The sequence below is a fragment of the Pseudohalioglobus sediminis genome, assembly GCF_008370495.1.
GTDB lineage: Bacteria > Pseudomonadota > Gammaproteobacteria > Pseudomonadales > Halieaceae > Halioglobus.
This window is the reverse complement of the sequence record NZ_VTUX01000003.1, coordinates 1-57121: the sequence shown is the minus strand read 5'-3', so window position 1 is coordinate 57121 and position 57121 is coordinate 1. Positions and strand designations below refer to the sequence as shown.

Genomic DNA, 57121 nt, shown 5'->3' with positions numbered 1-57121 from the left:
CCCAGCCCTCGATATCGCGATGGTTACGTACCTTGATCCAGTCGGTACGCCGCTTGAGCAGCTCGATGGTTTCGCCCCGTTCCGCGACGTAGAAAACCGGGTAATTACGCCCCGGGTGTGTGCGCATCTCGATGTAGGCCTCGACGACGCGACTGTTCGCCGCTTCCTCGCCCCCGGCCCAGGCGGGCAGTGCGGCGCTCATTGCGCCCAGTATCAGCAGAAATGACAGTGCGGGGCCCATGGTTCAGTCCTGCAGTCGGCTGTCGAAGGGGTTATTGAAAAACTGCGCGCCGATATCCAGCCACTCCGAGATCAGGTTGAGTTCCGCCTCGCTGAGTAAACCGGAGTGATTCACCGTGTTGCGGGTTGCCGGCACCGGCTCGCCATCTTCCACGCAGTTGTCCGGCAGCGGCGGCGCGTCGGCACGGCCGCAGGAACCGCCCTCGAAGCAGTTGAAGAAGCCAGTGCTGGCATTGGCTGATCCGGCTCGCATGGTCGCGGCGACGCTCACCGACTGCGTAGTGACCACGCTATTGCCGTCTGCATCGATACTGGTGCAGGTGCGCAGGCGATCGGCTACCGCGCCACCGCCATCCAGCCATTGCTCGTTGTCGTTGCTGAGCAACTCCCGGTAAGAGACAGGGTGATTCGGCTCGATATCGGAAGGTGCTGCTGTCAGGTCCAGTTGTCCTGCGGGCAGGGGCATGTCCACGGTACTGGCATGGCAGCTGACACAACGCTCATGCAGCACCCCTGCGGCGTCGGCCACGGGCGTCCGGGTGCGCTCCCAGATCGGCTGGATATGATCGGGGTAATTGATGACGCTACGTGGTGCCTGCGTCGCGTCGAAGCCGCGTGCGAGAATTGATCGTTCGGGAGGAATGTCTGTCCACGCTGCATCATAGAAGCGATCCGCAATGGTCGCTTCCGGGCTGAACCGCGACGCGCTCCAGCGGTCGGTATATGCCGGGGCTGTATTCAGTTCGCGAGCCGCGGCAGCGGGGTTTGCAGACGGCATGTGAAAATCCCAGGTTTCAGCCATGGTGGCGCCGGCCTCTGGGGCGAACAGCAGGTCAGTATTCGTGGCCGGGAAGCCGATGCTGCCGCCGCTGACTGCACGGGCGCCGGGGTTCGCAGAAGGAGCTTGTGAGTCGGGTAGCCCATGGGGAAGCCCGCTGCCGTGATCGTGGCAGCCCGCGCACTGCCTGGTCTCGCCGGGTGCAAGTTGCAGCCAGAAATTGTGACGCGCGCCGATACGTCGACCGCGCTGATCCAGTATGTCGAAACTGAAAGGGCGGTCCGCGGGCAGTATCACGGTAACTGAGCCATCGGGCTCTACCGGCACATAACCCAGTATCTCGCGGAAGCCGAAGCCGCCGGAGACGCCAACTGCGTAGTTGGGTATGGCATAGACATCAGGGTCGGGCAGCGGCACAGGGGTCACCAGGCGCAGGAAGCGAGCCGGACGCTGCCTGAAGGCATCGGTGCCCGGGCGCGCGTGATTGGCGATGCCCTGCGGCGAGGTGTCGGTACCATCGATGTCGTAGACACTGCCGATGAGCAGTTGTCCGAGGCCCTGCAGGGCCAGATCTGCGCTGTAGTTTGCCTCCAGCCCCCGGACATCGGGGAAGTCGCGATTTTCGGCTGTGATTACCTCGCTGATCCAGAAACCCTCACGCGCCAGCACCACGGGTTTTTGCGTGTCCGCCGCCGGGTCGTAAACCCAGGCGCCATACAGCGGCGGTGCGAGACGTGTGTTCCCTGTTTGCAGGCTGCAGGGGGCGAGGTCGCCTGCTGCGGGAGTGTCACCCGGCGCCAGGATCACGGCTTCGTCTACCACGCGGCATTCACTCCAGGTAACCAGTAGTCGCCCGGTACCGTCACGGAGCGGGTAAACACTGCCGTACTGCCCGCCTGGGGACAACTGCTGGTCGCTGCGTACCGCCGTCTCGGTCAGGGACTCCTGGGCGCCTTCGGCGGCCCCGCGGTTCTGCCACAGCGGCTGGTCGTTGTCGGCGAAGTTGGCACTGTCGATCAGCACGATTTCACCACCCAGGCTTTCCGCGGCGACATCGCGAACTACGCTGGCCAGGCGACCGTCATCGAGCTCGCGTGCCTGCGTAAACACGATGCGAGCACCCTCTGTACCGGCGTTCTGGCTGTGGAAGCCATATACCGGTGCCAGTCGCGCACCTGAGGGCGCGATGCGAAACAGGCTGATATGGTCACTTATGGTGTTATTCCAGCGGCTGAACAATATATCCCCGTCGGCCAGCACGGTTGGATCAAGATCGTGACTGAGATTGAAGGAGATTTGCTGCAGCTCTTCGCCGCGAGATCGTGGATCGTAGATATGCAGCACCGCGGCGGGGCTGCGCCTGTCCTCGTCCAGGGCCGAAAATATTTGCGCGCGTCCTTCATTCAGCTGTCTCGCCTGGCTGGCGATCTGGCGCGTGGAACTGAACACAATGCGGTCATCCGGCAGGAAGTGGGGAGCAATATCCTGCGCACCGCCGCTCTCCATACCCTCGTTGCGCTGAATGCGCGATGGCATGACATAGCTGACCTGCTGTGTTTCCACGTCCAGCTGCCACAGGTTCCATGTGCTGGCGTCGAGATTGGCAGCGACAGGTTCGGGAACGACCCTGGCGGCGAAAACGATGGTCTTGCCGTCAAAGGCGCTTTCCAGTCCCTTGATGTCGACGGCCAGTTCCGCAGCCTTGGTGTCGAGTTCCTCTGCCACGATGGACCTGATCTGGCGGGTCATGTCGATGTTTTCTGCGGTCGGTGACGCGCGCTCGCGAAGAATCAGTTCCGCACCCGGGTTGAAGGCCAGCGGGTCGCGCAGGTCCGGTGGCTCATCGGGAATGGGTCGGCGAACAAAGGCAATGGGGATTTCCAGGACGACCGGATCCTCGTCCTGGTCGCCGGATGCCAGGGTGACGCCACCACCGCCACCGCCACCACCACCGCAGGCAACCAGGCAACACAGTGCCATTCCCGTCACCAGCAGGTGGCGGGCGCAGCGGTGCAGCGGGTAATACAGCGTGATGGGATAGATAGTCGACTACTCCGGCGTCTCATATGCTGCGCCAGCTTTGCAAAACGCGTGGAAGCGCGGCAAGTGAAAACCGGCGAAATCTGGAGGTTTTGGAATTCTCATCTTTTCTGCGGTTTTTACTTGTTTGCGCGCAGGCGGTCTGCAAAGTTGGGACAAAGCGGTACAAGCCGAAAGGCTATAGATGGCTAACATTAATCGACAATTTTTGCAGTTTCTGGCGCTTACCCTGCTGATGACCACGGCACTTCCCGGTGTGACGGATGAGTTGCACCAGGCACGGCGTATGCATGACCGTCTGACGGGCGTGCCTCCCAGCGACGCCATGCTCGACGCCATGGCCGAGGCGATCCGTAGCGGTGATCCCGTCATGGCAGCGCGTTTTGCGATGGACGGTGCACCGGCCGTTGCGGCGAACGGACACTTTTACACAACAGTGGTCAAGAACTGGTCCACACCATGGACCAATGAAGCGCAGGACGCCTTTGCGCCGCTGAATGATTACTCGGCAACGGTGATTGGCTTCGTGCGCGATGAACTGGACTTCCGCGACATCCTCAGCGCCGACCTGATGTACGTGGGGCAGGGTGCGGGCCTGCCCGCATACAGTAACAGCAACAATGACCACTACGTGGCGCTGGAAAACGCCGGCAGCAATCTCGGTGATGCCAACGTATTGCTGCGCCGTGCGCAGAGCACCGTTACCGGCCTGCCGGCAGAAGCCGTAGCCGGTGTGCTTACCAGCCGGGCCTCGGCGCGGGCCTTCTTCGTCGATGGCACCAACCGGGCGATGTTGCGTTTCACCCTGCTCAATCACTGGTGCATGGATCTTGAACAACTCAAGGACGGGACACGTCCTACGGATCGCATTCGCCAGGATATATCGCGGAGTCCCGGCGGTGACAGCCGCCTGTTCCTGAATTCCTGCGTTGACTGCCACGCGGGTATGGACCCGCTGGCACAGGCCTTTGCCTACTATGACTTTCCTTACCCCGGTGAAGATGAGCTGCCGGGCCTGGAACTTGAACAGCGCAAGGACCGCGGCCAGATTGACTACGCGTCCGGTGTGGTACAGGGAAAGTACCTGATAAATGCGGCCAGCTTTCCCACCGGTTACGTCACCCCCAACGACCATTGGACCAACTACTGGCGCCTCGGCGACAACACCGGGCGCATCGGCTGGCGCCTGCCAGCAGACAACAGCGGAACGGTGGACCTGGCACGTAATCCGGCCTATGCCGAAGGTGATGGCGCAGCATCGCTGGGCCGGGAACTGGCGCATACCGAGGCATTCGCCCACTGCCAGGTGAAAAAAGTCTTTCGCACGATCTGTGCCCGTGATCCACAGCCAGCCGATTCCGGCACTGTCAGCAGTGTAGTTTCGGACTTCCATAGCGGTGGCAATGTGAAACAGGTGTTTGCACAGGTGGCGGCCTATTGCGCCGCGCACCTGTAGGAGCCTTGCCATGAAACTGCTGCACATGACGCTGTACCTGACCCTGGCCACACTTGGCGCCTGCAGCGGCGGCAGCGGAGGCGGCGGCAGTGAACGCCAGGTGGTGCCCGGCCAGGATCCCGGCTCCAGCGACTTTGTTTATTCCGGGCCACCTCCGGCGAGCGAGGAAATCCAGCAGTTCAAGCTCAACTTCTATGACCCACTCGCGGGCAACGATCGCTGCGGCGAGTGCCATACCCCGGGTGGGCAGGGCAAGACGGCCTTTGTGAATCAGGATAATGTCAACGAGGCCTGGCAGGCCGCGCGCAGTGTGGTCAACCTGAATGAGGCATCGGCGTCTGCCGTGGTGACCCGGGTCGCCCAGGGGCATAACTGCTGGCTGGCGCCGGGACAGGAACAAACCTGCGCCACCACCATTACCGGGTACATCGAGCGCTGGGCGTCGGAGGCGGTGGCTTCCACGGCCACGGTGCAACTTTCACCGCGGCGTATCCTGCGCCCCGGTGATACGCGCCGGGTGCCGGAAACTTTTGCCGAGGCGGAATCCCTGGGCGTGGCGCTTAGCGCGCCCGGGGAAGTGCTGGGGCTGCTGCGACAGCACTGTGCCGGCTGCCATACCGGCACGGCCCCGGTGCCCCAGGTGCCGTATTTTGCCAGTGACGATGATGACCAGGCCTATGCTGCCCTGCGTGGCCGCGTCAATCTCACCCTGCCTGGCGAGTCCCGCGTGGTGTTGCGCCTGGATCCGGAGTCACACAACTGCTGGAGTGATTGTGCCAGTGACGCGGCAGCCATGCGTGACGCGGTGCAACGCTTTGCCGATAACGTGGAGCAAACTGGGGTCAACCCCGAACTGCTGGTAAGCCTGGCCCAGGTGTTGGAGGAGGATGGCATCGTGGCAACCGCTGGTGGTCGCTACGAGTCTGATCTGGTGGCCAAGTGGGAGTTCCGCGAGGGCAGTGGCGCCACGGTTGCCGATACCAGCGGTGTGCGACCTGAAATACCGCTGACTCTGTCAGGTGATTTCAGCTGGATGGCCAGCTGGGGTATTCGCCTGGTTGATGGCAAGGCACAGGGCGGGGTAAACGGCAGCCGCAAGCTTTTCAACCAACTCACCGGTACCGGCGAGTACACCATAGAAGCCTGGGTAGCGCCGGCCAACGTCAGCCAGGAAGAGGCCTGGATTCTCGCTTACTCGGGCGGCCCCCAGAGCAGTAACCTGGTGTTGCGGCAGAGCCTTTACAATTACGAGGCGTTCAATCGCAGTTCTGTTACCGAGCAGAGCAGTGGCGGCGAGCCCGCGCTGGTTACTGACGATGACGCCGAGCTGGCGCAGGCCACCTTGCAGCATGTTGTTATAACCTATGATCCGCTGGCAGGGCGACGCCTGTATGTCAACGGGGTCTACACTGGCGACAGTGATCCCACGGGCGGTGGACTGCTCAATAACTGGAACGAATCCTTCACTGTGGTGCTGGGTAACAGTACCTCGGGCACCCAGCCCTGGGCGGGTGCCCTGCGCATGGCGGCGGTGCATAATCGGGCCCTGACACCCGGGCAGATCGTGCAGAACTACGAAGTCGGGGTAGGGCAGAAATACTATATGCTGTTCAGTGTTGCCGAACTGGTCGAAGGCGAAGCAAGCTGTCACGGCAGTAGCGGCGGGCAGCGGGTTAACTATTGCTACGTCGCTTTCGAGGTCAGCCAGTTTGATGACAGCAGCTACCTGTTCAACCAGCCCTTTTTTGTCAACCTGAATCCCGAGGGCGGCGATTTCGACTTTGATATTCGCGGCATACGCGTTGGTATCAACGGCCGCATAGCACCCATCGGGCAGGCTTTCGTCAACGTCAACCAGCGCGTCAACAGTGGCCGGCTGGGCGAGAGCGGCGTACCACTTTCTGCCGTTGGCACCATCCTGCCACTGGAAAATGGCGCCGCCTACGATACGTTTTTCCTCGCCTTTGATGCCGTTGGCGGCGAACGCGGCCTCGTCAACGATGGTCTGGAAGAAGCGTTTGCGGCCTCTTTGACCGGCGCTGACGAAGCCGATGTCGCCATGCGCACCTTTGACGAGATCAACGCCACCCTTTCGGTGCTGACCGGTGTTTCCATGGGCAGTGGGGCGGTCAGCCCGGTGACCGGCAAGACTGTCGCCGAGACCTTCACTGCGGTGCGCCGCGCGCTGCCCGGTGTGGCACAGTTCAACGCCTTCATGTCATCTCACCAGATGGCGGCCACCCAGCTGGCAGCGGCCTACTGCGACGCGCTGGTTCAGGATGCAGGGCTGCGCCGACAGGTGTTCCCTGCGCGTTTCGACTTCGATGCCCCGGTGGCTTCCCCGGCAATCAACTGGCGCGGCGATATTGTTGCGCCACTTGTCGACAGGGCGGCGAACCGGGGCCTGCTTGCTGAAGACGACCGGCAGCGCATCATTGATGAGGTGGAACTGCTTATCACCGACGACCGTGATTTGAAGCCCTACGTGTTGATCAATGGCCGCTGGGTGTCAGACCCGGACCCGGCCGCGCACACCAAACGTGATGGATTGATTTACTGCGAGAACGATCAGCCCTGCCCACCTTCGCGCACGGCTGATGTGGTCAAGGCGGCCTGCACTGCGGTCTATGGTAGTGCCTTGACGATGATTAAATAGGGGAACAGCAGATGGCCAGGCGCTACCGATTTTTCAAGCCCGATGAGGCATTGCGGCACCCGGACCACCACCGGCCCATCAGCCGCCGGGAGTTGCTGGCGCAGGGATTTCGCGCCGGGGGTGCGACCTTGCTCGGCACTTCATTGTACGGGTTGCTGGGGCAGCGTGCGCAGGCCATCTCACCTGACCTGCTCGACCCCGCGCGCACGCCATTCACTAGCTGCGATCTCGGCGCCGTGTCGGGGCGCAAAATACCGTTTATCTGTTTTGACCTCGCCGGGGGCGCCAACATAGCGGGCTCCAACGTGATAGTAGGTGGACCCGGCGGGCAGCGGGATGCACTCAGCACCGCGGGCTACGGGCGGCTCGGTTTGCCGCCGGATATTCTGCCTTTCGGTAACAATCCCAACGCCGTTTCAGGTGAGTTCACTGACGATACGCTAGGGCTGCTGTTCCACTCTGAGAGCGCCATGTTGCGTGGCATCGTCGACAAGGCCACCGGCATGCGTGGGTTTGTAAACGGGGCAGTGATACCCGGTCGTTCGGAAAACGATACCGGGAACAACCCGCACAACCCCATGTATGGCATCTACCGCGCGGGCCTGCGCGGGCAAATCCTGCAGCTTATCGGCTCCGAGAACAGCGAGTCGGGCGGTAACTCCATGGCGCCGGCGATGCTGATAGATCCTGAAGTGCGACCCACCAAGGTGGATCGACCATCTGATGCCAGTGGTCTTGTCGATGTGGGTGACCTGAACCTGTTGCTGGACAATCCGGAAGATATTGTCGCGGTCATGGAGTCGATGAAACGGATCACCGATTACAAACTGCAACTGGTCAACACCGGATTACGCTCGCCGACAGATGAGGACAAGCGTCTCAAGGATCGGCTGAGTTGCGAGTACCTGCGCAGTGCCGACACCCTGGAGAAGTTTTCCAGCCCGGATGCGCTGGACCCGCGTATCGACGCGAATATCGTTGGCCAGGCGGGGATATTTTCCAGCGCTGAATTCGAGGCAGACCGCGAGTTCCAGAAAGCCGCCTCGGTGATGAAACTGGTCATCGATGGCATAGCCGGAGCCGGCACCATCGAAATGGGTGGTTACGACTATCACACCGGTGATCGCCGCACCGGAGAGGCGCGGGATTTTCGCGCCGGCCAGTGTATCGGTGCCTGCCTGGATTACGCGCGTCGCACTGCCACACCGCTGATGATCTACGTATTCAGCGACGGTTCGGTTTCCAGTGACGGCACCATAGAGCTTGTAAACGGCGTGGAGAAAGGCGTCTGGAGCGGTGACAACTCTTCTACCGCAGCCTCGTTCTTCCTGGTCTATGATCCGGCGGGCGCACCGCAACTGCTCGATAGTGCCGGAGATCCGATGCTGCACCAGCAGCTCGGCTGGATGCGCGCAGATGCATCGGTGGAGACCACGTCTACACCAGCTGCCAACAACGTTAACCTCAATGTGGAGACCATTATCCTCAACTATATGGCGCTGCATGGGGAACAGCACCTGTTTGCCGAGAGTGGGTTTTTCCCCGGCCACGGCCTCGGTAGCGTCATGGCGCGCGACCGACTGGTGGCCTTCCAGCCGCTGGCCAGCGTCAGCGGGGGCGTGCTGCAATGAAAACCCTCCTGCGCTATGTCGGCTCGCTGTTGCTGTGTTGCTGTGCCGCGCTGGCGGTAGCCGAGGAGGGCGGCAACCTGAGTGCGCAGGTGGAAGACATCAAGCGCCAGACCCTGGAACTGAATCGGGACCTGTTCATACTCGAGGAGGAACTGCTGTTTCCCAGTGATACCCAGGTCGCTGTCTACCTGTCCATGCATGCGGGAACGCTGTTTGCGCTGGACGCGGTGAAACTCAGTATCGATGGCGTCGTGGTTGCCAACTATCTCTATACCGAACGCCAGGTGGATGCACTGCAACGCGGAGGCATTCATCGCCTGTTTCGGGGAAATATGAAAACCGGGACCCACGAGCTGGTCGCGGTGTTCACAGGCAGGGGCCCACAAGGTCGTGATTATCGCCGCGCGACGCAACTGCAGTTCGAGAAAATTGCCGGCGCCAGGCAGCTCGAACTGCTCATCACAGACTCACAGTCAAAACAGCAGCCTGAGTTCTCCGTCAGGCAGTGGTGATCCTGATGTCGCGCCACTGTGCCAAGCTCCTTTACCGTGTCCTGATGAAGTGGTACCTGCCCGCGATGCTGGCCGCGCCGGTTTTTGCCGCCAGCGCAGAGCCGGAACCGGGCGACGCAGTGCCGCCTACCGAACTGGCCTACGGTGTGGTGCTGTATGAGTATTTCCAGCAGCGCTATTTCGATGCCATGGTGGAACTGGGCGCTGCGCAACAGCGGGCACAGCTGCAAAACAGTGCCGGGGAGGCCGAACTGCTGCGTGGCGGTATGAGTCTCTCCTACGGCATGGAGCGGCAGGCACGCTCGATTTTTGACAATATCCTGGCACAGGCCGGCAGCGAGTCACACCGTGATCGAGCCTGGTTTTACCTCGGCAAGATGGACTGGCGTCGAGGCCGAATCGCTGACAGTGCCTCCGCGCTGGAACGTATAGACAAAGACTTCAGCGGTCCACTGGCGGATGAGGCGTATTACCTGCGCGCGTCGATGGCGTTGGGCAGTGGCGATCAACGCAGCGCCAGTGCGCTACTGCGCGCCGTGGCAGAGCCCTGTCCATTTAAACCCTATTTTTTTTACAACCTTGGTTCCTGGCTGGCAACGCAGGGTCAGTGGCGGGAAGCCGGCGACGCCTTCCGCAAGGTGGGCAATCTCGGTTGCGACGACGAGGAAGGCCTGGCACTGCGTGACAAGGCCTTCACGGCTGCCGGTTTCGCGGCTTTGGCAGATGACAATGCGCCGGCCGCTGCAGGGGACTTCACCGGCGTGCGCTTGCACGGTCCCGAGGCGGACCGGGCGCTGCTCGGCTACGGCTGGAGCCTGGCCAATGGCGAGCAATACCGGAAAGCGCTCGCCGCCTGGCAGGTGCTCAGCGAGAAGGCGGTCATGTCCGCGAGCGTGCGTGAGAGCCTGTTGGCAGTGCCCTACGCATTCGAGCAGCTGCAGCGCCCGGCAACAGCGCTCGAGCTTTATCAGCAGGCGGCAACGCGTTACGCAGACCAGCGTGAGAGCCTGGACGAGGCGATGTCGCTGTTGCGTGATGGCGACCTGCTGACGCTGTTTGGCCTGGACGCGGTGGCTGACCCGCAATGGCTCGGCGGAGAGGAGGCCCGACCGGCAGCGCCTTACGCCAATTACCTCAGTGCGCTGCTGAGCAGTGACACGGTACAGCTTTCACTGCGTGAGCTATACGATCTGCGCGATATACAAAGACGTCTGGTTGATGCCAGGGAGCGCCTTGCTGTGTTGCGCCAGGTCGATGATGAACAGTTGCGCAAGCGCGCCCGGGTGATCGAGGGCGGGTACGCGGAAGTGCTGGCTCAGCAAAGGCAAGGCCTGCAGCGAGAGGTTGCAGCCTTGCGCAGCCGCCTGGACGCGGCGGTCGAGAATAATGATGCGCGCGCGCTGGCGGCCCCGGAACAGGCTGCTCGCTGGCGACGCGTGCAACAGGCCGAAGCCAGGGCACGCCACCTCGGTGACACCGAGGCGCTGTCGCGGCTGCGGGTGATGCGAGGACTATTGCAGTGGGACGACAGCGAAGCCTTTGCCGAACGCCGCTGGAGCCTGCAGCAGCAGATGCGAGCATTGGAAGGGCACATGCGGGTAGCGCAGGCTGCCGATGAGGCCGTGCGCAACGCGGTTGTGATCAGCGCCAGGCCAGCTTTTGCGCAGCGTATTGCTGCTCTGCTTGAGCGCGTTGAGTTGCAGGAGCAGCAGCTTGTCGCGAGCCTGACTGCGGCCGAGTCACAGCTGCGCACGGTCGCGCTGGCACAGATGGGGTACCAGCGTGAGCAATTGGCAACGGTGGAGGGGCAGGCGTTGTTGGCCATAGCGAGGCTCTATGACAGTGCCAGCCCGGAGGTGCCGCGATGAGACCTCTGTCAATTTGCGTACTGTCTGCGGCCCTGGCCGGTTGCGGTGTGTTGCCCGAGCTGCCCGGCTTCGGCGGCTCGCAACGCGCTGCTGAACCCACCCTGGCTGATCTGCCGCCCCCGACGCTCACGCCAACTGCCGAGCAGGTGCCGGAGCGTTCCCTGGTCGATCTGGAGGCCGCTTACGGCGAAGTCCTGGCGGTAACCGGGGATCCGGCATTACAGTTGCAGGTAAGGCGCCGTCTTGCCGACCTGCGCATGCTGGCGGCTGAGGCAGAGCAAACCGACGCGGCAGCGGCTGGCCGCGCCTACGCAGATGCCATCGCCCAGTATCAGGCCTTGCTGCGCGACTATCCTGGCGTCGAGGGCAGTGACCAGTTGTTATACCAGCTGGCCAGGGCTCACGACCTGGAGGGGCGGGCCGACCGGGCGGTCGAGATTATGACCCAGCTCAGCGAGGATTACCCCGCTTCCGAGCACAGCCTTGAAGCAGAGTTCAGGAAAGCGGATGCCTGGTTCGCGGCAGCTGATTACGCCAATGCCGCGCAAGCTTACCGCAATGTGGCAGAGGGCGGTGCCAGCGGTGAGTACTACGTCAACAGCCTGTATATGCTGGGCTGGTCGCGCTACAAGCAGAACCGCGATGTTGATGCGATCGTAGGCTTCAGTCTTGCCCTCGATGCCCTGGTCTCCGCCGACAGCTCGTTGCAGGCGCTGCCGCGCGGAGACCGCGAAATAGCCCGCGACTGTTTCCGTGTGCTGGCGGTGATTTTTGACAGCCGCGGAGGCGGTGCCGCCATTGCGGAAACGTATGCGCAACTGGGTGAGCGCAGTTACCAACCACAGATTTATGATGCCCTCGGACGGCTGTACCTGCAGCAGGAACGTTACCAGGACAGCGCGCAAACCTATGTCGATTTTATAAACGCGTATCCGGATTCACCGCAGGCGCATGTGTTCCAGCAGAATGTTATCGAGGTTTACGAAGCGGCCGGCTTTGCGGAACAGGTCATCGCGGCAAAGCAGGCTTATGTTTCCCTTTACAGTGTGGATCAAGGTTACTGGCACGACGCCGATGACGCGTCGCGAGCAGTGATGGGTCCCAGGCTGATGCGCTACATCGACGAGCTGGCCCGGCATTATCATGCGCTGGCGCAGGTGGACGAGGCAGCGGACGCCGCCGTGCTGTACCAACAGGCCGCCAGTTACTACCAGTTGTACGTACAGAGTTTCCCCGACGAGCCCCAGGTTGCAGACATGTTGTTCCTGCTGGCCGAGTCCTACGAAGCACTCGGTGAATACGCTGCGGCGATTAGCGCTTACCAGCAGATGGCCTATGGTTATCCGTCGCATCCGGCGGCGCCTGAGGCTGCCTATGCGTCGATTCTCGCCTACAACGAGATGGCACCCAAGAGTGCAGACGAGCGCCTGGCAATGATCGACAACCAGTTGCGTTTCAGCCTGCAGTTCCGTTCTGACCCGCGGGCGCCGCTCGTCCTGGCGAATGCCGCGTCTGCACTGCTGGCAGCGGGGCTGCCCGAACGCGCTGTACAGGCGAGCCTCGAACTGGTCGCATGGGAGCCCGCGCCGGAGGTGGAGGTGTTGCAGACTGCCTGGCTGGTACAGGGGCAGGCAGCATTTGATGCCGCAGACTATGCGAGCGCAGAAAGTGCTTACCAAAGTGCCCTGGCGTTACTGCCGGAGGGGGACAGGCGTCGCACCGCCACGGGTGACAGGCTGGCAGCCAGCATCTATCGACAGGGCGAGGCAGCTGCAAGTGCCGGTGAATACGCCCTGGCAGCCGCGCACTTTGCCCGGGTTATAGATACTACTCCGGCGTCGTCCATCCGCCCGAACGCGCAGTTCGATGCCGCCAGCTACTATCGGCAGGCCGGCGATTATGCCCAGGCAAACGCACTGCTGCTCGATTTCAGGCAGCGCTATCCACAGCACGCCCTGACTGCTGGCATCGGTGCGCTGTTGGTGGAGCATTACGAAACCGCGGGGCAGTGGCGGCTGGCCGCCACCGAGCTGGATCGTATCAGCGCCAGTGAGAACGATCCGGCGACGCGCAGGGAGGCCCTGTACCTCGCGGCGGATTACTACCAGCGCAGCGGCGATACCGAGGCGGCCATTGCACGGTATCGCGAGTATGCACACAAGTGGATCACGCCGATGCCGCAGCGGATCGAAGCCATGCACGAGCTGGTTGAGCTCTATGCCGGGCAGCAGGATTTCGAGCGCCGCAATTACTGGCTTCTGGCGCAGGCGGATGCCCACGACGCGGGAGGCGGGGAGCAGTCTGAGCGCAGCCTTTATCTCGCTGCCTCCGCTATGAGCGCATTGGCTGACTGGCATTACCAGCGCTACCGGGCTGTCGCGCTGACAGAGCCACTGCAGGCGAGCCTGCGTCGCAAACGCCAGGCAATGGCCGACACCATCAAGGCTTACGAGCGCACCAATGCTTACGGCGTGCAGGAATTTGGCACCCGCGCGACCTACCGTCTCGGGCGCGTCTACAGACAGCTCGCAGAGGCACTGCTGGCCTCACCGCGGCCTGCAGGCCTGGATGCCCTGGCCCTGGAACAGTACGAGTTATTGCTTGAGGAGCAGGCATGGCCCTTTGAGGAGCAGGCGGTGGCCATCTTTGAGACCAACGCGCGCCGCGCCTGGCAGGGCCTTTACGACCCGTGGATAAAGCAGAGTTTTGAGCAGTTGGCAGAGCTGATGCCGGCACGTTGGGGCAAGCAGGAAGAACGCATTGTGATGAGCGGGGAAATCTACTGATGCTGCTGCGCACCTGCCATGTGGCCGCAATATCGGTGGCCCTGTTGCTGGGCGGATGTGCCGGTATGTCGGCCCCATTTACCGCGTCCACGGTGGATGCACCCTCCCTGCCAGAGCCTGTCCCCGAGAAAGCGCGTATTCGTTTTGAATTCGGCCTGGACGCTATGCAGGCAGGGCGTTGGGATGAAGCGTTATCACTGATGGAAAGCGTTTGGCAGGACTATCCTGAATTCTCCGGCCCGGCCCTGAACGCGGCGCTGGTGTATCAACAGCAACAGCAGCCGCAACTGGCTGAGGAGTGGTACCAGCGTGCGCTGGACGCCAACCCGGACAACGTGGACGCGCGCAATGCCTACGCGGTGTTCCTGCGTGAAACGGGGCGCTACCGCGAAGCCAGGGAGCAGTACGCTGCCGCCCTGGAGGTGGCGCCCGCCCATGCACTGACGCACTACAACCTCGGCATCCTCTGCGATATCTACCTGGGTGAAAAGACGGCTGCGCTGGATCACTTCTCCCAATACCAGCAACTCAGTGCGGTCGAAGATCGCCGGGTAAGTGCCTGGATAGCAGACCTGCAGCGCCAGGTCGGTCGCGACGGGCAGCCCGACGGGGGTGCCTCATGAAACGTCTGACGCTCGCCTGCCTGGCTTTTTCCCTGTCTTTGACGGGCCTCGCACAGCAACCCACGGTGCAGTTGGAGACGCGGATTACCGGCAACAGGGAACTGCCGCGGGTGACCTACATCCTGCCCTGGCGCCAGCCCGCCGAACCGGACCGCAACTGGCAACCTGCACAGGCGATCGCGGATGACCTGTTCGAGCCGCTGCGCAGGGACCAATACCGCAGGCAGCTTTACTACCGGGCAACACTGGTGGACCCCGGGCAAGAATCATTCTTTGGCAATAACAATTCTCAGGAAACGAGAGGGGACTAACATGGAAAGCTACGATGTGGTGGTGCGATTTTTCCAGAACGGCGGGCCATTTATGTATCCCATTGCGGTGGTGCTGGTGATTGGCCTGGCCATAGCGGTAGAACGTTGGCTGGTGCTCAGCACTGCGCGGGCGCGCAACCGCCGTGCGTTCGCCACGGCAATGGCACGGCTTGAGCAACAGGAGTACCGGGCGGTGGTGGAGGCGGGTGCCAAATCCAGTGTTCCGATCGCGCGCATCGTCGCGGCCGGCATCTCCCGCTATATCGGCAGTCGGCGCCGTGAGGACATTGAATCGGCCATGGAGGAGGGCGTCATGGAGGCCCTGCCGCGCCTGGAAAAACGCACCCAGTATTTGGCGACACTCGCCAACGTGGCGACCCTCCTGGGTCTACTGGGTACCATCATCGGCCTGATCGCGGCTTTTACTGCAGTGGCCAATGCGGAGGCCACTGAAAAGGCCAGTATGTTGTCCAGTTCGATCTCGGTCGCCATGAATACCACGGCTTTTGGCCTGATCTCCGCTATCCCGCTGCTGCTGCTGCACGCCGTGTTGCAAACCAAGACCACCGAAATTGTCGACAGTTTCGAGATGGCCAGCGTGAAGGTGGTCAATACACTGGCTGATGCCGGGGCGCTGCCAGCGAAGACCCGGACGTCTGATGGTTGAGCGCCACAGCAGGAGCTGATTGCCATGAGACGATTCAGGCGACCGCGGCCGCAGGAGGCCGAACTTGATATCACCGCGTTCATGAACCTGATGATAGTGCTGGTGCCGATCCTGCTGTTGGGTATGGTGTTCTCGCGTATCACCGTGATCGATGTGATGTTGCCGGAAGCTGCCAGCGGTGAAGCGGATGCACCGCCACAGCAGCTTGAGGTGATTATTCGCGACAGCGGCATGCGCGTGGACTATCCCAGTGGCATTCTGTTGAAGTCCATTCCGCTTGATGAGCAGGGCCAGCAGGACTTTGCGTTGCTGTCACTGGTGCTGCAGGAGGTGAAACGGCAGCTGGCTGAACAGGGTATAGAGAAACGTGACATCACGCTGCTGCCGGAAGCAGACGTGGACTACCAGACCATAGTCAGCGCGATGGATACGGTGCGCTCATTCAAGGCGTTGGTGGCTGTTTCAGTGGTTGATGCGGCGCTGTTCCCGGATATATCTTTTGGCGCCGCGCCTGTCATCGAAGCGGGGACGCGGGGATGAGTAGCCTGAGAGCGCGGCGCATGGCGCGTAATCATCGCCGCCTGCAGCAACCCGCGCGACTGAACCTGGTGGCGTTGATGGACATTTTTACCATCCTGGTGCTGTTCCTGATGGTGAACAACGGCGACGTCGAAATTTTACAGGCCGACAAGAACATTACCTTGCCAGAATCCGTGGCCAGTCAGCGCCCGGAAGAGTCGCTCACCATCAAGGTCAGTCCCCAGTCCATTCTCGTGCAGGGGCAGCCGGTATTGTCGGTGACTGATGCCCTGGCGAGCGAAGGCGGTCCGCTGCTCGCACTGGGTGCTGAGCTGCAGCGACAGGCAGCACGCAGCGGTCCGCTGGCGGAAGCACAGCAGGCGCGGGGCCGCAGTGTCATCATCATGGGTGATGAGACCATGCCCTACCAACTGCTGCAGCGCATTATGTCTACCTGTGCCAGCGAGGATTACCGCGACATTTCACTGGCGGTTAACAGCATTTCTGCGCCTGAATCGGCACACACGGAAGCGGCGGGGGCAGAGTCTTGAGTACTGGCGTAAGCATGGCCTCGCCTTCCCTGTTATTGCCCTGGGAATCCAGTGCCGCTGAGGATGCGCTGTTTCGTCGCATTTACCGCGGCATGTTGCTGGCCCTGCTGGTGCTGGCTGTTGCCGTGCCGCTGCTGCCGGTGGCAGAGCTGACGCGTGAAGCGGCGGAGGAGGTCCCCGCGCACCTGGCAAGGGTATTGCTGGAGAAGCAGGCGCTGCCGGAGCCGGAACCGGTTGTGCCCGAACCACGGGAAGTTCCGCCTCCGGAGCCTGAACCGCCGCCAGTCGAGGCCAGGCCTGTCGAGCAAGCCCAGCCGGTGGTCAATCGACTGGAACAGGCCAGAAGCCAGGCGCAATCAGCCGGGGTGCTGGCGTTTCAGGACGACCTCATGGATATGCGCGACAGTGTCGATGTGCAGCAACTCAACCAGACCCAGAGCAGTCGTGGGGCCAGCGCAGCGGCACAGGTAGAGCGGTCCCTGATCACGGCTGACACTGGCAGCAGCGGCGGCATCGCCACGTCTGACCTGAGCCGCGACGCCGGCGGTCCGGCCCTGTCAGCCCGTGAGGCGACGCGGGTAGAAAGCAATATCAACGCCGGCACCGGTACCGGCGCTACGCCGTCGCAGCAGTCCGCCCAGACCCTGGCTGGCAGGAGCGACCAGTCCATCCGTCGGGTCATGGATCGCAACAAGGGGGCGTTGTTCGCCGTGTACAACCGCGCTTTACGCAAGGACCCGCTGCTGGAAGGCAAGGTTGTGTTCGAGATGCTGATCGAACCCTCCGGCGAAATTTCCGAGTTGCGACTGATATCATCGGACCTGGAGGATGATGCGCTCACGCAGAAGATCCTGGCCCGGATCAGGATGATTCGCTTCGATTCAGCGCAGGTACAACCCACCAGAGTGAACTATTCCTTCGATTTCCTGCCATATGGCTAGGCGCGCTGCCTGGCTGATCGGCACAGGCAGCTGAAATTGGCGGTCGCGGCCAGCTTTCTGGCGTGAACAGCCATGCACCAGACAGCGCTTTTCCCGCATCCTCATGGTTGCAAAGAAACCCAGACAGGCACTTAACGCTAATGCGAGAAGTCATCGGTATGTTCATGATTATCCTGATATTTACGGGGCTGCTTGGCTTCGGTATCTGGATCTTCGACAGCGTTATCGGGGGAGCTGCCCTGATGGCTGTGGCCGGCCTGAGCTGGTTTGTCTGGGTGCTCAACCGGGCAATGCAGAGCGAGGACAGGGTGGTCGCGCCGACGCCGGTCGAGGCCAGCAAGCCCCGGCCAACTCGCGCACAGGGGCGCTGAAACCGCGGGTATTCCCGCATCCTCGTAGTGAGCGATTAGTGTCTTCGCCATCCAGCTGCTATGCTGTGACATCCTTGTTCTGAACAAGTAAAGAGGTGTCGCCCAGTGATAGCACGCGTTGTTGCGGTCGGTCTGCTGACTTTCTATCTTTCCCCCAGCGCGCTGGCGGCACCGCCAGACGCACTTGCTGCCCAACTGGGCAGCGGCAAGTCTCTCTACAACGACAGGTGCTCGCAGTGTCACGCGATGACGTTGCGAGGCTCTGCACATGGCACAGCCCTGCGCGGGTCAGCCTTCATGGATCGTTGGGGTGATCGTGACTCCACCGCCTTACTGCGCTTCAACCAGGTCAATATGCCACCCGGCGAAAGCAGCGGCCTGAGTGAGGCGCAGCACCTGTCCATAGTGGCCTATGTGCTGGCTGAGAACGGTCTTCCGCTTCGCGGCCTGCTGTCCGCGGAAGCGCCGTTGTCAATCGCCAGCGGCGAGCCGGTAAAGCTGGATCCGGGCCAGGCCATGGAGAGTTGGGGCTCCGCCGATACCATTGATACCGCCGCGCGCAGCAAGTCCGGCTTTACCAATACCGCTTTGGCATCATTCCAGACGGTCACCGAGGCCGAACTGGAGAAGCCGCAGCCCGGCGACTGGCTGAGTTGGCGGCGCACGCGGGACGGCTGGGGCTACAGCCCCCTCGACCAGGTCAACAGTGGCAATGTCAGCGAACTTACCCTGGTGTGGTCCCTGGCCATGGCCGACGGCAGTAACCAGGTCACCCCGTTGGTGCACGATGGCATCATGTATCTCACTCACCCGGGCAATAAAGTCCAGGCCGTCGCCGCCGACACCGGCAGCGTGATTTGGGAATACCAGTACCAGTTTCCACCTGAAGCGCGCACGCTCGGCGGCCCGGTGCGCAATATCGCGCTGTACGGCGACAAGATTTTCCTGGCTACCTACGACGCCGCTATCGTTGCCATCGACGCGCGCACCGGTGAGCAGGTGTGGCGAACGCCCAAGGCGGATTACCGGCAGGCCTATACCCACACCGCGGGACCTGTCGTCGGCGGTGGTGTGGTGCTGAGCGGCATTAATGGTTGTGAACTGTATACCGAAGACGGCTGTTTCATCACCGGCCACGATCCCGATACCGGCGAGGAACTGTGGCGTACTTCCACGATCGCCCTGCCGGGCACCCCCGGCGACGACACCTGGGCCGGCCTGCCCCCTGAACTGCGGGCAGGCGCGGACAGCTGGATAGCGGGCAGTTACGACGCCGAGCTGGATCTCTTTTTCATCGGCACGTCACAGGCCAAACCCTGGGTGGCAGCGAGTCGGGGTATGTCCGCACGGGATGCGGCCCTGTACACCAATTCAACCCTGGCGCTACGCCCGCAAACCGGCGAGATCGTCTGGCACTTCCAGCACGTGCCGGGTGAAACCATCGACATGGAAGTAGGCTTCGAGCGCGTCTTGATCGAGCAGGGCGGCAGCAAGCGCTTGTATACCATCGGCAAAGACGGCCTGCTCTGGCAACTGGATGCCAGGACCGGCAAATTTATCGACCTGGCCGAGACCCAGGCACAGAATATTTACGCCGATATCGATCGTGACACCGGGCGTGTGCGCTATCGCGACGACATACTCGAGGCCGGCATCGGCGATACCATTCAGGCATGCCCCGGCATCTACGGAGGCCATAACTGGCAGGCTACAGCCTATAGTCCGGAAACGCGCTCGCTCATCATCCCCTTGCACCAGTTGTGCTCCGACCTGGTAGGGCGCAAGGTGGATATGGAACTGGGTGCCGGCGGGTACGGGGGCGATTCGCGCACCTATGAGATGCCGGGCGTAGATGGCAAGCTGGGCAGGCTCGCGGCGTGGGATGTTGGCACCCTTAAGGAAAAGTGGAGTGTCGAACAGCGGGCCATGTTCCTCACCGGCGTGCTGACCACAGGCGGTGGGCTGGCGTTTATTGGCGACGTCGACAGGTATTTCACCGCCTTTGATGTGCGCAATGGCAAAAGACTTTGGCGCACACGTCTTGCCGCGCCGCTGCACGGTTACCCTGTCACCTACAGCGTTAATGGCAGGCAGTACATCGCGGTACCGACAGGCATCGGTGTGTTCAGGGCATTGACTGCCACGGTCCTGCCCGAAATCTACCAGCCCACCAACGGCCAGGCGCTGTACGTTTTCGCGCTGCCGGAGTCGTAGCGGCAGCAGGCGCACCGGGGCTCGCCTGCGGGCAGGATTTCGTCACCGGGCAGGGCGACAGCAGTTGACTTGAAAACGCTTTGCATTTAACTTGCTTGTTCAAAACAAGATAATGAAACCCGGCAGGTGCGACAGTTGAGGTCGCCCCCGCCAACACCGCAAAGTTCCGGGTATTGCTTATGGCGCAGAGTCAAAAGGCAGTGGAGCAGTTACTGGTTCGTCTAGACGAGCTGGAGAGTCGTATTGCCATCAGGGATCTTGCGTCGGATTACTGTCACGGTTTCGACAAGCGCGACTACGACCGTTTCCTGGCCATCTGGTGGCCTGACTGTACCTGGAATATCGGCCCTCCTTTCGGCAGCTTTGAAGGGCACGAGGGTATTCACACTGCAGTGCACGAGGTGCTCTGGCCAGCCTGGCAGGAGTCACACCACCTCACCACCAACCACGTTATTCAGTTCGGGGGCGCAGACAGCGCCACCGCCATCTGCGACGTCGATTGCGTTGGTACGCTCGTTGGGGAAGAGGTCTGCCAGATCGTTGGCGCCACCTACCGGGATACGCTGCAGCGCCGCGAAGGTATATGGAAGATCCTCGAGCGCGGCGTGACCATTCACTATTTTAATCCGGTACCCGGCACCCGCCTGGTGCCGCCAGCAACCTCATGAGGCATCGCAAGTAGCACAACACCCATTAACTATTACAAGAGTGAGAGCACCGACTATGAGCATGAAAACACTGAGTACCGCAGTATCCCTGGCCGTAACCACTGTCGCAGGTTTGTCGACCTCAGCTTCTGCGTTCGCAGCCGATGGGGCGCTGGAAGAAATTGTGGTGACGGCGCGTAAGCGCGAGGAGAGCATGCAGAATGTGGGGCTGGCTGTCAGCGCTTTGAGTAAAACTGAGATTGAGCGCGCCTTCGCCCGCGACATCACTGACCTGGCAAGTGTTTCGCCCAACCTGATAATTGATGATACGGCGCAGGGTCCTGGTGGTGTCGCGGCGATTTTCATCCGCGGTATCGGGGTCGCGGATGTTGAGAAGAACTTCGACCCGGCTGTGGGTGTGGTGGTCGATGGCATATTCATCGGCGCCAATGCGGGCTCGCTGCTGCGCAGCATTGACCTGGCCAGCATTGAAGTCCTGCGTGGTCCGCAGGGCACGCTCTTCGGCCGCAACACGATTGGTGGTCTGATCAACGTCACCACGACCCAGCCCACCGGAGAACTTGGCGCCAAGGTGCGTGTGGGCGCGGAGAATTACGACACCTGGTACGCGGATGGTATTTTCAACTTCGGCATTGGTGAGGATTTCGCCGCCAAGATCAGCCTGGCCAAGCGCGACCAGCAGGAAGGTTATTACGATAACGTCACCCTCAACCGGGATGCAGGACGTAACGATTACCAGTCCTACGGTATCAACCTGCTGTGGGAGCCTACCAATGACCTGGCGTTTGAATATACCTACAAAAAAGAGGAAACGGAGCAGGACACGCCACCCCTGCTGAACACTGCACAGCAGCGCCACGCTTTCTGCTCGGGCTTCGGCTACTGCTCGCCTTCACTGGACAAGCCGATTACCGGCGACCGTCGCGAGATCGCGCAAGTCGGCTATCGTCCTGCGGGTAAGCTGGCGGACCGTAACAACCCCTTCGTGGTGCTGAACCCGGACCAGCTGGCCCGTGTGCCAATGGAAGCGACGTTTGATACCGATGCGCATACCTTTGAAGTGCGCTGGGATATCAATGCCAATATGCGTCTGGACTACCTGTATGGCAGCTGGGAGTCGGAGGAAACCATTCTCTCCAACTGGGATGGCACGCCGGAACTGCTTTACGGCACCGACCGGCCGGCGGACTACGAGCAGGACAGTCACGAGTTACGTCTCACCTATGACGCGCGCGGCAACCTGACGTTCGTTGCCGGGGCCTACCTGTGGAACTCTGAGTACTCGATCGACCTCAACAGTTATATCGGCTTCAACCCCGACTTCCCCGGCCAGTTCCTGGATCTGTACCAGTTCTCCAGCCAGGAAACCGATTCCAGTGCGTTGTTTTTCGAAGCCGACTACAAACTCACGGATGCCCTGTCGGTTACCCTGGGAGGCCGTTATACCAAGGATGAAAAAGAAAGCCGGCAGTACGGCCTGGTCAATACCATCAGCGGCGAGTTCAATGATCACCCTGACGAAGAGTGGAGTGAGTTCACGCCACGCGTCGGCCTGACCTATAACTTCAGCGATGACGTGATGTTGTTTGCAACCTACTCGAACGGTTTCCGCAGCGGCGGCTTCAATGGCCGGGTGGCAAACCTGGTCGAGGCCCGCGAAGCCTACGACCCGGAAACCGTGGATAACTATGAGTTCGGGATCAAGTCGGAGTGGATGGATAACCGCCTGCGCGTCAACGCCAACATCTTCTACCTCGAGTATGACGACAAGCAGGAAGAACTGCAGCTGCCCGACAACAATGACACCGGCCAGAAGACCGTGGTCACCAACGCCGCCAGCGCCACGCTGCAGGGTATTGAACTGGATATCCAGGCCTTTATCGGTGACGGCCTCAGCCTGCGCGCCAATCTCGGCTATCTTGATTCGGAGTACGATGACTTCCAGTACACTGACCTCGACGGCGGTATCGTGGACCTTTCCGGTCTGGATTTCCGGCGCGCACCGGACCTTACCGGCACACTGGACGCTACCTATGAGTGGGATATGGCGGGCGGTACAGCCTGGGTGCGTGGCGCCTACCACTACATCGGTGAGCACTTTGTGAACGTGACCAACGTGCCGGAACTGGAGAACGACGCCCAGAACCTGATCGATGCGTCCGTGAACTATGCCATCAACGGATTTACCTTCAGCCTGTTCGGCCGCAACCTGACCGACGAGGATGGCTACATCCACGGCTATGACGTCGCCGGCCTGTGGTCCTATGCCGCCACGCGCCCGCCGCGCACCTACGGCTTCGAGGTGATCTACGATTTCGGTAACTGAAGCGGGGAGTGATCTGGATGGCAATGGACGATTTGCAGCAACTGCTGGCCAAGCAGGCGATCACCGAGGTGATCGTCCGCTATGCCCGCGCTATCGACCGCATGGATGAAGCACTGTTGCGCAGTGTTTTCCATCCCGGCTCGCGGCACCGTCACTTCTACGAGGGCCCCTCGTCCGATCCCGATGCACCTGCGTCGGCAGGGCAGCCAGGGGACTTTGTCGCTTTCGCTTTCGATGTTCTGGGTACTGCCACGCGCACGCACCATCAGCTCGGTAATACCCTTATCGAATTTGACGGTGACCACAGCGCGCGGTCGGAAACCTACTTTACGGCTTTTCACCGGCTCAGGCCGGTGGGCGATCCGCTCGCCGGCGCTGCCGCTTTTGATACGGAAATGGACTACTTCGTGGGCGGGCGCTATCTCGACGAGTTCGCCCTGCGTGACGGTGAGTGGAGGATCGTCTCACGCACCGGCATGACCGACTGGACGCGCATGGAGCCGCCCGCTTCGCAGGGCTTCTACGATATTGATCCCGAGACGATTGGCCGCAGGGCGCCAGAGGACCTGCTCTATTGCCAGCGCGGCGACTGAGACGCTGGCGGCCATAGCTTCGTCTTGCAACCAGACTAATGAAATAGAGGAGCGTACGCATGCGTCTTGCCGGTAAGACAGCATTGATCACGGGTGCGGCCAGCGGCCTTGGTGCCGCGGCAGTGGAACGCCTGAGCCGCGAAGGCTGTCGCATCTGTCTCGGTGACATCCAGGAAGAGGAGGGCAGGGCCCTGGCTTCCACTCTGGGCGACAACGGTTTTTTCTCTCGCTGCGACGTGACCCGCGAGGAGGATCTGGCCACGGCAGTTGACGCCACGGTGGAGCGTTACGGGCAACTCGATATCCTGTTTCACAGCGCCGGTATCGTCGGTGCAGTGGGGCCGCTGGCGACCACGCCGGGGGAGGAGTGGCGCTTCAGTATCGACGTATTGCTCAATGGCACCTTCTACGCGATGAAGCATGCCGCGCGAGTGATGGCGCCCCAGGGCAGTGGCTCCATTATCACCATGGCCAGCACTGCCGGGGTCATGGGTGGGCTCGGTCCGCATGCCTACGCCGCAGCCAAGCACGGTGTGGTGGGTCTCACCAAGAACGTGGCCGCAGAGCTGGCCCGTCATGGTGTGCGCGTCAACAGTATTGCTGCTGCCAGCATGGCGACACCGATGGTGGCAAACGTCATGACCGGTGATCCCGGTGATATCGAGGGTGCCAAGGCGCAACTGGCAGAACTGTCACCGCTGCGCGGGCGTCCCGGACTTGCGGAGGACGTGGCCAACGCGGTGCTCTGGCTGGCCAGCGACGAATCCGGTTACACCACCGGTCATACGCTGACCACCGATGCCGGCATTACTGTGGGTGCGACGCCGGCGGGACCGGCGTTTGCGGAGTACAGCCCGATTATTCGGGAAGCGGGCAAGGCGGGCCTGGACACCTGAGTCAAGGTGCCTGGCAATTAAAGGCTGGGAGGTCGGCGACTTATCGCTAGCGCAATTATCCCGGCAGGACGGTCAGGTCCGTGCCGGGACCGGGCAGGGTGGCGCGCTCAGCCCGCCAGGCGGCGAAACTCCAGTTCGGGGAAACCATCGTTCACTGACTCGCGCAGCTTGTCGTAGTAGACGTTGGCGCCGCCGAAATAAATCAGCACCCGTGGTTTGTGGTTCTCGATGTTGGCTCCCATCATCCAGGAATTTACCTTGTCACCCTCTGCCATGAGGGTCTGTTCATGCACTTCAGAAACATGGGCGGACCATTCATCCTCCGCGTCCTGCCGGGGCTCGAACAGGTCGTAACCATCACCTTCCATTTTCTTGATGCAATCAGCGATCCACATCGCGTTCTGCTCAATCGAAGTCGGCAGGTTGGCGAAGGGCGCCTGGGGGCCAGTGATGATGAACAGGTTGGGGAAATCGGCAACGCAGACACCCATGATGGAGTTGGAAGTCTCCTGCCACTTTTCCGCCAGCGACTGCCCGCTCTTGCCGCGGATGGGGAAGGCTTCCAGCGCGCCGGTGTAGGCACGGAAGCCGGTCGCGAGCACGATGATGTCGAACTCGTAATCGTTCTCGGTAGTGCGCACACCGGTCTCCGTGATCTCGACGATGGGTTCACGGTCCTTGATGTCGACCAGGTGCACATTATCGCGATTGAAGGACTCCAGATAACCATGGTCCAGCGGCGGGCGCTTGGCAAAGAGGGGATAGTCGTCCGTGGATGGCGTTAGCAGCTCCGCGATCTCGGGGTCGTCGATACGCTCTTTCATCTTGTCGATGATGAACTGTGACGCGGCCTTGTTGGCGTCGGGGTTGGACAGCAGGTCATCGAAGGTCTCAAACACCCAGCGGAAACTGCCGGTCCAGTTCTCTTCAAAGATACGCTGCGCATCTTCCGGCGCTGTATCGGCATAATTGCGCCCAACCGGGCTGTCGAAGGCCATGCCGAAAACATGGTTGCGACACTTGGCCACGATGTCGTCGTAGTGTGACTTGATATCTGCTTCCCACTCCGGCGTCATCGGCTTCTGCATTGCCGGCAGGATGAAATTGGGCGTGCGCTGGAACACGGTGACGCTCTCGGCGGTCTCGGCCATCACTGGCGTCATCTGCACAGTGGTGGCGCCCGCACCGATGATACCCACGCGCTTGCCGGCATAGTCCAGGCCTTCCTGCGGCCAGCGCGAGGAGTGAAACAGCGGCCCCTTGAAAGTGTCCATGCCCTTGATCTTCGGGATGACGGGCTCTGAAATCATGCCCATACCGCTGATGAAGTACTTGCAGGTGTGGGTCTTGCCATCGCCGGTGGTAACCAGCCACAGGCCGGTGTCATTCTGGTAATCGGCGCTGACGACTTCGGTTTCCAGCTGGATGGACGGCCAGGCATCGATCTTATCCGCCACAAAGTGCATGTAGCGATGGGTCTCTTCCCAGTCCGGGTAGCGACGCGTCCAGGACCATTCCTGCAACAGTTCCCTGGAGAAGGTCAGGCAGTAGTAGTAGCTCTCGCTATCGGTCATCGCACCCGGATAACGGTTCCAGGTCCAGGTGCCGCCGATATCGCTGGCCTTGTCGAACACGCGCACAGACTGGCCGGCTTCGCGCAAATAATGAATCAGCGCGAGCCCTGCAAAGCCTGCGCCTATTACAATGGAATCAAAATCGGGTTTCTGCTGAGCGGTCATTATCATTCTCCTCGTCTCAGGCCTGCTGCGGGCAGGCAGGTGCTTCAGTCGTTGGTATTCAGGTAGTGCCCATATTTTTCCAGCGCCTTGGCGCGCTGGGTTGGTGTGTGATAAGTGGGGAACATCCCCGGTGCTGCCTCGTAATCACGCAATACGGTGCGTGCCACGGTGATCTTGTGCACTTCGGTGGGGCCGTCTACCACGCCGAGTTCGGGAATGTCAGCCCACATATACATCAGCGGAATTTCATCCGACATGCCGAGGCTGCCGTGCAGGTGCATGGCGCGGTAGACCACTTCCTGCAGGACTTTGGGTGTCGCTGCCTTGATGGCGGCAATCTCCTTGCGTACCTCGCGGTTGTATTCCTTGTGCTTGTCGATCAGCCACGCTGTGTAGAGAACGTGCAGCCGGTACTGCAGGATCTGGGTGTAGCTGTCGGCGATTTTCTCCTGGGTAAACTGTTTCTGTGACAGCAGTTCGCCCTTGGTGGTCCTGCTCAGCGCCCGCTCACACATCATGTCCATGGCTTTCTTCAACTTGCCGACACTGCGCATGGCGTGGTGCACGCGGCCGCCACCGAGACGGGTCTGGGCGACCAGGAAGCCCTTGCCTTCTTCGCCCAGCAGGTTGTCGGCCGGCACGCGGCAATCGGTAAAACGAATGTAGCCGTGCACGCCGTCACCCTGCTCGACGTAGGGACCAACGGCAGAATTGCGCAGGATCTCCATCCCCGGCGTGCCCTTTTCAACCAGCACGATGGACGCGCCCTCATGGATGGGTACATCGGGGTTAGTGACCACCATGACCAGCAGGAACTCGGAGAAGCGCGCGTGGGAGGCGAACCATTTCTCGCCGTTAATGACCCACTCGTCACCATCGCGCACGGCGGTGCAGGTAAATTCCGCCGGGTCTGCGCCGGCCTGGGGTTCGGTCATGGAATAGCAGGAGGCAATCTTGCCATCCAGCAGCGGCTGCAGGTACTTCGCCTTCTGTTCCTCGGTGCCGAAGTGGGCCAGGATTTCAGCGTTACCGGAATCAGGTGCCTGGCAGCCGAACACCGAGGGGCCAAAACGACTGCGGCCCAGGATCTCGTTCATCAGCCCGAGTTTGACCTGGCCGTAACCTTCGCCGCCCAGTTCCGGACCGATGTGGCAGGCCCAGAGGCGCTTTTCCTTGACGATTTCCTTGAGCGGCGCCATGGCCCTGGCGGCGGGTGAATCCGGATCCCAGGGGTCTCCCGGGCCACGAAACACCAGGTCAAGAGGTTCTATCTCCTCGCGAGTAAAGGTATCAATCCAGTCGAGACTGGCCTGGAATTCGGGATCTGTTTCAAAACTCCAACTCACGGGTGCGCTCCTTTTTTGTTTACCGGCCGGAAACTCCGGTCTATACTTGCTAGACGCAAACAAGCATATTTTGAATAAAATTCAGAAACAAGTACATTTTGAATAAAGTTGCGGAGAAAATCCACTGATGCACAAAGAAAAGGTCTGGCTGATTACCGGGGCTTCCCGGGGCATCGGTTTGGCGCTGGCGCAGCGCGTCGCCCGCTCCGGCGACAGGGTGGCCCTGCTGGCCCGGGGCGAGAGCGTGCTCGCTGCTGCTGAGTCCATCGGCGAAAATGCCATGGCGGTGCGCGCTGACATAGCCGATGCCGAGGCTGTGAACGCGGCGGTGGCATCGATACTGGAGCGCTGGGGCGCAATCGACGTGGTAGTGAACAATGCCGGCCTGCACCGCGGGGGTAAAGTCGGGCGCCTGGCACTGGATGACTGGCAGGCCGTGCTCGACACCAATCTCACCGGTGCCCTGAATGTGATCAGCAGTGCCAGGGAAAGCCTCGGTGCCGGCGGCGCCATTGTCAACGTGGGCGCGGTTGTGGGCTTTCGCGGGTTTCCGGGCGATGCCGCCTACGCGGCGTCCAAGGCTGGCCTTGCCGGGTTGACGCGCGCCCTGGCGATTGAGCTGGCGAAGAAACAGATTCGCGTCAACCTGGTCATCCCCGGCCTGGTGTTGACCGAAATGACCGGCGGGCTTTCCGAGAAAGCGCTGGAATCCATGTGCCGTACGATTCCCATGGCGCGCTATGGTGAAGCAGAGGAAATTGCCGAGGTCATCGAGTGGGTTGCCCGGTCGCGTTACATGACCGGTGCCTTTGTGCCGGTGGACGGTGGCCTGCTGTCCAGCTTCGGAATGCCGGGATGAGCGCCACCGATAAAGCGTTTGCCAGCTGGGCGCAGTCCGAACTGGGCCTGCAGGACGCGCGCATCGATCGCGAACTCAGTGGTGGCAATTCCAACCTGACGCGCATGGTGTGCCACAGCGAAGGCCAGCTGGTCATGCGTTCTGCACCTGCCAATACCATTTCCCCCAAGGCCCATCTCGGCGTACAGCGGGAGGCGGCGTTTATGTCCGCGCTTGCGGGCCACGCCCCGGTGCCCTCTGTGTTGGCGTGGTGCGAGGACACCAGCGTGATCGGGCAGCCGTTTGCGCTGATCGAGTATATAGATGGTATAGCGCTGACGGAGGAGCTGCCCCCGACCTATGATCCGGGCAACGCGGTAAATCAACTGGGCCTGCAGTTGGCAGAGGCGCTGGGGAAAATAGCCTGCGCACCCTGGCAGGAACTGGGGCTGGCCGATATGGGGCGCCCGGAGAACTTTTTGCGCCGGCAAATAGAGCGCTGGCTGAAGGTCAGGCGCGAGCAGCCTACCAGGGACCTGCCTGATTTGCCGCGCCTCGGCGAGTGGCTGCTGGCCAACCTGCCTGAAGCAGGTCCGGTCGGTATCGTGCACGGGGACTATCACCTCGACAACACCCTGTGCCACCGCCAGCGGCCGGAGCTGCTGGCCGTCATCGATTGGGAGATGGGTACCATTGGCGACCCGCTGACGGACCTGGGGCTGTTGCTGATGTTCTGGGGGCCACGCAAGGTTTCGCCCCCGGGTTTTGCCCATGTCCAGGGACTGTCCCGGTGCGAGGGTGTTACGGGCCGCAGGGAACTGGCGCAGGCCTGGTCCCGCGCCAGCGGCCTGCCACTGCAAAACCTCGATTTTTACCTGTGCTTCGCGTTCTGGCGCCTCGCCGCTATTGTCGAGGGCGCGTACGGACTGTACCTGGCGGGGCGCGTTGATACGGACTACGCCAGGGGGCTGGAATACGATGTGCCGGCGCTTTTGCGTGAAGCGGCCATGGCAGCGGAAGGAGAATGGTAATGCAGGCAACGATGATGCATCGCCCGATGACGGTGCAAATGATTATGGAGCACGGCCGCGCGGTGTTCCCCGAATCCCGCGTCGGCACCTTTGATGGCCAGGCCATGTCCTATGCCAGCTATGCCGAGATTGCAGACAATGCCGCGCGCCTGGCGGCTGCATTGCAGGCGCTCGGCGTGGGGCATGGCGACCGCGTGGCCACCTTCAGCTGGAACAATACCGCGCACCTGGAGGCCTACCTCGCGGTGCCCTCGATGGGCGCGATCATGCACACGGTCAATATCCGCCTGTCGCCAGAGCATATCGCCTACATCATCAACCACGCCGGCGACCGGGTTGTGTTGCTGGATGCCAGCCTGATCGAGGTGTTTGCTCCCGTACTGCCCATGCTGGAATGCGTTGAGCACCTGCTGTTGATAGGGGAGGGTGAGCTGGCTACAGATATCGCCACCCTCGACTACCGCGCTCACCTCGCCGAACATGCGCCGCTACAGGAATGGCCCGAACTGGAAGAGACCGCCGCCGCGGCCATCTGTTACACCAGCGGCACAACCGGCAATCCCAAGGGTGTGGTGTACAGCCACCGCACCACGTTCGTGCACTCGCTGGCATCCCGTGCCACCGATACCTTCGGCATCAGCGAGGCCGACCGCATCCTGCTGCTTCCCGCAATGTTCCATGCCAACGCCTGGGGTTTACCCTACAGTGGCTGGCTCAGTGGCAGCGACTTTATCCTTCCCGGGCCGCACCTGCAGCCCGATAGCATCAAACACATGATTGCACTGGAGCGGCCGACGTTCACCGCGACGGTCCCGACCATCCTCGGTGATTTGCTGCGCGCGGACGCGGCGGACCTGGATATGAGCAGTTTCCGTATGCTGGTGTGCGGCGGCTCGGCCGTACCACCCTCGATGATTGATGCGGCGAGGGAAAATTGGGGTGTGCCGGTGCTGCAGGGCTGGGGCATGACCGAGACCAGCCCGCTGTGCGCCTTGTCGCATCCTCCGCGCGACGCCTCAGGCGCCGCGGAGACCGAGTGGCGTGCCAAGAGCGGGAGGCCGGTGCCTGGCGTGCAGGTCCGTGTAGTCGCCGAGGATGGATCAGCACTGCCACACGACGGTGAGTCCGTCGGCGAGTTGCAGCTGAGGGGCCCCTGGATCACCGGGGGCTACTATCGCAACGAGTCACCTGACTCACTGAGCGCGGACGGCTGGTTGCGGACGGGTGACGTCGGGCATATTGACAGCCGGCACTTCGTGCAGCTGACGGATCGCACCAAGGACGTCATCAAGTCCGGTGGCGAGTGGATATCATCCGTTGACCTGGAAAATATTCTCACAGCGCATCCCGGTGTGCAGGAAGTTGCCGTGATTGCCACGCCGGATGCGCGTTGGCAGGAGCGGCCGCTGGTGATCGTCGTGGCGGCGCAGGCGGGAACTGATCCCGCGCAACTGCGAGAGTATCTGCGTGACAAGGTCGCGCGCTTCTGGTTGCCTGAGTACTGGAGTTTCGTGCAGGACATTCCCAAGACCAGTGTCGGCAAGATCGACAAAAAACGCCTGCGAGATATGAACGAGGCGGGCAATTTCAAAGTAGAGGTAGTAGAACGATGAGCGATCCCCAGGCCAGCACGCGCGGTACCGCGCGCATGACCCAGGCAGAGCGCACAGCACTGTCCGACCAGCGCATGTTCGATGCCGCTATTGAGCTGATCAATGAACGTGGCACGCAAAAAACCACGTTAAAGGAAATAGGTGAACGCGCGGGCTACAGTCGTGGTCTCGCCAACTACCGGTTTGGGTCGAAGGACGGCCTGATGATGGAGCTTTTTGAGCGTTTCGACGGCGCGTGGAAAAGCCATCTGGAAGACTACATCGGCGACGCCAGGGGGCTCGAGGCGCTCAAGCAGGCGGCCTGTGCGTTGCGCGACTTCCTGAAGAAAGAATCCAATTATATGCGTGCAATGTACCTGCTCTGGTACGAGTGCCTGGGGCATGACAGCGAGATGCGGCGCACGCTGGCACAACACCACGACGTGTATCGCGCGGATGCGCGGCGCTGGATAGAGCAGGGTATGGAAGCGGGCACAGTAAGCCCGAAAATCGATGCTGCGCAAACGGCTACACATTACTGTGCTTTCGTTTTCGGCATCGTCTACCAGTGGCTGGTCAATGCCGAGGCGCTTGACCTGGACGCCGTGTTCGACAGCTATATCGACAACACCATCGACAATCTGGCTAATCACTAACACCAATAGGGAGTCGGGCAATGAGCAATCTGGCAAGGGAAGACGGTAAGCAGGTTTATTACGAGGACTACGGCGCGGGTGATGCGGCAGTGGTACTGATCCATGGCTGGGGTACGACGGTGCGTGCCTGGGACTATACGCTGCCCGGCCTGGCCATGGCCGGGCACCGGGTTGTGCTGCTGGATCATCGCGGCTGCGGTCAATCCAGCAAGGACTTCGCCGACATGAGCATCGAGGCCATCGCCGGTGACGTGGTGGCATTGGTTGAACACCTGGGCCTGACCAGGGTGGTACTCAATGGCTGGTCACTGGGTGGGGCGGTGGCGGTAGCAGCAGCACAGGCCCTCGGCGCGCGTTGTTCCGGGCTGGTGCTGACCTGCGGGGCGACGCCCTGTTACCTGCAAAAAGCGGATTACCCCCACGGTGGTACAGATGAGGCCCTGGCGGAGACGGTCACCGCCATGGCGGCGGACAGGGTGAATTTTCTGGCTGCATTGTCCGCCGGTGTCTGCGCCAGCGAAGTAAGCCAACAGGTCACTGACTGGATGACGAATATGTTTCTGGAGTCCTCGCCGCAGGCGGCCAGCTCCCTGGCTGCGCTGGGGCCGCTGGACCAGCGCGACATCCTGCAATCGCTGACGGTGCCGGTACTCGGTTTTGTGGGTGCCCAGGATGCCGTGGTCGACCCGGCGGTCTGTCGCTCGGTGGCAGACTATGCCAGCGACGTCAGGCTGGTCGAGTGCGCCGGTTCGGGCCATGCGCCCTTTATCGAAGAAAGCGAACTGTACCTTGCGGAACTGCTGCAGTTCCTGGGTAGCAACCTGTAAGGAGAAAGCCTGTGAACGATGTGAACTACGGTCTGTGGTACGACTTTCGCAATCCGGTGCAATGGCAGCAGCCGTTTGAACAATTCTACGCCGAGCGACTGGCACAGATTGCCCGCGCCGAAGCGCTTGGCTTTGGCTCCTGCTGGCTTACAGAGCATCATTTCTGCGAGGATGGCTATACACCTTCGCCACTGCTGCTGGCCTCGGCAATTGCCGCGCGTACCGAGCGCATGCGCCTGGGTACCAACCTGATGTTGCTGCCACTGCACGATCCGGTGCGCGTGGCTGAAGATGCGGCCACGCTCTCACTGGTTAGCGGCGGGCGCTTTGATCTCGGGGTCGGGATCGGTTACCGACAGCTTGAATTTGATCACTTTCAACGCAAGCTTTCGCACCGTCCCAGCCTGGTCGAGGAGGGCATCGAAATTCTTCGACGCAGCTGGAGCGGTAAACCGGTGAATTTCACCGGCAAGCGTTTCGAAGTGGGCGACCTGTGCGTGACACCGGTGCCGCAGACCACGCCGAAAGTGTATCTGGGCGGCATGGTCGAGCCGGCCATTCAGCGCGCAGCCCGTGTCGCCGATGGTTTTCTCTGCACCGGCGGTATCGGTATCGAACTGTACAACACGGCGCTGGAGCAGCAGGGCAAGTCAGTGCAGGACGGGGATGTGATTCTTGGCTGCTGGGCGATCATCGCCGAAGACCCCGAGGCGGAGGCGGCGAAGATTGGCGAGCACGTGCTCTACCAGGCCAATGAATATATCAAGTGGGGCGCGTTCGGCCCGCCCGGCAGTGTACCGCTGTACGACGACGCGGCAGCGGCGATAGAAAACGGCTTGTACCAGTTATGGGATGCGGATATGGCTGTGGCCGAACTCAACAAGCTGGTCAGGGACTACCCGAATATTCGCGACATACACTTCTGGGCCCAGTTCCCCGGCGAATCGGTAGAATCCGGCGACGCCAGGTTGCGTTATATCGCAGAGAAGGTGTTACCGCGCCTGGGGTAGATCAGCGCAGACCGCCCATTGTCAGCATGCTCTGCACAAACAGGCGGTGGGCGTCTTCAAGGTCGATGTCGTCGTCGAAGTAGACGGCGGAGCGCAGGCCTATCATCAGGCCGTAACCAATCTCGGCGGCGTCTTTGCTGTCGCCGATGATAATAGAGGGACAGGCTTCAAAGGTCTTGGCCAGGAAAGCCTTGCAGTGGGCGTCGAACTCGGCCTTGGTGACCTTGAGCACCTCGTCGTTCACGGCGGCGCCAAAACATTCCAGCATGAAGCCGATTTCCTTGACGGTGCCGGCTTCGCCCCGGAACCAGAAGTCAGCCAGTGAATGGATCTGCTGTTCCGGTTCCTGTTCGCTATAGGCACTGATCTTCTCCAGGAACCTCTCCGAGACATTCTCGAAGTACTGCTCGAGTATGGCTTCCTTGCCCTTGAAGTAATACAGCAGGTGGCTTGCAGACATGTCTGCGCCCTTGGCCACGTCGGCCAGCGTGGTCTTGACGTAACCCTGGGCGAGAATGCAATCGTGCAGCGACTTGAAGATACGGCGGCGACGCTGTTCTCCACGGCTGTTGCGCTGGTCGCTGCGTTGGGTGGTTTTTGTGGGCTTGGGCATGGCGCGCAACCTTATCACGAAGGCAGGGTGTTTAGCAGTTATACATCTAAACTTGAATTAAATTCAAGAAGCGCCTAGTATTCTCCCACAACAATAAATGAGGACGCTGTCATGGGAGTCGACGGACTGCGATTTGTGATCACCGGAGGAGCGGTGGGTATCGGCGCTGGAACAGCGCGATTGGCCGCTGCTCGCGGTGCCAGGGTGGTGGTGGCGGACCTGAATGACGACGCCGGGGAGGCCCTGGTGCAGGAGATTTGCGCCACTGGCCAGGAAGCGGTCTACCAGCACTGCGACGTCACCGACGAACAGCAGGTGCAGGCACTTATGCAGGCCGCTGCTGATGCCTTTGGCGGTATCGACATCCTGCACAATAATGCCGGCATCCATGAAAGTATGCTGACATCGCAGCTGTCACTTGAGGAGATGTCGCGCGATACCTTTGAGAAGGTGATGGGCGTGAATGTCACCGGGGTCTGGCTGGCTGCCAAGTACGCGCTGCCTTTTTTGAGAGAGAGTGACAACGCCTCTATCATCAACGCCGGTTCTACCAGTTCCCTGTCCGGATATCCGCAATGCCAGGCCTACGGAGCCAGTAAAGGTGCGGTGATGCAGTTGAGCAAGATGCTGGCGGTGGATCTGGCTGCGGATGGCATCAGGGTGAATTGTTATTGCCCGGGCTCGATTCACACCCAGATCGTTGACAAGTTTCTTGAGGCCTCACCCGATCCGCAGGCCATGCTCAATACCATGACACTCACGCACCTGGTGCCGCGCATGGGGCAGCCCGCAGACGTGGCCGAGTTGGTGTGTTTCCTCGCCAGCCCTGAATCGAAGTTTGTAAATGGTGCCGTGTGGACGATAGACGGAGGCTCGCTGGCCTGGCGGGGCACACTGGATATTCTCGGAATGGAGGCGCAGGCATGAAACTGGGAGTTGAAGCGAAGCTGGAGATACACGAACTGTTGAGCCGGGCTTCCTATGCCTATGACTCGCGGGACCTGGCGATGCTGGAAAGTTGTTTCGCCGAGGATGCGAGCCTGACCATGCGCATCGCAGGAGGTGACCTGGCCGGGCCGTTTGCCGGGCGGAAGGCAATCATGGAGCTGATGTCCGGTTCCATGGCAGCGCAGACCGATGTGCGCAGACATGTAGTCAGCAATATATTTTTCGAGGACAGCGAAGAGGGTGTCAGGGTCAATTCATTCCTGACACTCATTGCTACCGAAGACGCCAGTACCAGCCTGCTTACTACGGGCGTCTACCAGGATACGGTGGCGCGGGACGAAGCGGGCGACTGGCACCTGCTGGCCCGTCACATCGAACTGGACAATGCGTACTAAGTCCGTGAATATCGGATTCATCCCCGCAAAGACCGCCCGCCTCGAACCTGCCCGCGAGGCCCTGATCGACGTCCACAGCGGTCGCCGCATGACCTTCGGTGAGCTGGACGAGCGGGTGCGTCGCCTCGGTAATGCCCTGGTCGACCAGCTCGCGCTCGATAAAGGCGACAGGGTTGCCATCCTCTCGAAGAACTCGATCGAGTACATGGAGATCCTTTACGCTTGCGCCCGTGTCGGCATGATCGCCCAGCCCATCAACTGGCGCCTGGGTGCGGAAGAGATGGCGCGGGTCGTTGCCGACGGTGCGCCCGCGCTGGTAATAAGTTCCGGCGAATACGCCGAACAGGCGGCGCAATTAAAGCAGCGAGTGGAGGCCAGTCACTGGTTGAGTTTCGGCCCGGGCGGGGATGATTCCTACGACAGCCTGGTGGCCGCATCTGCGAGTCACGAGCCCGCGCTGTCCTCCAGTGTTGGTAATGATGACCCCACATTAATTCTCTACACCGGGGGTACGACCGGTGAGTCCAAGGGCGCGCTGCACACCCACCGAACCCTGTTCATGGGCATGCTGAACCAGACCGTGGCAGAGCGGGTGGTGCCATCCGATGTGTACATGCTCACCGGGCAGATGTTCCATATACCCGTGGCCCTGGGGATGAATTACCACGCCCATGGCTGCCCCATGGTGCTGATCAACTTCGATGCGCGACTTGCACTGGAGACTATCGAGCGCGAGCGCGTATCGGCTTTTCTTGGCATTACCACCATGCTGAACTGGATGATGGCGGACGAGAAATTCGACAGCTTTGACCTGAGCAGCTTGCGCAATATCCAGTACGGTGGCGGCCCGATGCCGCACAGTGTGGTGGCACGGGCGCTGGAAGCCTTCCCCTGTACGATCATCCAGGGCTACGGCCAGACGGAAGGCATGACCATGAGTTTCCTGTCGCAGGAAGACCATATTCGCGCCCTCGCCGGAGAGCATCCTGAGCGGCTGGGATCCTGTGGCCGGGAGGGTTTCATCACTGAAATCCGGCTCGCGGATACAGACGGCAACACGGTGCCACGCGACGGCAAGACCCCGGGCGAAATCCTGGTGCGCTCGGAAGCGAATATGGTGGGCTACTGGCAGCGCCCTGAACTGACAGCCCAGACCCTTCGCGATGGCTGGATGTGGACCGGTGATATCGCGGTGTGGGACGAGGACGGTTACATTTTTATCGTTGACCGTGCCAAGGACATGATTATTTCCGGTGGCGAAAACATCTTCAGTACCCAGGTGGAAGCGGCCATTCACCAGCACCCCGGGGTTCTTGAGTCGGCGGTTTTCGGTATTCCGGATGATGAGTGGGGCGAGTCGGTGAAGGCCGTGGTGGTGATGAAGCCCGGCGAGACAGCTACCGAACAGGAAATTATCGACACGGCTGCCAGGCACCTTGCCTCATACCAGAAGCCTAAATCGGTGGACTTTGTCGACAGTCTGCCCAAGGCCCCGACAGGAAAAATCCTCAAGCGTCAGTTGCGCGATGTGTACTGGCAAAAGGCGGGAAAACACATATGAGCCTACTTTCTCCTGAACTGTTGCAGAATATCGGTCGCCAGAGTGAGCCCAGGCGCGAACTGGTTACGCGCCGGGATATACGCAAGTACGCGGTAGCGACCGGCAATCGCCAGCGTAAGTATCTCGATGGCGACCAGGCGCCGCCAATGTTCCACGTGCCCCTGTTCTGGGATGTTGTCGAGCTCGACGAATTGTCGCCGGACGGGGTCTCCATCGATACGCTGCTGCCGAAATTCCCGCTGGAAAAGGCCATGGCCGGTGGTCTCGAGATTGAATACCACAAACCGATCCATCCCGGTGACTGGCTAACCGCCACGCGCACCCTGACAGACATCTATGAAAAGTCGGGCCGCTCCGGGCCGTTGATATTTTACGAGGTGGTGATGGATGTGGTGGATGACGCTGAGCAACTGGTTATTCGGGAAAAGACCACGAGGATATTGCGATGAAAGCTGCTGCGGCCAAGAGCCGGTTCGGCGCGCTGAAAATCGGCGATGAGCTGCCACAGCGCCAGTTCGAATGCGGCAATGTGCAATTGATGCTGTACAACGCGGCACTGTGGAACGGCCACCGTATTCATTTTGACGAACCCTATGCGCGCGATGTTGAAGGCTACCCCGGCCTGGTGATTGCGGGTCCGCTGCTCGGCGACTGGCTGCACCAGTGTGTCGAAGAGTGGTTGGGCGATGACGGACGTATTGTGTCTATCGATTATTCCAACAGGGTGGCCACCTACGTGGGTGAGGTATTGACCTCGGGCGGCAAGGTCACCGCGATCCACCCTGAGGCAGGCGAAGCCGAGGTGGAAGTGTTTATCAGTAATGCCGAGGGCGCCGTAGTGACGCCGGGCAAAGTGGTGGTGCGTTTTGGCGAATCCTGGTGAAGCCCTGCGCGGCAAGGTTGCCATCGTAGGCGCCGCTGATACCGAGGTGGGTGTGTTGCCCGGGCGCACGCCGATGGAACTGTGTGTGGAGGCGGCACTGGCGGCGATAGAGGATGCCGGTCTCAAGCGCACCGATGTCGACGGTTTGTTGACCTGCAATGCCATGGCGCAGCCACTGATGTATCACGCCGAGGCGATGGCCGAATATATGCAGATTTTTCCGCGCTACTGCCTGTCGGTGGGAGCGGGAGGCGGTACCACGTTTTCCGTGGTGCACCACGCCGCTTCAGCGATCGTCACCGGCATGGCGGATGTGGTGGTAATTGCCATGGGCGATTCCCTGCGCAGCAGCCTGACCAGAGACCAGGCGATGCAGGTGCAGGCATCCACCGGTCACCCGCAGTTTGAGCAGCCCTATGGTGCGACCGTGCCGGCCTACTATGCATTGATTGCACAGGCGCACATGGCAGAGTATGGCACCACGCCCGAACAGTTGGCCGGTATTGCTGTGGCCTGCCGTCAGCATGCCGCGAGAAATCCCGCGGCACAGATGCGTGAACTGATTACCGTCGAGGATGTACTGGCTTCGCGCCTGATTGCAGATCCGCTGCACCTGCTGGACTGCTCGCTGGTGTCCGATGGCGGCTCAGCCATCGTCCTGTGCAGCGCGGAGCGTGCCGCCGACCTGCGTCACGACCCGGTTTACCTGCTGGGTGCGGGAGAAGGGCATACACACGAGCACATCAGCGCCGCGCACAGCCTGACCACCTCCGCCGCTCGCGAGGCGGGCCAGCGTGCCTACGCCATGGCCGGGCTGCAACCAACAGATATGGATTTTGCACAGCTTTACGATTGCTTTACACCCACCGTGCTGGTGGAACTGGAGGACCTCGGCTTCTGCGACAAGGGGGAGGGGGGTGCCTTCGTCGACAGCGGCGCGTTGGGGCCCGGGGGCGCGCTCCCGGTGAACACGCACGGTGGTCTGTTATCGCACTGTCACCCCGGCAACCCGGGTTCGATGTTTGCCCTGACAGAGTCTGTGTGGCAGCTGCGCCACGCGGCCGGAGAGCGCCAGGTTGAGAATGCCCGTTGCGGCCTCGTGCATGCCCAGGGCGGAATCATGTCCTCACATACCGCACTGATCTTGTCCCGGGAGGTAGCCTGAGATGACAGCATCGCAACCAGCCAAAATCACGCCGACTTCGACAGCACTTGCAGAAGCCTATTGGGAAGGCTGCCGGCAGGGTGAACTGCGCCTGCAGCAGTGCGACAGCTGTGAGCGCCACCAGTTTTATCCCAGGGTGCTGTGTACGCACTGCGGCGGTGACGCCTTGTCCTGGCGCGCCGTTTCAGGGCGCGGTCTGGTGGCGAGCTTTACGGTGGTACGCCGCGGCATATCGAAGGCCTACCCGGCACCGTATGTGGTGGCCCTCATTGATTTGGAGGAGGGCCCGAGGATGATGAGTAACATCATCGTGGATGACCCGCAGCAGGTTGCCGTGGGCAGCGCTGTGTCAGTGACATTTCAGCCCTGGGGTGGAGATCACGTGTTGCCCGTGTTCGAGCTGGCCAGGGTAGATTCGTAGCAGGAGGAAGCCGAGAATGAATAGTCCCAGAATACCCGTTGCGATTATCAATCCCGACGCGCCACCGGAGTCGCTGGAAGCGAAACAGCCACACATCGACAACGGCACCGAGTGTTACGCCAAGGATGGCTACTTCAGCCGCGAATACATGAAGCTGGAGTGGGAGCGCATGTGGACCGACTCCTGGCTGATTGCCGGGGTGTGTTCCGACCTGGAGAAAGTGGGTGATTTCTTCATCTTCGACATCGGTGACGAATCCATCATCGTCACGCGTACGGAAGAGGGCGTAAAAGCGTTTTATAACGTCTGTGCCCATCGCGGTGCCAAACTGGTCTGGGATGAACGTGGCAATAAAAGGGTATTCGTCTGCCCTTTCCACAGCTGGAGTTTCCATAATAGTGGCGAACTGCGGCGCATAACCGACGAGGAGACGTTTCACCCCGATGTGGTGGCGCATCGGCCGGGGCTCACGCCAGTGGCCTGTGCCGAGCACGCGGGCATCGTGTTCGTGCACATGGGGGAGGACCCGCCGCCCCTGGCGGAAAGCCTCGGCTTGCCGGAAGGCTACCTGGAGGCCTACCAGATTGATCGCATGAAAGTGGTGCGTCACGTGCGCAGTGAATGGGGCGCCAACTGGAAAGTCGGTGTAGAGGCCTTTTACGAGAGCTATCACCTTCATGCCGTGCACCCGGAAACACGGGGCGTGATGGGCGACCTTAATGTGCAGTACGACCTGTATCCCAATGGCGCAAGTCGCATGATTGTGCCGCTGGGCCAGCCCAGCCCCAGGGTGGCCGATCAGGAAACCGTCAATGACGGCCTGAAAATGATGCTGCAGGAAGCGGGCATCGATCCGAAGGGTTTTGAAGGCACCGCAGCAGACGTGCGCCGGGCCATCCAGCAGGGCAAGCGCGAGCGCTCGCAGCGGCTGGGGTTGGGGTATGAGCGTTTCGAGGATGGCCAGTTGTCCGACAGCTGGGCCACGGGCATTTTCCCCAATGTGCAGATAGGTTGTCATCCCGAGGCAGTATTCCTGATGCGCTTCCTGCCGCATGAGAGTGACCCCGAGCGTTTCTATTACGACACCATGACGCTGATGTACCCGGCCGATGATCCCGACTACTGCCCCCCGGGCTGGATGGGTTTGCCGGAGGGTACGGATGTCAGCGGTCGTCAGCGGCCCGCGACCGAACACTACACCCTGGAACAGGACGCCAGTCTCGGACTGGTGCTCAGCCAGGATGCTGCGCTGCTGCCGGTAGTGCAGCAAGGGATGCGCAGCCGCGGTTTCAAGGGCCAGTTATGGGGTGAGCAGGAGCAGCGCCTGCGGCACTTCCATGTGGAACTTGAGCGTCGCCTGAAAGGCTGAAAATCCGACGAGAAATTTGCTTGACAAAAACAAGTAGCGAGTCCAATCTTGAATAATGTTCAAAAAGCTAACTATAAAATAGGCAGGAGCATAATTGTTATGGCCAAGAGCAACACACCGCACCGCAAGAACTGGCAACACCTTAAAGCCGCAAGCCTGATTGGCATGAGTCCAGCCCTGGTGCTGACCGGCCTGCCTGTGCAGGCGGCGGAGCAACTCGAAGAAATTCTCGTCACCGCAACGCGTCGGGCAGAAACCGATGTGCAGACGACGCCGGTGGCGGTAACGCCGGTTACCGAGCGGGAGATCGCGCGCGTGATACCCCGCGACCTCGGCGATATCCTGATCTACGCGCCCAACGTGATCAACGGCAAGCAGCCCGGCTTTAACGCAGCTAACTTCGCCATCCGCGGCGTTGGCCAGAACGGCATCATTCTATACTTTGAGAACCAGGTAGGGGTGACGGTCGATGACTTTGTCATACCCCATATCCAGACCGCCAATATTGAAATGCTGGACATCCAGAGCGTGGAAATCCTGCGCGGCCCCCAGGGCACCCTGTTTGGCAAGAACACCACCGGCGGTGTGATCAACGTGAAAACCAACCGGCCGGAACTGGAAGAGAACACGCTCTCGCTGCAGGGCCAGATAGCCGAATACGATACCTACGAGGTAAAGGGTGTTGGTAACTTCGCCCTGGGCGACAGCGTCGCACTGCGCATTGCCGCCATGTACCGCGAGTCCGAAGGCTTCTACGAAAATGGCGCCGAATACGGCCCGGTAGCGGACTTCGGTGTGGGTTACCCCCTTGTGGGCGCCACCGGCAGGGGCGATGGCGACAACGTCGGCGGCGATGACCTGTTCTCGGGCCGTTTCAAATTGCGCTGGCAGCCTACTGATGACCTCGATATCAACCTTGCCTATGAAATGGTGCGCGATGAGGGCGATGCACCGCCCTCGGTAAACGGCACTCCCAGGACCAACGATTACGTGTTCAATGCCCTTGGCTTCACCCGCGACAACGGTGACCAGCTCAAGGTGGCGGCGTCCACCCAGCGTGATGACGTACTGCTGGGAATGGGCAAGCGTGGCCACGAAATCGATGTTGATGGCTACTACCTGAATGTCGACTGGACGCTGTCCGATAACTACACACTGACGGCGTTTGGTGGCTATCGTGAGACCGACTCCTGGTTGCCCAGCACCTATACGGGTGAAGTCGGGCCGGTTTCCCTGTTCGACGCCAATCGCCAGGACGAGCGAGAAACCACCCAGTTCGAGGCCCGTATCGCTTCCAATTACGACGGTGGTTTCAACTGGGTAGGTGGCGCGTTCTACCAGAAAGACGAAACCGTGTTCACCGTGGCGCAGGTACTGGGCTTCGTGGATATGACCCTGGACAGCCTGGCCACTTTTGGTGACCCGCTGTTCTTCAACAACAACCCGCAGGTGCTGTCCAATGCGCAGGATGCAGAGTCCTGGGCGGTGTACCTGGACGGTAGCCTCGACATTACCGATCGCTGGTCCATTGGCGCTGGCATTCGTTACACCAACGAAGAAAAGGACTGGACCGGGCGTAACCAGGTGTTTGTACAGGCGTTGACAGGTGGTTTCGATCCGAACTTCACCTGGCGCGAACTGGGCGAGCCGCTGGCGGCTGCCAACTTCAGCAAGTACCCTACCGGCGTGGTCAGGGACAGCGAGGATTGGAGTGAGCCCACCTGGCGGCTGACTACCAGTTACGACTTCAGTGACGACCTGTACTCGTATTTCACCTACTCGCGAGGCTTCAAGAGTGGGGGTTACAACGACCAGACAGGTACCGGCGGTAACCCGATTGAGCCCATACAGGCACGTCCGGTTGATCCTGAGACCGCGGATTCCTTTGAGCTGGGCATGCGTTCCGAGTGGCTCGATAACAGCCTGCGGGTCAATCTGACCGGTTTCTACGTGACCTACGATGACTCCCAGCAGCAGCTGCTGGCCGAGATCGAGGCGGACCGTGATGGCGACGGTGTCAACGAAAGCGTTTTCCAGGAGACCCGATTCTTCAACGCGGCGGAGATCAACGTCTACGGCCTGGAGTTTGAGTCCACCTGGCTGGCGACGGACAACTTCACCATCCAGGGTAGTGTGGGCTGGCTGGAAGCCGAGTTCGACGAGTTCCAGGCGGATACCAACTTTGACGGCACCATCGATACAGACCTCAGCAACAATGATGTCGCGCGTGCCCCGGAGTGGACCTGGAACGTGGACTTCCTCTACGACCACGACGCCATGGGCGGCGTGATGAACTGGGCGCTCAACGTCAACTACGTGGATGAAGCGGTATACGCCTATACGTCGGTTCCGAGCACGCCTGATGGTACTACCGACGACCGTACGCTGGTCAATGGCTCGGTGACCTTCCGCCCGGGCAGCGGCAACTGGTGGGTTCGCGCCTTCGGCAAGAACCTGACCGATGAAGAGTACCGTGTGGGTGAATTGCCCGTCGCCAATCTCTGGGTGATGTCGTTCTACGGCGAGCCGCGGGTGTTTGGCGTCGAGGCCGGCATGGATCTCGACTGGTAAGCGGCCAGCCCGCCGCGCGCCAGCGTGCACTGTCTCCGCGTGGGCCGGCTTTTGTCGGCCCTTTTTCTATCTCACCAGCCGACACGGGTGCTACTGGCCAATCGCTATGTCTGACACGGAAATTATCCTGCATCACTTTGATGCCTCCCCCTTTGCCGAGAAAGTGCGGGTGGCGCTGGGCATCAAGGGGCTCGACTGGCGCTCCGTGGAAATTCCCATGGTGATGCCCAAGCCCGATCTTACCGCGCTCACCGGCGGCTACCGTAAAACACCGGTGATGCAGCTGGGCGCCGACGTGTACTGCGATACCCAGCGCATAGCACGTGAGCTGGAGGCTCGCTTCGATGGGCCGGCACTGTATCCGGAAGGGCAGCAGGCGCTGTGCGAAGTGATCGCGGCCTGGAGCGATGCCACCCTGTTTGTGCCCGGCGCCGGGCTTTCCATGGGTACCAACCTGGACCTGCCTGAGCCTATTCTGGCCGACAGGTTTGCGTTTTTTGACTTCCTGGATCGGGACACCCTGCCGCAGAGACTGCCGGCCCTGTACGCGCAATTCAGGGCGGGCCTGCAGCGCATCGACGATATGCTTTCGGACGGGCGTCCGTTCCTGCTCGGCGAAATGGTCAGCTGGGCGGATGCGGCCTGCTACGCACCGGTGTGGATGTGTCGGGGTAACATCGCGGATGCGGACACCTTGCTTGAACACATGCCGTCACTCGCACAGTGGGAGCAGAAGTTGCTCGCACTCGGTCATGGGCGCAGATCGTCCCTGACTGCCGACGCAGCACTGGCTATCTCTCGACAGTCGCAGTCACGCGTTCGCCAGGAAATAGCTGAGACCGCACTGCCGCACCTTGAACCCGGTGTCAGCGTTGAAGTTAGCCCCGAAGACTACGGTGCGGTTCCGGTTGCGGGCCGTCTGCTCAGGTTAACGCAACATGAGGTGGTCCTGGCGCGCAGTGACGAGCGCGCGGGGGACGTGGTAGTACATTTTCCGAGGCTGGGATGCAAAGTGGTGGCGATATGAAAAGCAGCTTGTGTTTGGTACTTGTCGTGTTGGCGTCTATCGGTGTTGCGCGGGCCGCTGAGGAAGTGTCGGGCAAGGTCCTGTACGAGAAGCACTGCCAGGAATGTCATGGCGGTGCCGTCTCCAAGGCGCCGCAGCTGAGCCTGTTGCAAATCATGTCTGCGGGCTCGATTTACCGCGCCATGAATGACGGCGTTATGCGTGAGCAGGCGAGTGCGCTGGATGACCGGCAGCGGCGCCTGGTTGCCGAGTACCTGACCGGCAGCAGTCTCGATAACGCAACAGCAGCGGCACTGCCCGCTGCCTGCGAGAGAGACGCGGCGGTATTCGATTACGGCCAGCGCCCGCACATGCAAGGCTGGGGTGTGACTCGCGACAACCAGCGCCGGTTTGAGGGCAACCATACTGTTATAAACGCAGAGAACGTTTCCAGGCTTCGCCTGAAATGGGCCTTCGCCTATCCCGAGGCGGTCAGGGCGCGCTCCCAGCCCGCATTCGCAGGGGGTGCACTGTATGTCGGCAGCCAGAACGGCACGGTGTTTGCGCTGGATGAGGACAGCGGTTGTCTGCGCTGGACGTTCAACACCACCGCTGAAGTGCGCACCGGGATTGTGGTCGCTGACTGGAAGCCGGGTGCGAAGACCGAGCCGCTGCTGTATTTCGGCGACCTGGTGGGCAACGTATACGCGCTCAGTGCGGTGAGCGGAAAACTGGTATGGCGGGACCGGGCGGATGATCACCCCAGCCTGACCCTCACCGCGGCGCCGGCGTTGTACGAGGGCCGGCTTTACGTGCCGCTCTCTGCACTGGAGGTCACTGCGGCCGCCGATCCGAATTATGCCTGCTGTACCTTCCGCGGAGGGGTTGCCGTGTATGACGCGCTCAGTGGCGACAAACTGTGGACGGCCTACAGTATCCAGGAACCCGGCCGGAAAGTTGGTGAAAACAGTGTCGGCACAGCACGCATAGCGCCCTCCGGAGCGCCCATCTGGAATACGCCGGCCCTGGACCCCAAGCGGGGTTTGCTCTACGTCGGCACGGGCACCAATTACTCGTCACCGGCCAACGACACCAGCGACGCGATCCTGGCCTTTGATATGCAAGATGGAAGCATGCGCTGGCATCAACAGATGACGGCGGGTGACGCCTGGAACATGGGGTGCGAGACCGAAGACAGGATTAACTGTCCCCCCGAGGATGGCCCCGACTATGACTTCGGCGCGGCTGTCATTCTCGCGCAAACGCCGGCTGGCAAAGATGTACTGATCGCCGGGCAGAAGTCCGGCGATGTGTATGCGCTGGACCCGGATGCTGGCGGCAAGGTGCTCTGGCACCAGAAGCTGGGGCGCGGTGGTATACAGGGTGGTGTGCACTTCGGTATGGCTGTGGATGGCGGCACCGTGTATGTGCCAATGTCCGACTTTGACGGTGGCGCACGCTGGCCCGGGAAACCTTATCCGGGCATGTTTGCGCTGGACATCGCAACAGGTGAGGTGATGTGGTACCAGCGTACGCAAGACCAGTGCGCCGGCAGGGAGTTCTGTCAACCAGGCCTGTCTTCGCCGGCATCTGCCTTTCCGGGCGGTGTTCTCAGTGGCGCCATGGACGGGAGGTTGCGTGCGTATCGCGCTGCAGATGGCAAGGTGCTGTGGGACGTCGATACAGCTGTGGCATACGAGACGATCAATGGTGTACGAGCGCAGGGTGGTTCATTTGGCGGTGGTAGCGGACCGGTGCTCAAGGGCCGTCGCCTCTTTGTTAACAGTGGCTACGGTATTTACTTTCATATGCCGGGGAATGTTTTGCTGGCTTATGAGTTGCTACCGGAGTAAATCAGCACGGAAAGGATGGTACCGGTGGGCGGACTCGAACCGCCACGCCTTGCGGCAAGTGATTTTGAATCACTCATGTCTACCAATTCCATCACACCGGCGATGAGATAACGGAGCGGAAATCTGCCCGTCTGGAGAGCGCGGGATTATATCAACAGGCATTCAAACTGCAATATTTTTCCTTAACCATCGCCGCAATAGCCTGTAAACTGCGCGCCATCCCGTGCGGGCTCGTCCCGCACCTGAAGACCGCCAACAGGCGGATGATCTGAGTACCTAAAAGGAGAAAAGAACATGGCCATGAAACTGGTTAAAAAAACAGACGAATACAGCATCTACCAGCGCAGTGATGATCGCTACGCGGTCAAGGGCGCCGACAAGAAACCGATCAACGGTGATGACAAGGTCAAGATCCTCGTCGCCGAAGGCCTGGTCACGGTTACCCTGCCAGCAGAGCCGGTAGCAGAAGAGGCGGCCGAGGAAGAAGCAGCGGACACTGAAGAAGCGGCTGCTGAAGAGGCGCCTGCTGAAGAAGAACCCGCCAAGGAAGAGTAAGTTCCGGCGACGACACACTGAGAGAAGCCGGCCCAGCGCCGGCTTTTTCATTTATGAAACGATCTGATTTTGCATTTGAATTGCCCCCTGAGTTGATCGCGCAGCATCCGTTGCCAGAGCGCAGCGCGAGCCGGATGCTGTGCCTGGACGGCGGCAGCGGTGAGGTGGCGCACCTCAGCTTCACCGACATTGTGGATGAGCTTTCGCCCGACGACTTGCTGGTTTTCAACAATACACGGGTGATCCCGGCACGACTCTGGGGCCAGAAGGCCAGCGGTGGCAAGGTCGAAATCCTGATTGAAAGAGTGACGGGCTCGCACAGCGCAGTCGCCCATGTGCGCTGCAGCAAGTCACCGCGGCCGGGCACGCGCATACTGCTTGCCGCAGAGCGGGGAGGCGAGCCTGGCGAACACAGCCTCGAGGTCACGGGCAGGCAGGAGGACCTGTTCCTGCTTTCCAGTGCCGGCGGTCCGCCACTTGCGGACATACTGCAGCAGACCGGTCATATGCCTTTGCCTCCTTACATAGAGCGGGAAGACGAGTTGGCAGACAGGAACCGCTACCAGACCGTGTATGCAGAGCGTGAGGGTGCGGTCGCTGCGCCAACCGCCGGCCTGCACTTCAGCGAGGAGTTGCTGGCCCGTATCGATGCCAGGGGCGTGCAGCGCGCCATGGTGACCCTGCATGTGGGTGCGGGGACGTTCCAGCCGGTACGTGCCGACAATATCGAGGATCACCAGATGCACGCTGAATTTGCCGACGTCAGCGAGTCGGTTTGCGCGGCAGTGCGCGAGGCGCAGCAGCGGGGAGGGCGGGTCATAGCGGTCGGTACGACAGCGGTGCGCTCACTGGAGTCCGCCAGTGCCGGCGGCGAGATCCAGCCGTTTACCGGCGACACCGATATCTTTATTTTCCCCGGATACCGCTTTCGAACGGTGGATGCCATGATTACCAATTTTCACCTGCCCGAATCAACACTGATGATGCTGGTCAGCGCCTTTGCCGGCCGCGAGCACATCATGCGCGCCTACCGCGAGGCCATAGCCGAGCGCTACCGCTTTTTCAGCTACGGCGATGCCATGTTCATTCGCAGCAGGAAGCCGTACTGATGGGCCGGCAGTGTCATATGCGTTTTGAACGCCTGGGCCAGGATGTCGCGGCCCGGCGCGGGCGCCTGCATTTCCCGCGGGGCACGGTGGAGACACCTGCATTTATGCCAGTCGGCACTTACGGTACGGTCAAGGGCATGTTGCCGCGCGATATCCGGGGCATCGGCGCCGAGATAATACTGGGCAACACTTTTCACCTCTGGTTGCGCCCGGGCACGGATATCATCGAGCAGCACGGCGACCTGCACGATTTCATGGCCTGGGACGGCCCCATCCTTACTGACTCGGGTGGCTTCCAGGTCTTCAGTCTCGGTGATATGCGCAAGATCAGCGAGGAAGGTGTGCGTTTCCAGTCGCCGGTGGACGGTTCCAAAGTGTTCCTGGATCCGGAGACGTCCATGGCTATCCAGCGCAGCCTGGGCGCCGACGTGGTGATGATTTTCGATGAATGCACCCCTTACCCCGCCAGTGAACAGGAAGCCCGGGAATCCATGGATTTGTCCCTGCGCTGGGCCGCACGCAGTAAAGCGGCGCATGCGGACAGTCCGGCGGCCCTGTTCGGTATCGTCCAGGGTGGCATGTACGCGAACCTGCGGGCGGAGTCGCTGGCGGGTTTGTGTGATATCGGTTTCGATGGTTACGCGGTTGGCGGTCTTTCGGTGGGTGAGCCAAAAGATGAGATGATGGCCGTGCTGGATGTAATGCAGCCGCTGTTACCAGAGGATAAACCACGCTACCTGATGGGAGTGGGTACGCCCGCTGACCTGCTGGAAGGCGTGCGCCGTGGCGTGGACATGTTCGATTGTGTGATGCCCACGCGCAACGCGCGCAACGGCAATATTTTTACTTCTCGTGGCGTGCTCAAGCTGCGCAACGCCAGGCATAAGACCAGCACCTTGCCGCTGGATGAAGAGTGCGACTGCTACACCTGCCAGAATTTCAGTCGCGCCTATTTGCATCACCTTGATAAGTGCAACGAGATTCTCGGCTCGCAGCTGAACACCATCCACAATCTTTATTTCTACCAGCAGCATATGGCCGCGATCAGGCAGGCGATTGAGCAGGGCAGCCTGGGCAGCTTCAGTGAGGCATTCTATGCCGGGCAGGCGCGCGGTGTATAAACTGGGTTTCTATGTGCCGGCCTCGCACCTGGAGGCGGTCAAGCAGGCCTGCTTTGAGGCGGGGGCAGGGCGCATAGGAGATTACGACAACTGCTGCTGGCAGGTCGAGGGTGTGGGGCAGTTCCGACCCCTCGCCGGAAGCGAACCGGCCATTGGCAGTATTGGTGAATTGGAGCGAGTGCCGGAATACCGCGTTGAAATGGTCTGTGCCGACACCGTGGCGAAGACTGTGCTGGCAGCCATGATTGCCGCCCACCCCTACGAGCAACCTGCCTTGGACCTGGTGGAACTGCTCACCGAGTTGCGCTGATGGCCGAGCTGCCCGCGTCACTGCAGTCCTTGCGAAGCGAACTCCCGCTGGACAAGCCAGCCTGGTCGCACAGCTCGCTGCCGCAAGCGGCGGTGCTGGTGGCGCTCTCAGCCCAGCCCGAGCCCCGGGTGCTGCTGGGGCGTCGCGCCCGGCACCTGCGTTTTCACCCGGGGGAGATTGCGTTTCCGGGCGGTAAACGTGAAGCGATAGACTGTTCGCCCTGGTCTACCGCCAGGCGCGAAGCGCACGAAGAAACCGGCCTGGCGGCCAGTATGGTGGAACCGCTCGGCGAGTTGCCACCGCTGCGCACGCGAACAGGCTTTGAAGTGCACCCCTGTGTGGCCGCGGTGCCGGCCGCATTGGCACTGCAGGCGGACCCACAGGAATTTGATGCCCTGTTGCAGCAGCCATTGGCACGTTTCGCCGATGCCCGACTGTTCCGTTTGGAGACGATGGTTGTGGATGGCGTGGCTCGCAAGGTGCCGCACTACCAGATCGGGGATGACAATGTCTGGGGGGTCACTGCGGCAGTGCTGGCCATGCTGGCTAACATCGCCTACGATGCCGGACTTGATTTGCAGCGCAACTGGACACAATTGACATGAAATATTCACTGGGCGAGAAACAGGTCACACTGCACGGCGAGGGGCACTTTATTGCACCCAATGCCGCCGTCATCGGCGATGTGACGCTGCATGAGAACGCCAGTATCTGGTTCAGTTGCGTCCTGCGTGGTGACGCGGAGCGCATCGAGATTGGCGCCGGCACCAATATCCAGGACGGGGCCGTGCTGCATGCAGACCCGGGCTTCCCGATGATTACCGGCGAGAACGTGACCGTGGGTCATAACGCGATGCTTCACGGCTGTAGTATCGGCAGCGGTACCCTGGTGGGTATCAACGCAGTGGTGCTCAATGGCGCCAGGATTGGCCGCGGATGCCTGATCGGCGCGAACGCGCTGGTAACCGAGGGCACCGAAATACCCGATGGGTCCATGGTGCTGGGTTCGCCGGCGAAGGTAGTGAAACAGTTGAGTGAGGAGATGCAGCTGTTGTTGCAACACAACGCCGACCACTACATCGGCAACGCTGCGCGCTTTAACGAAGAATTGAGTGAGCAAACATGAGTGATACCGATCCCCAGTCCCCCTGTGTTTCGATATGTGTGCTGGATGAGGCTGACATCTGCCAGGGCTGTTTCCGCAGTGCAGAGGAGATCACTGACTGGTTCATGTCGTCTGCGGAGCGTAAGCGGGAGATTCTCGCGCTGGCTGCAGAGCGTCGCGACGCTTCCAGTACCTTTCGCCTGCTTTGAATGCCTGCGGCGGGCAAGGCGCCTGCTGATCGGCGCTCAGTCCTCCTCGTCCTTGACGGTATCTGCGCGTACTGCCTGTACCACGTTGCCGGCCAGTTCCAGTATCTCCAGCCGGTAGGGTCCGATGGACAGGCCGGCGTTGGCATCCGGGAATCCTTCCAGGTATTCCAGTATCAATCCCGACAGCGTTTTCGGCCCGTCTGTGGGCAGGCTCCAGTCCAGTGACTTGTTGATTTCGCGGATGTTGGCGGTGCCGGCGATGATATAGCTGCCGTCGCGCTGTGGGAAAATATTGTCCTCGCTGTCGACCAGGTTGGATGTGAATTCGCCAACGATTTCCTCGAGTATGTCTTCCAGCGCCACCAGGCCGAGAATGTCCCCGTATTCATCCACCACCACACCCAGGCGGTGCTTTTTCTGCTGGAAGTTCAGCAACTGCGTGTGCAGCGGTGTGCTCTCCGGGACGAAGTAGGGCTTTTCCATCTCCCTTTCTAGTGCCTTGCGGTCCAGCCCGTGACTATCGATGATGCGGCTGATATTGCGCATGTGCAGCATGCCGACAATATTGTTGATGTCCTCGCGCCAGACCGGTAGCCGGGTGTGCGAACTGGTCTGGATGACACGCATGATGTCTTCGTCGCTGTCGTCCAGGTCAATACCGTAGACCTCGTTGCGCGGCACCATGATGTCGTCGACGCTGACCTGCTCCAGGTCCAGAATATTCAGCAGCATGCCACGGTGCCGTGCGGGTATGAGCTTGCCGGCGTCGGTGACAATAGTGCGCAGCTCATCAGAGGAGACATGCTCATCGTTCTGTTTCTTTGCGTCGACCCCCAACAGGTGCAGCAGGCCATTGGTAACCCAGTTAACGGCAGCGACCAGCGGATAGAAAATTTTCAACATCGGCCACAGCACGATGCTGGCAGGAAAGGCCACGCGCTCCGGGTACAGCGCCGCCAGGGTCTTGGGCGTGATTTCGGAAAAGATGAGGATGACCAGGGTCAGCGCTGCCGTGGCGATAAAGATACCGGCGTCGCCCCATAAACGGATGGCGATCACCGTGGCGATGGCCGAGGCGAAGATATTTACCAGGTTGTTGCCGATGAGAATCAGCCCGATAAGGCGGTCGGGTCGGTCCAGTAGCTTGCCCGCCCGAATAGCGCCTCGGTGCCGGTTGTTCTGCAGGTGCTTCAGCCGGTAGCGATTAAGGGACATCATGCCGGTCTCCGAACTGGAGAAGAAACCGGACAGGAATATGAGAGCAGCCAGAATCGAGAAAAGGAGACCCAGCGGAGCGTCGTTCAAGGGGAGGATGAACCTTTGGTGATGTTGTGACGGTATCTTGAAGAAAAACCCCGGTCGGGGCAAGCCCTGCGCGCAGTCCGCTTAACCACGGTGCAGTAACAATTCCAGCACCAGCTTGGAGCCGAAAAAAGCGAGCATCAGCGCTGCAAATCCCGCCAGCGTCAGCCTGACGGCGGTCTGGCTGCGCCAGCCCAGCTTGTAGTGCCCCCACAAGAGCAAGGTGAACAGCAGCCAGGCGACAATGGTGAGGGCTGTCTTATGTACCAGCGACTGGGCAAAAATATCATCGATAAAGATAAAACCGGAGACGATGGCGATGGTCAGCAGAATTACCCCGGCCAGCAGCAACTCGAACAGCATCTGCTCCATCAACTGTAGCGGTGGCAATATCTGCACGATCCCACGCGTATGGCGATGGCGCAGCTGGTAGTCCAGGGCCGCCACCAGGGCCGCCTGCGCCGCCGCCAGCGTCAGCATCGCGTAGGCCAGTATGGAACTGCCTATATGCAACAGCAGTCCGCCGGGCAACTCGGTGGTAATGGCGGCGGTCTCCGGTGCGAAGGTTGACACCAGCACGGACATGGCGGAGAGGGGAAACAGGATGACCAGCAGGTTCTGCAAGGGGCGGCGCACCATCAACAGCACACACACCAGGTTGATGGCGAGAAACATCAGCGCCGATATCTTGTAGAAGCCCAGGCTGAGTCCGCCGCTGTCGCCACCTACGCTCTGTATGACGACGACGGCGTGACAGAACAGTGCCAGTGCCCCGGTAATCGCCACCGGGCGCGTAATGTGCTGTCGCCGCTGGAAAATATGCACCAGATGCAGCCCGGTAGCCCCCAGGTAAAGCAGTGCGGCGAGCATGGCGAACAGGGAAGCGGGCATCTGTTTGGGGGTTGGACCGAGGTGACGTATACTTCGCACCTTTGTACAGAAGTGGCCCTGCAGAATCAATAGGTTCTGCGCCTATTCCCCAGTTCCGAGAGTAGCAAGATGTTCCAGAGTCTCAGCGACCGACTTTCCAATAGCCTGCGCAGTATCAGCGGCAAGGCAACCCTGACCGAAGATAATATCCAGGACACGCTGCGTGAAGTACGCATGGCCCTGCTGGAGGCGGATGTAGCGCTGCCGGTAGTGAAGGATTTCGTCGAAGCGGTGAAGCAGCGGGCTATCGGCCAGGAGGTCATGAAGAGCCTGAGCCCCGGCCAGGCCTTCCTGAAAATCGTGCAGGCAGAGCTTGAGACGGTTATGGGGACGGCAAATGAGGGGCTCAAGCTCGCCACCCAGCCCCCCGCGATTATCCTGATGGCCGGCTTGCAGGGCGCGGGTAAGACCACCTCCGTCGCCAAGCTGGCCAAATTGCTGCGCGAGCGCGACAAGAAAAAGGTGACGGTGGTCTCTGCTGACGTGTATCGACCGGCCGCGATCAAGCAGTTGGAAACACTGGCAGCCGAGGTGGACGTGGACTTTTTCCCCTCGACGCCCGACCAGAAGCCGGTGGATATCGCCAATGCCGCTGTGGCGCATGCGCGGACCAGGTTCTCTGACGTGCTGATCATCGATACCGCGGGTCGCCTGGCCATCGACGAGGAAATGATGGCGGAGATTGCCGCCCTGCATAAGGCGATCAACCCGGTAGAGACCTTGTTCGTGGTGGATGCCATGACCGGTCAGGACGCGGCGAATACGGCGAAGGCCTTCGGCGAGACCCTGCCCCTGACCGGGGTGATACTGACCAAGGTGGATGCCGATACACGCGGTGGTGCCGCGCTCTCGGTGCGCGCCGTTACCGGCAAGCCGATCAAATTCCTCGGTGTTGGCGAGAAGACCGCCGCCCTCGACCCGTTCCATCCCGACCGCCTGGCTTCACGCATTCTCGGTATGGGCGACGTGCTGTCGCTGATCGAGGAGGCGGAACAGAAAGTCGACAAGGACAAGGCCGCGAGACTGGCCCGCAAGGTCAAGAAGGGACAACGCTTCGATCTGGAGGACTTCCGCGACCAGTTGCAGCAGATGAATAACATGGGCGGCATCACCGGTATGCTCGACAAGCTGCCGGGTATGGGCAATGTGGCGCAGATGGCGCAGCAGAGCCTCGATGGCAAAATGTTTGCCCGCATGGAAGCCATGATCAACTCCATGACCCCTGAAGAGCGCAGGCGCCCGGAAATGATCCAGGGCTCGCGCAAGCGTCGCATCACTCGCGGTTCAGGCACCCAGGTTCAGGACCTGAACCGCTTGCTGAAGCAGCACAAGCAGATGCAGAAAATGATGAAGAAAATGAAAGGCGGCGGCATGCAGAAAATGATGCGCGGCATGGGCGGCATGCTGGGCGGCGCCGGTGGTGGGATGCCTCCGGGTATGGGTGGCGGCCCCGGCGGCATGCCGCCGTTCAAGTAGCGCCTCCGCTGAATCTGGTCCGGCCCGTCATTCCGTTACCACGGTGCTGACCGGGCCATGGCCCTGCCTGTCGCGGCTATGCACAGGGTCCCGCGCAAACCACGGTTCTTGGCAAGGTAATCGCGCCCGCGCACCGTGCCCGCTGGCGGCGCCCCGACGGGTTTGCCGGAGTGTCAGGGTAGCCACGCTAAGCTGCGGAATTACCTGAAAAAACTCTTCGCACAGGCTTTTATTCCCGCAGGGTTTTCCGTATGATACGCCACCTTTCCGGCCTGTGTGCCGGGTTTTGTCGTGGGCAGGTGAACCAGTTCGAGTCAGATGCCCCTACTATTAAAGGAATTTAGAGCAAATGGTAACAATTCGTCTTGCACGTGGCGGTTCCAAGAAGCGCCCTTTCTATCACATGACCGTGACTGACCACCGCAATGCGCGCAACGGCCGTTTCATCGAGCGCGTAGGATTCTTCAATCCGGTTGCCCGTGGCCAGGAAGAGCGTCTGCGTGTCGATGCCGAGCGCATCGAATACTGGCAGGGCCAGGGCGCACAGCTGTCGGAGCGCGTCGCCAAGCTGGTCAAGGAAGCTGCCGCAGCGGCTTGATGCCCGGCATCCGGTCCTGATGGGTGAGCCCGGATCCAACCTGCTGACCGCCGGCAAGATCACCGGCTGCTATGGTGTGCGGGGATGGGTGAAAATTCACTCGTATACCGAACCGGTCGAGAACATTTCCCGGTTCGGCCGCTGGCAATTGCGACGACGTGGTGAGCTGCAAGACGTCTTGTTTGATCAGTGGAAACGGCACGGTAAGGGCATGGTTGCCCATATCGCAAAGGTTGATGATCGCACCCTGGCCGAGTCCTATCGCGGCCTGGAAATAGTGGTCGAGGCAGATAGATTGCCAGGCCTGGAAGAGGGCGATTATTACTGGCGCCAGCTTCAGGGCTTGCAGGTCTGGGCCCGGGAGCCCGGTACCGAGGTTGATCGGGTACTGCTGGGTACGGTCGATTACCTGATAGAGACCGGTGCCAACGATGTGCTGGTGGTCAAAGCCAGCGCAGGCAGTATTGACGACAGGGAACGACTCATTCCCTACCTGCCCGGAGACGTGGTATCACGCGTCAGCCTGGAGGAGGAGCGCATCGAGGTCGACTGGTACCTCGATGTATGAAGGGGCCGGGAAACACGGCGCCGGTAGTGGGATAACAGGGGCCTGAGAGCATGCATTTTGCGCTGGTAAGCCTGTTTCCCGAGATGTTTACAGCTGTCTCTGACCATGGCGTGACGGGCAGGGCGGTGACGCAGGCTGTAGTGACTATCAGTCACAGCAACCCACGCGATTACACTACTGACCGGCACAGGACAGTAGACGACAGGCCCTACGGCGGTGGCCCGGGCATGTTGATGAAGATTGACCCGCTGCAGCAGGCCATCGCCGCAGCGAGACAGGTGGCGGGGGCCGATGCCCGTGTGGTTTACCTGTCGCCGCAGGGCAGGCGTTTCGATCATAGCCGCGCTGTGGCGCTGGCGCGGGAAACGGCGCTGATACTCGTTGCCGGCCGCTACGAAGGCGTGGATGAGCGCCTGATCGAGGCGGAAGTTGACGAAGAGTTGTCGATCGGTGACTACGTGCTCAGCGGCGGTGAGTTGGCCGCGATGGTGGTGATCGACGCCGTGACCAGGCAATTGCCCGGGGTGCTGGGGCACGCACTGTCGGCGGAAGAGGATTCCTACGCTGACGGCCTGCTGGATTGCCCGCATTACACGCGGCCGGAAACGTACCAGGGTAAGACAGTGCCAGATGTATTGCTCAGCGGGAATCACGAGGCGATTCGCCGCTGGCGCCTGAAGCAGGCGCTGGGCAGGACGCATGAGCGCCGCCCGGATTTGCTTGAGGGCAGGGCCATGACGGCCGAGGAAAACGAACTGTTGGCGGAATATCTCCGCGAACGTGAATGAACACTTTATAACCGCTAGCTGTGAAGCTACGTATTGATATCAACAGGAGCGCGCCATGAGCACCAACAAGATCATTTCTCAGCTCGAAGCTGAACAGATGGAAAAAGAACTGCCTGAATTCGGCCCGGGTGACACCGTGGTTGTGCAGGTAAAGGTAAAAGAGGGCAATCGCGAGCGTCTGCAGGCCTTCGAGGGTGTTGTGATCGGCAAGCGTAACCGCGCGCTGAACTCAGCTTTCACCGTTCGCAAGATCTCCCATGGTGTCGGCGTCGAGCGGACATTCCAGACTTACAGCCCGCTGGTTGACAGCATTACCGTCAAGCGCCGCGGCGACGTGCGCCAGGCCAAGCTCTACTACCTGCGTGAACTGTCCGGTAAGGCCGCGCGCATCAAGGAAAAGCTGTCCTGATCAGATTGCGGTATACGAAAGCAAAAAGCGGCCTTACGGAGACTGTGTAAAAACACGCTCTAGCGGCCTTGAACTAAAAAGCCCAGCTGATTTCAGCTGGGCTTTTCTCTTTTCGGTACCTGATTCTCAGGGGGTGTATTACCTCATCGCCGCCAGCAACCTCGGCACAC

General features: G+C 60.8%; 54 protein-coding genes and 1 tRNA gene (1 of these 55 cut by a window edge). 47 read left to right on the top strand and 8 right to left on the bottom strand.

What is annotated here, in order from left to right; translation table 11 throughout:
* Together F0M18_RS06880 and F0M18_RS06875 are read right to left on the bottom strand one after the other, a co-directional pair.
* A protein-coding gene (locus F0M18_RS06880; RefSeq protein WP_149610686.1) for an SH3 domain-containing protein crosses the window boundary here: on the bottom strand, window positions 1-241 show its start. 506 nt of this gene lie to the left of the window's left edge; the window shows 241 of its 747 coding nt (coding positions 1-241); its start codon is at window positions 239-241; the stop codon falls past the left edge of the window.
* 3 nt (window positions 242-244) lie between these two features.
* Entirely contained in the window at window positions 245-2998 is a 2754-nt protein-coding gene (locus tag F0M18_RS06875) for an HzsA-related protein (RefSeq protein ID WP_149610685.1), read from the bottom strand.
* Window positions 2999-3242: 244 nt separating this feature from the next.
* Between F0M18_RS06875 and F0M18_RS06870 the strand changes: the two genes are divergently transcribed.
* From F0M18_RS06870 to F0M18_RS06785, 18 genes are all read left to right on the top strand, one after another.
* On the top strand, window positions 3243-4514 hold the full coding sequence (locus F0M18_RS06870) for a hypothetical protein (protein ID WP_262500863.1): 1272 nt from the start codon (window positions 3243-3245) through the stop codon (window positions 4512-4514).
* A gap of 10 nt (window positions 4515-4524) precedes the next feature.
* Window positions 4525-7170, top strand: a complete 2646-nt coding sequence (locus tag F0M18_RS06865; protein WP_149610684.1) for a LamG domain-containing protein — start codon at window positions 4525-4527, stop codon at window positions 7168-7170.
* A gap of 11 nt (window positions 7171-7181) precedes the next feature.
* Window positions 7182-8801, top strand: coding sequence for a general secretion pathway protein GspF (locus F0M18_RS06860; protein ID WP_149610683.1), 1620 nt, complete (start codon window positions 7182-7184; stop codon window positions 8799-8801).
* Complete coding sequence (locus F0M18_RS06855) at window positions 8798-9313, top strand: AraC family transcriptional regulator (RefSeq protein WP_149610682.1); 516 nt, start codon at window positions 8798-8800, stop codon at window positions 9311-9313. Before F0M18_RS06860 ends, F0M18_RS06855 begins: the two co-directional genes overlap by 4 nt.
* A 5-nt stretch (window positions 9314-9318) precedes the next feature.
* The gene (locus F0M18_RS06850; protein WP_149610681.1) at window positions 9319-11181 is read left to right on the top strand and encodes a coiled-coil domain-containing protein; all 1863 of its coding nucleotides are present in this window, start codon (window positions 9319-9321) and stop codon (window positions 11179-11181) included.
* On the top strand, window positions 11178-13967 hold the full coding sequence (locus tag F0M18_RS06845; RefSeq protein WP_149610680.1) for a tetratricopeptide repeat protein: 2790 nt from the start codon (window positions 11178-11180) through the stop codon (window positions 13965-13967). The genes F0M18_RS06850 and F0M18_RS06845 overlap by 4 nt, the downstream gene beginning before the upstream one ends.
* Window positions 13967-14590 carry a tetratricopeptide repeat protein gene (locus F0M18_RS06840; protein ID WP_149610679.1) on the top strand — a complete coding sequence of 208 codons (624 nt, stop codon included), beginning with the start codon at window positions 13967-13969 and terminating at the stop codon, window positions 14588-14590. Before F0M18_RS06845 ends, F0M18_RS06840 begins: the two co-directional genes overlap by 1 nt.
* Window positions 14587-14901, top strand: coding sequence for a hypothetical protein (locus F0M18_RS06835; protein ID WP_149610678.1), 315 nt, complete (start codon window positions 14587-14589; stop codon window positions 14899-14901). Before F0M18_RS06840 ends, F0M18_RS06835 begins: the two co-directional genes overlap by 4 nt.
* 1 nt (window position 14902) lies before the next feature.
* Complete coding sequence (locus F0M18_RS06830; RefSeq protein WP_149610677.1) at window positions 14903-15568, top strand: MotA/TolQ/ExbB proton channel family protein; 666 nt, start codon at window positions 14903-14905, stop codon at window positions 15566-15568.
* Between the two features lie 24 nt (window positions 15569-15592).
* Window positions 15593-16108: an ExbD/TolR family protein gene (locus F0M18_RS06825; RefSeq protein WP_149610676.1), complete on the top strand. Its 516-nt coding sequence runs from the start codon at window positions 15593-15595 to the stop codon at window positions 16106-16108.
* Window positions 16105-16638, top strand: coding sequence for an ExbD/TolR family protein (locus F0M18_RS06820; RefSeq protein WP_262500862.1), 534 nt, complete (start codon window positions 16105-16107; stop codon window positions 16636-16638). Before F0M18_RS06825 ends, F0M18_RS06820 begins: the two co-directional genes overlap by 4 nt.
* Entirely contained in the window at window positions 16635-17579 is a 945-nt protein-coding gene (locus F0M18_RS06815; RefSeq protein WP_149610675.1) for an AgmX/PglI C-terminal domain-containing protein, read from the top strand. The genes F0M18_RS06820 and F0M18_RS06815 overlap by 4 nt, the downstream gene beginning before the upstream one ends.
* A gap of 140 nt (window positions 17580-17719) precedes the next feature.
* Window positions 17720-17950, top strand: coding sequence for a hypothetical protein (locus F0M18_RS06810; protein ID WP_149610674.1), 231 nt, complete (start codon window positions 17720-17722; stop codon window positions 17948-17950).
* Between the two features lie 105 nt (window positions 17951-18055).
* Window positions 18056-20164, top strand: a complete 2109-nt coding sequence (locus F0M18_RS06805; RefSeq protein WP_149610673.1) for an outer membrane protein assembly factor BamB family protein — start codon at window positions 18056-18058, stop codon at window positions 20162-20164.
* Window positions 20165-20343: 179 nt separating this feature from the next.
* A complete protein-coding gene (locus F0M18_RS06800) occupies window positions 20344-20832 on the top strand; it encodes a nuclear transport factor 2 family protein (RefSeq protein WP_149610672.1) in 489 nt (162 codons plus the stop codon).
* A gap of 55 nt (window positions 20833-20887) precedes the next feature.
* Window positions 20888-23158 (top strand): TonB-dependent receptor, encoded by a 2271-nt coding sequence (locus tag F0M18_RS06795; protein ID WP_149610671.1) that lies wholly within the window; start codon window positions 20888-20890, stop codon window positions 23156-23158.
* Window positions 23159-23175: 17 nt separating this feature from the next.
* Window positions 23176-23751 (top strand): nuclear transport factor 2 family protein, encoded by a 576-nt coding sequence (locus F0M18_RS06790; protein ID WP_149610670.1) that lies wholly within the window; start codon window positions 23176-23178, stop codon window positions 23749-23751.
* 59 nt (window positions 23752-23810) lie between these two features.
* Complete coding sequence (locus F0M18_RS06785) at window positions 23811-24647, top strand: SDR family oxidoreductase (protein WP_149610669.1); 837 nt, start codon at window positions 23811-23813, stop codon at window positions 24645-24647.
* Window positions 24648-24754: 107 nt separating this feature from the next.
* On the opposite strand, the gene F0M18_RS06780 is transcribed toward F0M18_RS06785, so the two are convergent.
* Window positions 24755-26386: a flavin-containing monooxygenase gene (locus F0M18_RS06780; protein ID WP_149610668.1), complete on the bottom strand. Its 1632-nt coding sequence runs from the start codon at window positions 26384-26386 to the stop codon at window positions 24755-24757.
* A gap of 44 nt (window positions 26387-26430) precedes the next feature.
* On the bottom strand, window positions 26431-27732 hold the full coding sequence (locus F0M18_RS06775) for an acyl-CoA dehydrogenase family protein (RefSeq protein ID WP_149610667.1): 1302 nt from the start codon (window positions 27730-27732) through the stop codon (window positions 26431-26433).
* A gap of 127 nt (window positions 27733-27859) precedes the next feature.
* Here F0M18_RS06775 and F0M18_RS06770 point away from each other — a divergent pair, with 127 nt between their 5' ends.
* From F0M18_RS06770 to F0M18_RS06745, 6 genes are read left to right on the top strand one after another with little or no spacing between them, the layout of a single operon-like run.
* On the top strand, window positions 27860-28591 hold the full coding sequence (locus tag F0M18_RS06770) for an SDR family oxidoreductase (RefSeq protein ID WP_149610666.1): 732 nt from the start codon (window positions 27860-27862) through the stop codon (window positions 28589-28591).
* The gene (locus tag F0M18_RS06765; RefSeq protein WP_149610665.1) at window positions 28588-29601 is read left to right on the top strand and encodes a phosphotransferase family protein; all 1014 of its coding nucleotides are present in this window, start codon (window positions 28588-28590) and stop codon (window positions 29599-29601) included. The genes F0M18_RS06770 and F0M18_RS06765 overlap by 4 nt, the downstream gene beginning before the upstream one ends.
* Window positions 29601-31214, top strand: coding sequence for a long-chain fatty acid--CoA ligase (locus F0M18_RS06760; RefSeq protein ID WP_149610664.1), 1614 nt, complete (start codon window positions 29601-29603; stop codon window positions 31212-31214). The genes F0M18_RS06765 and F0M18_RS06760 overlap by 1 nt, the downstream gene beginning before the upstream one ends.
* On the top strand, window positions 31211-31849 hold the full coding sequence (locus F0M18_RS06755; protein WP_149610663.1) for a TetR/AcrR family transcriptional regulator: 639 nt from the start codon (window positions 31211-31213) through the stop codon (window positions 31847-31849). Before F0M18_RS06760 ends, F0M18_RS06755 begins: the two co-directional genes overlap by 4 nt.
* 20 nt (window positions 31850-31869) lie before the next feature.
* A complete protein-coding gene (locus F0M18_RS06750; protein ID WP_149610662.1) occupies window positions 31870-32676 on the top strand; it encodes an alpha/beta fold hydrolase in 807 nt (268 codons plus the stop codon).
* Between the two features lie 11 nt (window positions 32677-32687).
* Complete coding sequence (locus F0M18_RS06745) at window positions 32688-33686, top strand: LLM class flavin-dependent oxidoreductase (protein ID WP_149610661.1); 999 nt, start codon at window positions 32688-32690, stop codon at window positions 33684-33686.
* 1 nt (window position 33687) lies between these two features.
* Here F0M18_RS06745 and F0M18_RS06740 read toward each other — a convergent pair whose 3' ends face one another.
* The gene (locus F0M18_RS06740) at window positions 33688-34299 is read right to left on the bottom strand and encodes a TetR/AcrR family transcriptional regulator (RefSeq protein ID WP_149610660.1); all 612 of its coding nucleotides are present in this window, start codon (window positions 34297-34299) and stop codon (window positions 33688-33690) included.
* A 111-nt stretch (window positions 34300-34410) separates the two neighbouring features.
* Between F0M18_RS06740 and F0M18_RS06735 the strand changes: the two genes are divergently transcribed.
* The 11 genes from F0M18_RS06735 (at window position 34411) to F0M18_RS06685 (ending at window position 46471) form a co-directional block, all read left to right on the top strand.
* The gene (locus F0M18_RS06735) at window positions 34411-35226 is read left to right on the top strand and encodes an SDR family NAD(P)-dependent oxidoreductase (RefSeq protein ID WP_149610659.1); all 816 of its coding nucleotides are present in this window, start codon (window positions 34411-34413) and stop codon (window positions 35224-35226) included.
* Entirely contained in the window at window positions 35223-35642 is a 420-nt protein-coding gene (locus F0M18_RS06730) for a nuclear transport factor 2 family protein (RefSeq protein WP_149610658.1), read from the top strand. The genes F0M18_RS06735 and F0M18_RS06730 overlap by 4 nt, the downstream gene beginning before the upstream one ends.
* Window positions 35632-37203, top strand: coding sequence for an AMP-binding protein (locus tag F0M18_RS06725; protein WP_149610657.1), 1572 nt, complete (start codon window positions 35632-35634; stop codon window positions 37201-37203). The genes F0M18_RS06730 and F0M18_RS06725 overlap by 11 nt, the downstream gene beginning before the upstream one ends.
* Window positions 37200-37652 carry an FAS1-like dehydratase domain-containing protein gene (locus tag F0M18_RS06720; protein WP_149610656.1) on the top strand — a complete coding sequence of 151 codons (453 nt, stop codon included), beginning with the start codon at window positions 37200-37202 and terminating at the stop codon, window positions 37650-37652. The genes F0M18_RS06725 and F0M18_RS06720 overlap by 4 nt, the downstream gene beginning before the upstream one ends.
* Entirely contained in the window at window positions 37649-38086 is a 438-nt protein-coding gene (locus tag F0M18_RS06715; RefSeq protein ID WP_149610655.1) for a hotdog family protein, read from the top strand. The genes F0M18_RS06720 and F0M18_RS06715 overlap by 4 nt, the downstream gene beginning before the upstream one ends.
* Window positions 38070-39251: a thiolase C-terminal domain-containing protein gene (locus F0M18_RS06710; protein ID WP_262500861.1), complete on the top strand. Its 1182-nt coding sequence runs from the start codon at window positions 38070-38072 to the stop codon at window positions 39249-39251. Before F0M18_RS06715 ends, F0M18_RS06710 begins: the two co-directional genes overlap by 17 nt.
* 1 nt (window position 39252) lies before the next feature.
* Entirely contained in the window at window positions 39253-39672 is a 420-nt protein-coding gene (locus F0M18_RS06705; protein WP_149610654.1) for a Zn-ribbon domain-containing OB-fold protein, read from the top strand.
* Window positions 39673-39688: 16 nt separating this feature from the next.
* Window positions 39689-41041, top strand: coding sequence for an aromatic ring-hydroxylating oxygenase subunit alpha (locus tag F0M18_RS06700; RefSeq protein ID WP_149610653.1), 1353 nt, complete (start codon window positions 39689-39691; stop codon window positions 41039-41041).
* A gap of 99 nt (window positions 41042-41140) precedes the next feature.
* On the top strand, window positions 41141-43612 hold the full coding sequence (locus F0M18_RS06695) for a TonB-dependent receptor (RefSeq protein ID WP_262500860.1): 2472 nt from the start codon (window positions 41141-41143) through the stop codon (window positions 43610-43612).
* 106 nt (window positions 43613-43718) lie between these two features.
* Window positions 43719-44639: a glutathione S-transferase family protein gene (locus F0M18_RS06690; protein WP_149610652.1), complete on the top strand. Its 921-nt coding sequence runs from the start codon at window positions 43719-43721 to the stop codon at window positions 44637-44639.
* The gene (locus F0M18_RS06685; protein ID WP_149610651.1) at window positions 44636-46471 is read left to right on the top strand and encodes an outer membrane protein assembly factor BamB family protein; all 1836 of its coding nucleotides are present in this window, start codon (window positions 44636-44638) and stop codon (window positions 46469-46471) included. The genes F0M18_RS06690 and F0M18_RS06685 overlap by 4 nt, the downstream gene beginning before the upstream one ends.
* Window positions 46472-46487: 16 nt before the next feature.
* Here F0M18_RS06685 and F0M18_RS06680 read toward each other — a convergent pair.
* Window positions 46488-46572 (bottom strand) — tRNA-Leu (locus F0M18_RS06680).
* A gap of 193 nt (window positions 46573-46765) precedes the next feature.
* Here F0M18_RS06680 and F0M18_RS06675 point away from each other — a divergent pair.
* From F0M18_RS06675 to F0M18_RS06645, 7 genes are read left to right on the top strand one after another with little or no spacing between them, the layout of a single operon-like run.
* Window positions 46766-47026, top strand: a complete 261-nt coding sequence (locus tag F0M18_RS06675) for a hypothetical protein (RefSeq protein WP_262500859.1) — start codon at window positions 46766-46768, stop codon at window positions 47024-47026.
* Between the two features lie 53 nt (window positions 47027-47079).
* Entirely contained in the window at window positions 47080-48135 is a 1056-nt protein-coding gene (queA, locus tag F0M18_RS06670) for a tRNA preQ1(34) S-adenosylmethionine ribosyltransferase-isomerase QueA (protein ID WP_149610649.1), read from the top strand.
* Between the two features lie 17 nt (window positions 48136-48152).
* Entirely contained in the window at window positions 48153-49256 is a 1104-nt protein-coding gene (gene tgt, locus F0M18_RS06665; protein WP_223177922.1) for a tRNA guanosine(34) transglycosylase Tgt, read from the top strand.
* Window positions 49231-49566 carry an NGG1p interacting factor NIF3 gene (locus F0M18_RS06660; protein ID WP_394349390.1) on the top strand — a complete coding sequence of 112 codons (336 nt, stop codon included), beginning with the start codon at window positions 49231-49233 and terminating at the stop codon, window positions 49564-49566. The genes tgt and F0M18_RS06660 overlap by 26 nt, the downstream gene beginning before the upstream one ends.
* A complete protein-coding gene (locus F0M18_RS06655) occupies window positions 49566-50171 on the top strand; it encodes an NUDIX hydrolase (protein WP_149610647.1) in 606 nt (201 codons plus the stop codon). The genes F0M18_RS06660 and F0M18_RS06655 overlap by 1 nt, the downstream gene beginning before the upstream one ends.
* Complete coding sequence (locus F0M18_RS06650; protein WP_149610646.1) at window positions 50168-50692, top strand: gamma carbonic anhydrase family protein; 525 nt, start codon at window positions 50168-50170, stop codon at window positions 50690-50692. Before F0M18_RS06655 ends, F0M18_RS06650 begins: the two co-directional genes overlap by 4 nt.
* On the top strand, window positions 50689-50880 hold the full coding sequence (locus F0M18_RS06645) for a DUF1289 domain-containing protein (protein WP_149610645.1): 192 nt from the start codon (window positions 50689-50691) through the stop codon (window positions 50878-50880). Before F0M18_RS06650 ends, F0M18_RS06645 begins: the two co-directional genes overlap by 4 nt.
* A 36-nt stretch (window positions 50881-50916) precedes the next feature.
* On the opposite strand, the gene F0M18_RS06640 is transcribed toward F0M18_RS06645, so the two are convergent.
* Together F0M18_RS06640 and F0M18_RS06635 are read right to left on the bottom strand one after the other, a co-directional pair.
* Window positions 50917-52185, bottom strand: a complete 1269-nt coding sequence (locus tag F0M18_RS06640; RefSeq protein ID WP_149610644.1) for an HlyC/CorC family transporter — start codon at window positions 52183-52185, stop codon at window positions 50917-50919.
* Between the two features lie 81 nt (window positions 52186-52266).
* Window positions 52267-53073, bottom strand: coding sequence for a cytochrome C assembly family protein (locus F0M18_RS06635; RefSeq protein WP_149610643.1), 807 nt, complete (start codon window positions 53071-53073; stop codon window positions 52267-52269).
* Between the two features lie 108 nt (window positions 53074-53181).
* Between F0M18_RS06635 and ffh the strand changes: the two genes are divergently transcribed.
* The 5 genes from ffh to rplS all read left to right on the top strand — a co-directional run bounded on the left by ffh (window position 53182) and on the right by rplS (window position 56951).
* Window positions 53182-54588, top strand: coding sequence for a signal recognition particle protein (ffh, locus tag F0M18_RS06630; protein WP_149610642.1), 1407 nt, complete (start codon window positions 53182-53184; stop codon window positions 54586-54588).
* A gap of 349 nt (window positions 54589-54937) precedes the next feature.
* The gene (gene rpsP / locus F0M18_RS06625; RefSeq protein ID WP_149610641.1) at window positions 54938-55186 is read left to right on the top strand and encodes a 30S ribosomal protein S16; all 249 of its coding nucleotides are present in this window, start codon (window positions 54938-54940) and stop codon (window positions 55184-55186) included.
* Window positions 55187-55205: 19 nt separating this feature from the next.
* Window positions 55206-55754 carry a ribosome maturation factor RimM gene (gene rimM / locus F0M18_RS06620; protein WP_149610640.1) on the top strand — a complete coding sequence of 183 codons (549 nt, stop codon included), beginning with the start codon at window positions 55206-55208 and terminating at the stop codon, window positions 55752-55754.
* Between the two features lie 50 nt (window positions 55755-55804).
* The gene (trmD, locus tag F0M18_RS06615) at window positions 55805-56542 is read left to right on the top strand and encodes a tRNA (guanosine(37)-N1)-methyltransferase TrmD (protein ID WP_149610639.1); all 738 of its coding nucleotides are present in this window, start codon (window positions 55805-55807) and stop codon (window positions 56540-56542) included.
* Window positions 56543-56597: 55 nt separating this feature from the next.
* On the top strand, window positions 56598-56951 hold the full coding sequence (gene rplS / locus F0M18_RS06610; RefSeq protein WP_149610638.1) for a 50S ribosomal protein L19: 354 nt from the start codon (window positions 56598-56600) through the stop codon (window positions 56949-56951).
* The last annotated feature ends 170 nt before the right edge of the window (window positions 56952-57121 follow it).

Bases quoted from the DNA above. Each gene is read 5' to 3' on its own strand.
- rimM (WP_149610640.1), top strand. From the start codon at position 55,206: ATGGGTGAGCCCGGATCCAACCTGCTGACCGCCGGCAAGATCACCGGC.
- rpsP (WP_149610641.1), top strand. From the start codon at position 54,938: ATGGTAACAATTCGTCTTGCACGTGGCGGTTCCAAGAAGCGCCCTTTC.
- F0M18_RS06860 (WP_149610683.1), top strand. From the start codon at position 7,182: ATGGCCAGGCGCTACCGATTTTTCAAGCCCGATGAGGCATTGCGGCAC.
- F0M18_RS06765 (WP_149610665.1), top strand. From the start codon at position 28,588: ATGAGCGCCACCGATAAAGCGTTTGCCAGCTGGGCGCAGTCCGAACTG.
- F0M18_RS06780 (WP_149610668.1), bottom strand. From the start codon at position 26,386: ATGACCGCTCAGCAGAAACCCGATTTTGATTCCATTGTAATAGGCGCA.
- F0M18_RS06685 (WP_149610651.1), top strand. From the start codon at position 44,636: ATGAAAAGCAGCTTGTGTTTGGTACTTGTCGTGTTGGCGTCTATCGGT.
- F0M18_RS06825 (WP_149610676.1), top strand. From the start codon at position 15,593: ATGAGACGATTCAGGCGACCGCGGCCGCAGGAGGCCGAACTTGATATC.
- F0M18_RS06795 (WP_149610671.1), top strand. From the start codon at position 20,888: ATGAGCATGAAAACACTGAGTACCGCAGTATCCCTGGCCGTAACCACT.
- F0M18_RS06785 (WP_149610669.1), top strand. From the start codon at position 23,811: ATGCGTCTTGCCGGTAAGACAGCATTGATCACGGGTGCGGCCAGCGGC.
- F0M18_RS06810 (WP_149610674.1), top strand. From the start codon at position 17,720: ATGCGAGAAGTCATCGGTATGTTCATGATTATCCTGATATTTACGGGG.
- F0M18_RS06770 (WP_149610666.1), top strand. From the start codon at position 27,860: ATGCACAAAGAAAAGGTCTGGCTGATTACCGGGGCTTCCCGGGGCATC.
- F0M18_RS06700 (WP_149610653.1), top strand. From the start codon at position 39,689: ATGAATAGTCCCAGAATACCCGTTGCGATTATCAATCCCGACGCGCCA.
- F0M18_RS06750 (WP_149610662.1), top strand. From the start codon at position 31,870: ATGAGCAATCTGGCAAGGGAAGACGGTAAGCAGGTTTATTACGAGGAC.
- F0M18_RS06730 (WP_149610658.1), top strand. From the start codon at position 35,223: ATGAAACTGGGAGTTGAAGCGAAGCTGGAGATACACGAACTGTTGAGC.
- F0M18_RS06690 (WP_149610652.1), top strand. From the start codon at position 43,719: ATGTCTGACACGGAAATTATCCTGCATCACTTTGATGCCTCCCCCTTT.
- F0M18_RS06790 (WP_149610670.1), top strand. From the start codon at position 23,176: ATGGCAATGGACGATTTGCAGCAACTGCTGGCCAAGCAGGCGATCACC.
- F0M18_RS06870 (WP_262500863.1), top strand. From the start codon at position 3,243: ATGGCTAACATTAATCGACAATTTTTGCAGTTTCTGGCGCTTACCCTG.
- F0M18_RS06760 (WP_149610664.1), top strand. From the start codon at position 29,601: ATGCAGGCAACGATGATGCATCGCCCGATGACGGTGCAAATGATTATG.
- F0M18_RS06655 (WP_149610647.1), top strand. From the start codon at position 49,566: ATGGCCGAGCTGCCCGCGTCACTGCAGTCCTTGCGAAGCGAACTCCCG.
- F0M18_RS06705 (WP_149610654.1), top strand. From the start codon at position 39,253: ATGACAGCATCGCAACCAGCCAAAATCACGCCGACTTCGACAGCACTT.
- ffh (WP_149610642.1), top strand. From the start codon at position 53,182: ATGTTCCAGAGTCTCAGCGACCGACTTTCCAATAGCCTGCGCAGTATC.
- F0M18_RS06850 (WP_149610681.1), top strand. From the start codon at position 9,319: ATGTCGCGCCACTGTGCCAAGCTCCTTTACCGTGTCCTGATGAAGTGG.
- trmD (WP_149610639.1), top strand. From the start codon at position 55,805: ATGCATTTTGCGCTGGTAAGCCTGTTTCCCGAGATGTTTACAGCTGTC.
- F0M18_RS06735 (WP_149610659.1), top strand. From the start codon at position 34,411: ATGGGAGTCGACGGACTGCGATTTGTGATCACCGGAGGAGCGGTGGGT.
- F0M18_RS06725 (WP_149610657.1), top strand. From the start codon at position 35,632: ATGCGTACTAAGTCCGTGAATATCGGATTCATCCCCGCAAAGACCGCC.
- rplS (WP_149610638.1), top strand. From the start codon at position 56,598: ATGAGCACCAACAAGATCATTTCTCAGCTCGAAGCTGAACAGATGGAA.
- F0M18_RS06865 (WP_149610684.1), top strand. From the start codon at position 4,525: ATGAAACTGCTGCACATGACGCTGTACCTGACCCTGGCCACACTTGGC.
- F0M18_RS06755 (WP_149610663.1), top strand. From the start codon at position 31,211: ATGAGCGATCCCCAGGCCAGCACGCGCGGTACCGCGCGCATGACCCAG.
- tgt (WP_223177922.1), top strand. From the start codon at position 48,153: ATGCGTTTTGAACGCCTGGGCCAGGATGTCGCGGCCCGGCGCGGGCGC.
- F0M18_RS06830 (WP_149610677.1), top strand. From the start codon at position 14,903: ATGGAAAGCTACGATGTGGTGGTGCGATTTTTCCAGAACGGCGGGCCA.
- F0M18_RS06845 (WP_149610680.1), top strand. From the start codon at position 11,178: ATGAGACCTCTGTCAATTTGCGTACTGTCTGCGGCCCTGGCCGGTTGC.
- F0M18_RS06740 (WP_149610660.1), bottom strand. From the start codon at position 34,299: ATGCCCAAGCCCACAAAAACCACCCAACGCAGCGACCAGCGCAACAGC.
- F0M18_RS06675 (WP_262500859.1), top strand. From the start codon at position 46,766: ATGGCCATGAAACTGGTTAAAAAAACAGACGAATACAGCATCTACCAG.
- F0M18_RS06635 (WP_149610643.1), bottom strand. From the start codon at position 53,073: ATGCCCGCTTCCCTGTTCGCCATGCTCGCCGCACTGCTTTACCTGGGG.
- queA (WP_149610649.1), top strand. From the start codon at position 47,080: ATGAAACGATCTGATTTTGCATTTGAATTGCCCCCTGAGTTGATCGCG.
- F0M18_RS06875 (WP_149610685.1), bottom strand. From the start codon at position 2,998: ATGGCACTGTGTTGCCTGGTTGCCTGCGGTGGTGGTGGCGGTGGCGGT.
- F0M18_RS06715 (WP_149610655.1), top strand. From the start codon at position 37,649: ATGAAAGCTGCTGCGGCCAAGAGCCGGTTCGGCGCGCTGAAAATCGGC.
- F0M18_RS06695 (WP_262500860.1), top strand. From the start codon at position 41,141: ATGGCCAAGAGCAACACACCGCACCGCAAGAACTGGCAACACCTTAAA.
- F0M18_RS06650 (WP_149610646.1), top strand. From the start codon at position 50,168: ATGAAATATTCACTGGGCGAGAAACAGGTCACACTGCACGGCGAGGGG.
- F0M18_RS06645 (WP_149610645.1), top strand. From the start codon at position 50,689: ATGAGTGATACCGATCCCCAGTCCCCCTGTGTTTCGATATGTGTGCTG.
- F0M18_RS06660 (WP_394349390.1), top strand. From the start codon at position 49,231: ATGCCGGGCAGGCGCGCGGTGTATAAACTGGGTTTCTATGTGCCGGCC.
- F0M18_RS06835 (WP_149610678.1), top strand. From the start codon at position 14,587: ATGAAACGTCTGACGCTCGCCTGCCTGGCTTTTTCCCTGTCTTTGACG.
- F0M18_RS06800 (WP_149610672.1), top strand. From the start codon at position 20,344: ATGGCGCAGAGTCAAAAGGCAGTGGAGCAGTTACTGGTTCGTCTAGAC.
- F0M18_RS06820 (WP_262500862.1), top strand. From the start codon at position 16,105: ATGAGTAGCCTGAGAGCGCGGCGCATGGCGCGTAATCATCGCCGCCTG.
- F0M18_RS06840 (WP_149610679.1), top strand. From the start codon at position 13,967: ATGCTGCTGCGCACCTGCCATGTGGCCGCAATATCGGTGGCCCTGTTG.
- F0M18_RS06720 (WP_149610656.1), top strand. From the start codon at position 37,200: ATGAGCCTACTTTCTCCTGAACTGTTGCAGAATATCGGTCGCCAGAGT.
- F0M18_RS06855 (WP_149610682.1), top strand. From the start codon at position 8,798: ATGAAAACCCTCCTGCGCTATGTCGGCTCGCTGTTGCTGTGTTGCTGT.